Annotated in this window: 50 protein-coding genes and 1 pseudogene (2 of these 51 only partly in view); 29 read left to right on the forward strand and 22 right to left on the reverse strand. The window is 71.3% G+C overall.

Annotation, left to right across the window (positions count from 1 at the left end):
- A protein-coding gene (locus tag OG737_RS31640; RefSeq protein ID WP_405922282.1) for an ABC transporter substrate-binding protein crosses the window boundary here: on the reverse strand, positions 1 to 1151 show its 5' portion. 604 nt of this gene lie to the left of the window's left edge; only the first 1151 of its 1755 coding nucleotides appear in the window; the start codon lies at positions 1149 to 1151; the stop codon falls past the left edge of the window.
- A 227-nt stretch (positions 1152 to 1378) separates the two neighbouring features.
- Between OG737_RS31640 and OG737_RS31645 the strand changes: the two genes are divergently transcribed.
- Both OG737_RS31645 and OG737_RS31650 read left to right on the forward strand, forming a co-directional pair.
- A complete protein-coding gene (locus tag OG737_RS31645; RefSeq protein WP_328929625.1) occupies positions 1379 to 2644 on the forward strand; it encodes an alpha/beta fold hydrolase in 1266 nt (421 codons plus the stop codon).
- 52 nt (positions 2645 to 2696) lie between these two features.
- On the forward strand, positions 2697 to 3881 hold the full coding sequence (locus OG737_RS31650; RefSeq protein ID WP_328929626.1) for a M6 family metalloprotease domain-containing protein: 1185 nt from the start codon (positions 2697 to 2699) through the stop codon (positions 3879 to 3881).
- Between the two features lie 26 nt (positions 3882 to 3907).
- On the opposite strand, the gene OG737_RS31655 is transcribed toward OG737_RS31650, so the two are convergent.
- Entirely contained in the window at positions 3908 to 5446 is a 1539-nt protein-coding gene (locus tag OG737_RS31655; RefSeq protein WP_405676770.1) for a DUF6056 family protein, read from the reverse strand.
- Between the two features lie 331 nt (positions 5447 to 5777).
- On the opposite strand from OG737_RS31655, the gene OG737_RS31660 reads away from it, so the two are divergent.
- Positions 5778 to 7130 carry a hypothetical protein gene (locus tag OG737_RS31660; protein ID WP_328929628.1) on the forward strand — a complete coding sequence of 451 codons (1353 nt, stop codon included), beginning with the start codon at positions 5778 to 5780 and terminating at the stop codon, positions 7128 to 7130.
- 23 nt (positions 7131 to 7153) lie between these two features.
- On the opposite strand, the gene OG737_RS31665 is transcribed toward OG737_RS31660, so the two are convergent.
- From OG737_RS31665 to OG737_RS31685, 5 genes are all read right to left on the reverse strand, one after another.
- Complete coding sequence (locus OG737_RS31665) at positions 7154 to 7588, reverse strand: hypothetical protein (RefSeq protein ID WP_405676768.1); 435 nt, start codon at positions 7586 to 7588, stop codon at positions 7154 to 7156.
- Between the two features lie 151 nt (positions 7589 to 7739).
- A complete protein-coding gene (locus OG737_RS31670) occupies positions 7740 to 9866 on the reverse strand; it encodes a PIG-L family deacetylase (RefSeq protein WP_405676766.1) in 2127 nt (708 codons plus the stop codon).
- A gap of 423 nt (positions 9867 to 10289) precedes the next feature.
- Complete coding sequence (locus tag OG737_RS31675; RefSeq protein WP_328929631.1) at positions 10290 to 12626, reverse strand: FtsX-like permease family protein; 2337 nt, start codon at positions 12624 to 12626, stop codon at positions 10290 to 10292.
- A 2-nt stretch (positions 12627 to 12628) separates the two neighbouring features.
- Entirely contained in the window at positions 12629 to 13393 is a 765-nt protein-coding gene (locus OG737_RS31680; protein ID WP_328929632.1) for an ABC transporter ATP-binding protein, read from the reverse strand.
- Positions 13390 to 13896 (reverse strand): PadR family transcriptional regulator, encoded by a 507-nt coding sequence (locus tag OG737_RS31685; protein ID WP_189743464.1) that lies wholly within the window; start codon positions 13894 to 13896, stop codon positions 13390 to 13392. Before OG737_RS31685 ends, OG737_RS31680 begins: the two co-directional genes overlap by 4 nt.
- Positions 13897 to 14064: 168 nt before the next feature.
- On the opposite strand from OG737_RS31685, the gene OG737_RS31690 reads away from it, so the two are divergent.
- The 5 genes from OG737_RS31690 to OG737_RS31710 all read left to right on the forward strand — a co-directional run bounded on the left by OG737_RS31690 (position 14065) and on the right by OG737_RS31710 (position 20944).
- A complete protein-coding gene (locus OG737_RS31690) occupies positions 14065 to 15339 on the forward strand; it encodes an ABC transporter substrate-binding protein (RefSeq protein ID WP_405922283.1) in 1275 nt (424 codons plus the stop codon).
- Between the two features lie 215 nt (positions 15340 to 15554).
- Positions 15555 to 17237 carry a glycoside hydrolase family 13 protein gene (locus tag OG737_RS31695; protein WP_328929634.1) on the forward strand — a complete coding sequence of 561 codons (1683 nt, stop codon included), beginning with the start codon at positions 15555 to 15557 and terminating at the stop codon, positions 17235 to 17237.
- Positions 17238 to 17326: 89 nt separating this feature from the next.
- The gene (locus OG737_RS31700; protein WP_328929635.1) at positions 17327 to 18658 is read left to right on the forward strand and encodes an ABC transporter substrate-binding protein; all 1332 of its coding nucleotides are present in this window, start codon (positions 17327 to 17329) and stop codon (positions 18656 to 18658) included.
- 10 nt (positions 18659 to 18668) lie between these two features.
- The gene (locus tag OG737_RS31705) at positions 18669 to 20000 is read left to right on the forward strand and encodes an ABC transporter permease subunit (RefSeq protein WP_328929636.1); all 1332 of its coding nucleotides are present in this window, start codon (positions 18669 to 18671) and stop codon (positions 19998 to 20000) included.
- A complete protein-coding gene (locus OG737_RS31710) occupies positions 19997 to 20944 on the forward strand; it encodes a carbohydrate ABC transporter permease (RefSeq protein WP_328929637.1) in 948 nt (315 codons plus the stop codon). Before OG737_RS31705 ends, OG737_RS31710 begins: the two co-directional genes overlap by 4 nt.
- Positions 20945 to 21055: 111 nt before the next feature.
- Here OG737_RS31710 and OG737_RS31715 read toward each other — a convergent pair whose 3' ends face one another.
- On the reverse strand, positions 21056 to 21484 hold the full coding sequence (locus OG737_RS31715) for a MarR family transcriptional regulator (protein ID WP_328929638.1): 429 nt from the start codon (positions 21482 to 21484) through the stop codon (positions 21056 to 21058).
- 133 nt (positions 21485 to 21617) lie between these two features.
- On the opposite strand from OG737_RS31715, the gene OG737_RS31720 reads away from it, so the two are divergent.
- Positions 21618 to 22502: an MBL fold metallo-hydrolase gene (locus OG737_RS31720; RefSeq protein WP_405676761.1), complete on the forward strand. Its 885-nt coding sequence runs from the start codon at positions 21618 to 21620 to the stop codon at positions 22500 to 22502.
- A gap of 40 nt (positions 22503 to 22542) precedes the next feature.
- Positions 22543 to 23151, forward strand: a complete 609-nt coding sequence (locus tag OG737_RS31725; protein WP_405676759.1) for a hypothetical protein — start codon at positions 22543 to 22545, stop codon at positions 23149 to 23151.
- Positions 23152 to 23170: 19 nt separating this feature from the next.
- Here OG737_RS31725 and OG737_RS31730 read toward each other — a convergent pair whose 3' ends face one another.
- Entirely contained in the window at positions 23171 to 23713 is a 543-nt protein-coding gene (locus tag OG737_RS31730) for a GNAT family protein (RefSeq protein ID WP_328929641.1), read from the reverse strand.
- A gap of 131 nt (positions 23714 to 23844) precedes the next feature.
- Complete coding sequence (locus OG737_RS31735) at positions 23845 to 24192, reverse strand: hypothetical protein (protein WP_328929642.1); 348 nt, start codon at positions 24190 to 24192, stop codon at positions 23845 to 23847.
- Between the two features lie 561 nt (positions 24193 to 24753).
- Between OG737_RS31735 and OG737_RS31740 the strand changes: the two genes are divergently transcribed.
- Positions 24754 to 25050 (forward strand): antibiotic biosynthesis monooxygenase, encoded by a 297-nt coding sequence (locus OG737_RS31740; RefSeq protein WP_328929643.1) that lies wholly within the window; start codon positions 24754 to 24756, stop codon positions 25048 to 25050.
- 36 nt (positions 25051 to 25086) lie between these two features.
- Here the strand turns inward: OG737_RS31740 and OG737_RS31745 are convergent, their stop codons facing one another.
- Together OG737_RS31745 and OG737_RS31750 are read right to left on the reverse strand one after the other, a co-directional pair.
- Positions 25087 to 26208 (reverse strand): CapA family protein, encoded by a 1122-nt coding sequence (locus tag OG737_RS31745; RefSeq protein WP_405676755.1) that lies wholly within the window; start codon positions 26206 to 26208, stop codon positions 25087 to 25089.
- An 80-nt stretch (positions 26209 to 26288) separates the two neighbouring features.
- A complete protein-coding gene (locus OG737_RS31750) occupies positions 26289 to 28250 on the reverse strand; it encodes a hypothetical protein (RefSeq protein WP_405676753.1) in 1962 nt (653 codons plus the stop codon).
- 216 nt (positions 28251 to 28466) lie between these two features.
- On the opposite strand from OG737_RS31750, the gene OG737_RS31755 reads away from it, so the two are divergent.
- Genes OG737_RS31755 through OG737_RS31775 form a run of 5 tightly spaced genes read left to right on the forward strand, consistent with a single transcriptional unit; the run spans position 28467 to position 34357 of the window.
- On the forward strand, positions 28467 to 29813 hold the full coding sequence (locus OG737_RS31755; RefSeq protein ID WP_405676751.1) for an ABC transporter substrate-binding protein: 1347 nt from the start codon (positions 28467 to 28469) through the stop codon (positions 29811 to 29813).
- Positions 29810 to 30733 carry a carbohydrate ABC transporter permease gene (locus OG737_RS31760; RefSeq protein ID WP_405676749.1) on the forward strand — a complete coding sequence of 308 codons (924 nt, stop codon included), beginning with the start codon at positions 29810 to 29812 and terminating at the stop codon, positions 30731 to 30733. The genes OG737_RS31755 and OG737_RS31760 overlap by 4 nt, the downstream gene beginning before the upstream one ends.
- Positions 30730 to 31560 (forward strand): carbohydrate ABC transporter permease, encoded by an 831-nt coding sequence (locus tag OG737_RS31765; RefSeq protein ID WP_328929648.1) that lies wholly within the window; start codon positions 30730 to 30732, stop codon positions 31558 to 31560. Before OG737_RS31760 ends, OG737_RS31765 begins: the two co-directional genes overlap by 4 nt.
- A 2-nt stretch (positions 31561 to 31562) precedes the next feature.
- On the forward strand, positions 31563 to 33347 hold the full coding sequence (locus OG737_RS31770) for a glycoside hydrolase family 36 protein (protein ID WP_405676746.1): 1785 nt from the start codon (positions 31563 to 31565) through the stop codon (positions 33345 to 33347).
- The gene (locus OG737_RS31775) at positions 33344 to 34357 is read left to right on the forward strand and encodes a LacI family DNA-binding transcriptional regulator (protein WP_328929650.1); all 1014 of its coding nucleotides are present in this window, start codon (positions 33344 to 33346) and stop codon (positions 34355 to 34357) included. Before OG737_RS31770 ends, OG737_RS31775 begins: the two co-directional genes overlap by 4 nt.
- 36 nt (positions 34358 to 34393) lie before the next feature.
- Here the strand turns inward: OG737_RS31775 and OG737_RS31780 are convergent, their stop codons facing one another.
- The 4 genes from OG737_RS31780 to OG737_RS31795 form a co-directional block, all read right to left on the reverse strand.
- Positions 34394 to 35938: a glycoside hydrolase family 31 protein gene (locus tag OG737_RS31780; protein ID WP_405676744.1), complete on the reverse strand. Its 1545-nt coding sequence runs from the start codon at positions 35936 to 35938 to the stop codon at positions 34394 to 34396.
- Between the two features lie 92 nt (positions 35939 to 36030).
- Positions 36031 to 37371 (reverse strand): extracellular solute-binding protein, encoded by a 1341-nt coding sequence (locus tag OG737_RS31785; protein WP_328929652.1) that lies wholly within the window; start codon positions 37369 to 37371, stop codon positions 36031 to 36033.
- Between the two features lie 53 nt (positions 37372 to 37424).
- Positions 37425 to 38390, reverse strand: coding sequence for a carbohydrate ABC transporter permease (locus OG737_RS31790; protein WP_328929653.1), 966 nt, complete (start codon positions 38388 to 38390; stop codon positions 37425 to 37427).
- A complete protein-coding gene (locus tag OG737_RS31795; protein ID WP_328929654.1) occupies positions 38387 to 39271 on the reverse strand; it encodes a sugar ABC transporter permease in 885 nt (294 codons plus the stop codon). Before OG737_RS31795 ends, OG737_RS31790 begins: the two co-directional genes overlap by 4 nt.
- A 339-nt stretch (positions 39272 to 39610) precedes the next feature.
- Between OG737_RS31795 and OG737_RS31800 the strand changes: the two genes are divergently transcribed.
- The 6 genes from OG737_RS31800 (at position 39611) to OG737_RS31825 (ending at position 48424) form a co-directional block, all read left to right on the forward strand.
- Complete coding sequence (locus OG737_RS31800; protein ID WP_328929655.1) at positions 39611 to 40663, forward strand: LacI family DNA-binding transcriptional regulator; 1053 nt, start codon at positions 39611 to 39613, stop codon at positions 40661 to 40663.
- Positions 40664 to 40742: 79 nt separating this feature from the next.
- Positions 40743 to 42797, forward strand: coding sequence for a beta-galactosidase (locus OG737_RS31805; protein WP_405922284.1), 2055 nt, complete (start codon positions 40743 to 40745; stop codon positions 42795 to 42797).
- Between the two features lie 73 nt (positions 42798 to 42870).
- Positions 42871 to 44808, forward strand: a complete 1938-nt coding sequence (locus OG737_RS31810; RefSeq protein ID WP_405922285.1) for a glycoside hydrolase family 5 protein — start codon at positions 42871 to 42873, stop codon at positions 44806 to 44808.
- 243 nt (positions 44809 to 45051) lie between these two features.
- Positions 45052 to 46155 (forward strand): hypothetical protein, encoded by a 1104-nt coding sequence (locus tag OG737_RS31815; RefSeq protein ID WP_405922286.1) that lies wholly within the window; start codon positions 45052 to 45054, stop codon positions 46153 to 46155.
- A gap of 87 nt (positions 46156 to 46242) precedes the next feature.
- Positions 46243 to 47670, forward strand: a complete 1428-nt coding sequence (rox, locus tag OG737_RS31820; protein ID WP_405676733.1) for a rifampin monooxygenase — start codon at positions 46243 to 46245, stop codon at positions 47668 to 47670.
- Positions 47671 to 47887: 217 nt separating this feature from the next.
- The gene (locus tag OG737_RS31825) at positions 47888 to 48424 is read left to right on the forward strand and encodes a DoxX family protein (protein ID WP_405676730.1); all 537 of its coding nucleotides are present in this window, start codon (positions 47888 to 47890) and stop codon (positions 48422 to 48424) included.
- 70 nt (positions 48425 to 48494) lie between these two features.
- Here OG737_RS31825 and OG737_RS31830 read toward each other — a convergent pair whose 3' ends face one another.
- The gene (locus OG737_RS31830; protein WP_405676728.1) at positions 48495 to 49475 is read right to left on the reverse strand and encodes an FUSC family protein; all 981 of its coding nucleotides are present in this window, start codon (positions 49473 to 49475) and stop codon (positions 48495 to 48497) included.
- A 294-nt stretch (positions 49476 to 49769) separates the two neighbouring features.
- The gene (locus OG737_RS31835) at positions 49770 to 50591 is read right to left on the reverse strand and encodes a methyltransferase domain-containing protein (RefSeq protein ID WP_328929662.1); all 822 of its coding nucleotides are present in this window, start codon (positions 50589 to 50591) and stop codon (positions 49770 to 49772) included.
- 114 nt (positions 50592 to 50705) lie between these two features.
- On the opposite strand from OG737_RS31835, the gene OG737_RS31840 reads away from it, so the two are divergent.
- On the forward strand, positions 50706 to 51008 hold the full coding sequence (locus tag OG737_RS31840) for a hypothetical protein (RefSeq protein ID WP_405681284.1): 303 nt from the start codon (positions 50706 to 50708) through the stop codon (positions 51006 to 51008).
- A gap of 13 nt (positions 51009 to 51021) precedes the next feature.
- Here OG737_RS31840 and OG737_RS31845 read toward each other — a convergent pair whose 3' ends face one another.
- Complete coding sequence (locus tag OG737_RS31845; RefSeq protein ID WP_405676726.1) at positions 51022 to 51636, reverse strand: TetR/AcrR family transcriptional regulator; 615 nt, start codon at positions 51634 to 51636, stop codon at positions 51022 to 51024.
- Positions 51637 to 51711: 75 nt separating this feature from the next.
- On the opposite strand from OG737_RS31845, the gene OG737_RS31850 reads away from it, so the two are divergent.
- Both OG737_RS31850 and OG737_RS31855 read left to right on the forward strand, forming a co-directional pair.
- Entirely contained in the window at positions 51712 to 52245 is a 534-nt protein-coding gene (locus OG737_RS31850) for a GNAT family N-acetyltransferase (RefSeq protein WP_405676724.1), read from the forward strand.
- A gap of 263 nt (positions 52246 to 52508) precedes the next feature.
- A complete protein-coding gene (locus OG737_RS31855; RefSeq protein ID WP_328929665.1) occupies positions 52509 to 52712 on the forward strand; it encodes a cold-shock protein in 204 nt (67 codons plus the stop codon).
- A gap of 138 nt (positions 52713 to 52850) precedes the next feature.
- Here OG737_RS31855 and OG737_RS31860 read toward each other — a convergent pair whose 3' ends face one another.
- Positions 52851 to 53042, reverse strand: coding sequence for an antitoxin (locus tag OG737_RS31860; protein WP_328929666.1), 192 nt, complete (start codon positions 53040 to 53042; stop codon positions 52851 to 52853).
- A gap of 444 nt (positions 53043 to 53486) precedes the next feature.
- Between OG737_RS31860 and OG737_RS31865 the strand changes: the two genes are divergently transcribed.
- Together OG737_RS31865 and OG737_RS31870 are read left to right on the forward strand one after the other, a co-directional pair.
- Complete coding sequence (locus tag OG737_RS31865; RefSeq protein ID WP_328929667.1) at positions 53487 to 53756, forward strand: hypothetical protein; 270 nt, start codon at positions 53487 to 53489, stop codon at positions 53754 to 53756.
- Between the two features lie 107 nt (positions 53757 to 53863).
- Positions 53864 to 55228, forward strand: coding sequence for an SMI1/KNR4 family protein (locus OG737_RS31870; RefSeq protein WP_405676721.1), 1365 nt, complete (start codon positions 53864 to 53866; stop codon positions 55226 to 55228).
- A 19-nt stretch (positions 55229 to 55247) separates the two neighbouring features.
- Here the strand turns inward: OG737_RS31870 and OG737_RS31875 are convergent, their stop codons facing one another.
- Complete coding sequence (locus OG737_RS31875) at positions 55248 to 56147, reverse strand: LysR family transcriptional regulator (protein ID WP_405676718.1); 900 nt, start codon at positions 56145 to 56147, stop codon at positions 55248 to 55250.
- Between the two features lie 136 nt (positions 56148 to 56283).
- On the opposite strand from OG737_RS31875, the gene OG737_RS31880 reads away from it, so the two are divergent.
- On the forward strand, positions 56284 to 56634 hold the full coding sequence (locus tag OG737_RS31880; protein ID WP_328929670.1) for a carboxymuconolactone decarboxylase family protein: 351 nt from the start codon (positions 56284 to 56286) through the stop codon (positions 56632 to 56634).
- Between the two features lie 37 nt (positions 56635 to 56671).
- On the opposite strand, the pseudogene OG737_RS31885 reads toward OG737_RS31880, so the two are convergent.
- Positions 56672 to 56912, reverse strand: a pseudogene (locus OG737_RS31885) (GNAT family N-acetyltransferase); the annotation flags it as partial.
- Between the two features lie 7 nt (positions 56913 to 56919).
- Here OG737_RS31885 and OG737_RS31890 point away from each other — a divergent pair.
- On the forward strand, positions 56920 to 56993 hold the beginning of the coding sequence (locus OG737_RS31890; protein ID WP_405676715.1) for a MurR/RpiR family transcriptional regulator. The gene runs 445 nt beyond the window's last position; 74 of the gene's 519 nt are visible here — the first part of the coding sequence; the start codon lies at positions 56920 to 56922; its stop codon lies beyond the right edge, outside the window.

Here is a 56993-nt window from a genome sequence, read left to right on the forward strand (position 1 = left end):
CCGCCGAAGAGGGAGCCGGGCATGAGCGCCGTGGCGGGGTCGTTGAGGGCCGGGCCGCCCGAGGCGGTCAGTACCGCTTCGCGGTCCAGGGCGTACTGCACGGCCTGCCGCACCTTGACGTTGTCGAAGGGGGCGCGACCGGTGTGCATCTGCACCATCTTGGTGCAGTTGGTGGACTCGGCCAGCAGTCGCGCCCTGACGTCGGCCTTGGTCAGCACCTTGGGGGTGCTCTCCGGACGCAGCTTGCCCCAGGGGACGGCCGAGGCGTCCGCGCCCTCCGAGGCGATGAGCCGGTCGTCGATCTGGTTGGCCCTGAGCCCCATCACCACGACCAGCTTGTCCGGGTAGGCCTTGCGCACGGTGTCCGTCGCCGGGTCCCAGTGGGGGTTGCGGACCAGCACCAGCCGCTTGTCCCGGTCGTACGACTCGATCTTGTAGGGGCCCGAGGAGAACGGGCGGCTGTCGTACTGGGGGCCCTTGTCCTGGGCGCTGGGCACCGGGGCGAAGGTGGGCAGGACGGTGGCGTTGGGGAATTCCGCGAAGGGCTTGCGGAGTTCGAAGACGATCGTGCGGTCGTCGGGGGTCTTCACGGAGTCAAGGTGCTGCCCCTGGGCGGGGCCCCGGTAGCCCTCGGCGCCGGCCAGGTAGCGGGCGGCGTAGTCCGGGCCGCCGGGCAGGTCGGGGGAGAAGGACCGCTCCACGTTGTACTTCACGTCCTGGGCGGTGATCGGGGTGCCGTCCTCATAGGTGAGGCCCCTCTTGAGCGTGAAGGTCCATGTGCTGGCGTCGTTGGAGGAGACGCCGAGGTCCTCGGCGAGGTCGGGGACGAGCTCTCCGCCCGCCGCGCCCGGTTGCGCCTTGTACGTCACCAGCGTGCGGTAGAGCAGCCGGGTGCCGAAGTCGAGATCGCCGATCACCCAGTTGCGGGCCGGGTCGAGGTGGGTGAAGTCCTGGTTGGACAGGACCGTCAGCGTGCCGCCCTTGCGCGGGGTGCCGCCGACCGTGGCCCCCGCGTTGGCGAGTGCGGGGCTCTTCGAGTCCTTGCCCTGCTGGCCGCCGCCGGAGTGGCCGCCGTTGGAACAGCCGGCCATGCCGAGGGCGACGGTCGCCGCCAGGGCGGTGGCGACGGCGTGGAGAGTGCGCTTGTTCATCAATGGTCACTCCGTGAACAGTCGGGCGGCCGAAGGAGGCTGGCTGCAATGTGACCGATAACATAGTTATGTGAAATGGCACCCACAACTGTCGGTCCTCCATAGCACGGAGTTATGGACAACCGGGGGCTCCACGGCCGTCGTTGGCCGCGCCATGCTGTAGCGCAATGTCACACGTCACTGTGCGGCCAGGTGGTCAGGCAGCCACGGGGCCGCGAAAGGGACCCATGAACCCTGCGTACGCGACCGTCGACCACCTCTTCACCGTCCCCCTGGACCACGCGGCCCCACACGGTCCCACCATCCAGATCTTCGCCCGCGAGGTCGCCGATGCGCGCCGGGCAGGCGGGCGGCTGCCCTGGCTGCTCTATCTGCAGGGCGGCCCCGGCGGCAAGTCGCCCAGGCCGTCGGCGGGTTCACCGGGCTGGCTGCCCCAGGCCCTGAAGACCCACCGCGTCCTCCTCCTCGATCAGCGCGGCACGGGCCGCTCCACCCCCCTCACCGCCCGGGCGGCCTCCCGCTTCGCCTCACCGGCCGGGCTGGCCGGCCATCTCGGCCACTTCCGCGCCGACTCGGTCGTCGCGGACGCCGAACTGATCCGCCGACAGCTGTGCGGCGACGAACCCTGGGAGACCCTCGGCCAGAGCTACGGCGGCTTCATCACCCTCACCTACCTCTCCCGGGCCCCCGACGGACTACGGGCGTGCTACGTGACCGGCGGCCTGCCCGGCCTCTCGGCCACCGCCGACGACGTCTACGCCCGCACCTACCCCCGGGTGCGGGACCGCGTCCTCGACTTCTACGCCCGCTACCCCGACGACGCCGCCCGGCTGCGCGAGATCGCCCGCCTCCTGACCGCCACCGAGGTGCGCCTGCCCGACGGGGACCGGCTCACCCCCAACCGCCTGCGCACGCTCGGCCTCGCCCTCGGCATGGGCGACGGCTTCGAGCGGCTCCACTGGCTTCTCGACGAATCCCTCGACGAGGAGGCGAAGCCGACCGACACGTTCCTGCACCAGGTGATGGCACTGACCGGCTTCACCGACAATCCGCTCTTCGCCGTCATGCAGGAGACCCTGTACGGCCAGGGCGCGGGGCCGACGGGCTGGGCGGCGTCCAGAGCCCTGTCGGCCTTCCCCGAGTTCGCCGAGGACGCCGACCCCCTCCTGCTCACCGGAGAAATGATCTACCCCTGGATGTTCCGCGAGATCCGGGGCCTGCGCCCCTTCGCCGAGGCCGCCGAACTGCTCGCCGAACGCCCCGACTGGCCACCGCTGTACGACCCCGACCGCCTCGCCGCCAACCGGGTCCCGCTCGCCGCGGTCGTCTACCACGACGACATGTACGTGGACGCCGGGCTCTCCCTGGGCACCGCGAGAGAGGTCGGCGCCACCCGGGTGTGGGTCACCAACGAATGGGAGCACGACGGCGTCACCGCCTCCGGCGGCCGCGTGCTCTCCCGCCTGATGGACCTGGCCGCGGGCCGCGCGTAGCGACGCGCGCCAAGGACCCCGTACCCCTCAACCTGCCTCCGACGGGAGAGACATGACCACCCCGCTCCGCCGCCTGCGGCCGCTCGCCGCGACCGTCGTTCTCGTCTCCTGCCTGGCCGCCCCCACCGCGGCCGCGGCCCCCGGCTCACCGCCCCCCGCCGCCCGCTGCGCCCTCCCCGGCCGGACCGGCTGGACGGACGAGGGCCACGACACCGACCGGACCCAGTTCCAGCCCGCCACCGGAACCCGCCGCGTCCTGACGCTGTACGTGGACTTCCCCGACGCCCCGGCCGCCGACTCCACCGAGCCGTACGCCGCTGCGCTCGCCCCGGCCGCCGACTGGATGGGCCGCGCGAGCCACGGTCGTCTGCGAGTCGACAACACCCCGCTGCACCGCTGGATCCGGATGCCCGCCGACTCCACCTCCTACGGCTTCGCGCGCGGCCTCACCTTCGAGGCCCACGAGAAGTACCTGCGCGACGCGATCACGGCCGCCGACCCTTACGCGGACTTCTCCCGCTACGACATGGTCTACGTCGTCCCCGCCAGGACGGCGACCGCCATCCCCTTCTCGCCGACCTACCTGTACGACCCGGCGGGCCCCGGCATCACCGCCGACGGCACCCGCCTCAAATGGGCCGTCACCTTCGGACAGGACATGTGGCGCTGGGGCCACAAGGTCGCTGCCCACGAGACCGCCCACACCTTCGGGCTGCCCGACCTGTACTCGTTCACCGGAGCCACCCACCAGTACGTGGGCGGCTGGGACGTCATGGGCGACATCGCGGGCCACGCCCCGCAGTACCTCGGCTGGCACTCCTGGAAGCTCGGCTGGACCCGAGACGACCAGGTGGCCTGCCTGCCCGGCTCCGGCCGCCGTACGGTGTCGCTGACCCCGGTGGAACGTCCCGGCGGAACCAGGATCGCCGTGCTGCGGACCGGTGAGACGACGGCCTACGTGGCGGAGTCACGCCGCGCCCAGGGAAACGACGCGACCGCCTGCTCCGCCGGCGTCCTCATTTACAAGGTCGACTCCGCCGTCCGGACCGGTGAGGGCCCGGTGCGGGTCATGAACGCGCCCCCGGCCCGAACCACGACCCCGACCACCGGCTGCACCCCGACGGACCTGGCCGCGTACGCACCCGGACAGACCTTCACCGATCCCGCGACCGGCGTGCGCATCGACGTCCTCGCGGGCGGACGGATGGGAGACACGGTACGGATGAGCAGACGGTGACTCCGGCGGGCCGCACGGGTCGCGGCTCAGCGGCGGTGGATCCGGTCGACGCCGTACCACTTCGACACGCAGGCGGCGACCCAGTCCCGCTCGTAGCTGCCGGTGAAGAAGGGCTCGGCGAGACCGCCGATGTACAGGGGCCGGTAGCCCACGTCCGTGGCGCCCCGTGCGGCCTCGCTCCGGATGCGGGAGTTCTGGGCGTCCCAGGCCACGGAACGGGCGACCGTCGTGGTCGTGAGCTGCTGGACGTTCGGGACGAGCGCGGCCACCGAGGCCAGCGTCAGGCAGCCCGCCGCCACGGCGCCGGCCGCGAGGACCGGGCCGGCGGCGCGGCGGCCCGAGAGCCACCGGCCGCCCCACGCGCCCAGCAGTGCGCCGTACCCGCAGAGCGCCAGTTCCATCGGCACGAGAAAGCTCGTCCAGCTGCGGGCGTACGTCCACCCGCTCGGGCCGTAGCCGCTGCGCAGGCCCACCACCACCGCGAACGAACCCAGCACCACCACGGGCACCGGGAGCAGGAGCAGGGCGATCAGCACCTTGCGCGGGACGGTCCGCCGCGGCTCCCGCCTCCCGGGCGTGGGCCCGCGCAGCCCGGTCGCCAGGCCCAGCAGGACGCCGACCGCGGCGGCTCCCAGGTAGGCCCACTGGCCGGTGACGGAGTCCCACATGCGCAGCCAGTCCTCGTAGGCGCCCCCGAGTTCTGCCGCGGAGAGCACGGACTCCTTGTCGGGCTGCTGCGCCCGGCGCCACCGGGCGCCGGGGGAGGTGTAGAGCACGACCAGACCGCAGAGGAGGCCGGAGCACCAGAGCAGGCACCAGGTGAACGGATGCCAGCTCCGCGCCAGGCCGAGGCGGGGCACGGACAGCAGCCCGACCGCGGCGGCGAGCAGCCCGCTGACGAGCGCGAACGGCTCGCTCAGGGTGCCGAGCGCGAAGCCGATGAGGAACGCCGAGGTGAAGCCGGCCACCCGGACGGCGGCACGGGGATGGCGGACGGTCCGGACGGCCAGCAGGAACGCCCACAGGCCGATGACGCTCGGAAGGGTGTGGGAGATCGTGGCGGGGGCCCACAGCAGTACCTGATAGCTGCGGGTGCCCGCGAAGTAGAGCAGCGCCTGGACGGCCAGGGCGCAAGCGGTCAGCACCAGCACAGGGGGCCTGCCGCCGAGGAACCGGATGAAATGACACCCCAGCAGGACCAGCCCGGCGGTGAAGGCGACGGCTATGACCGTCGGCAGGATCTTGGTCCCGGCCAGTCCGTCGCCGTAGACGACACCGCTCAGGAAGGCGTTGGCGATCCTGCCGTTCTGGGTCATGTAGAAATCGGACGTGATGCCGAGGATCCCCAGATCGCGGGCCTTCCACGCGGCACACCAGTCGTCGGAAGCGGGCCGTACGTAGAGACCGAGGAAGCATCCGACGGCGACCAGGGCTCCGGCCGCCGCGACGAGCGTCGCCCCGGCCGCCGGGAGGAGCCCGCGCGGGAGGGGGCGGCGGCCGGTTCCCTGGCCCACCGCGGAGGAAGGGGTCCGGACGTCCTCGCCCCGGGCCGCAGCAGCGTTCATTCACCACCCCTTCGCAGCGGGGCCGGCCGGTGAGTCGGCCGATGCGCCCGCCGACTGCGGCGACCGCACGGCCCGCGAACACCCATGATGGGCACGGTTCGCGGCCACCGGCATCCCGGGCGGGCCAGGACGGGCACGCGGCCACGAAGCCCTCGGCACCCCTCGTTCACCCGGGCGGCGGGTGTTCCGTGGCAGCCTCCGCACGGCTCTTCCAGGATGGGGAATCCGGGTCCGCGCGTACGCACGCCCGGCGGAGGGAGTGACGATGCCCGGTGTCCTGCTCGGTTGTTGGGCGGTCGTCACAGCGGCCTTGGCGGGGGTCACCGTTCCCGTGTGTACCGGGAGCCACGGGAGCGGCGGTGAGGTCGAGCGCAGTTACGCGCCCGTGGCGATGCTCGCCGCCCGCACCGTCGGTGTGCTGTCCAACACGACCGCCGCCGAAGGCGTTCCGCCTGCCGTCGCCAGGGGCGCGCGGTACGTCGACGGGAGCAACGTCCTGCGGCTCGCGTCCGGCCGGTGGATGTACCTTCCCGCCGCCATGACGACGTCGGCCGTGGTCCCCGCCGACCACCCGCCGGCGATGCAGCAGATCGAGCAGAGCCGCGCCTGGCTGGCCTCCGGCCGGGTCCCGGGCCGGTCGCCCGTGCAGCGCGCGGCGGCCGAGCGGGCCCTCCTGGCCATGCGCGCCCTGCTCCGGCCGAACGGCGCCATGGCGGCGGGGTGGAGCCCCGGCTGGAAGTACTCCTGGCCGCGCGACTCCAGCTTCGCCTCCGCCGCGTTCGCGCACACCGGCCACGACGCCGAGGCCTACCGGATCCTGCGCTACAGCGCCGCGACCCAGCGCAGCGACGGCACCTGGGAGGCGCGCACGGAACTCGACGGGTCCGGCCCGCCCGACGGCAGACGGTGGCAGCTGGACGCCAACGGCTGGGTCCCCTGGGCGACCTGGCAGTGGTACCGGACCGCCCCCGGGGCCACCCGCCACGCCCGGCTCATATCCCTTTACCCGATGATCCGCAAGGCGGCCGACCACGCGGCGGGCTCCCTGCGGGGGGACGGGCTGCCCCCGGCCTCCCCCGACTACTGGGAGCTGATGACGACCACCGCGAACATCGGTACGGCCGCGCCGCTGCTCGCCGGGCTCAACGCCTCCGCGGACCTCGCCCGGGAGGCGAACCGGCCGGACGACGCGGCGCGCTGGGCCCGGGCCGCGCGGCGGCTCTCCGCCGCGATCTCCGCGAACTTCCTTCCCCTGAGGTACCAGCGCACCACCGACGGACGGCACGGGCACGACAGCGCGGTGACCTTCATGGCACCTCCGTTCAACACGGCCCCCGTCGGCCTGCCCGGGGCACTGGACGCCACGTACCGGGCGCTGCTCCTGCCCAACGGCGGGCTGACCCCGGGAAACGACCCCGCCGCGCCCTGGGGAGGAAACGCCTGGACGCCCAGTACGGCGTTGTTCGCGCTCGCATGGGCCGGGACGGGCGAGCCGGCGAAGGCCGGACAGGTCCTGGACTGGGTCCTCTCCAAGAGGAACTCGCTCGGGGAGCTGCCGGAGAAGGTGGACAAGGAGGGCAGGGCCGTTTCGGTCGCTCCCCTCGCGTGGACGGGTTCGATCGCCGTCCTGTCCCTCGTGGCGCTCGACGGCACGGCGCTTCCGACCCCGCCCCTGCGGCCGTAGTACGCGCCTTGCGGGTCAGGGACTCAGACGGGCTCCGTCCCGTCACCCGGCGGCGGCGCGGTGCGGACCCGCTCCAGTGCGGCCAGGAGGTGCCGATAGGCGAGCCTTTCGGCCGCCACCGCCCGCCCGAGCGGAAGGTAGTGCGGATCACGGCGTGACCGGGCCTGTGCCGCGGCGGCGAGGCGTAGCCGCCTCGCCCGGTCCACCTCGTGCCTGGCCCCGACGTACGCGTCGTCGAGGAGCCGGTGGTCGAGGACCTCGGCGAAGGCGCGCTCCGCCAGGGCGTCGAGCCGGTCGAGTGCGTCGGCACAACTCTCGGGGACCGTCCCGGCACAGCCTTCTTCCAGGGTCCGGGACATCGATCGCAGGGTCGCCCCGAGCTCCGGGTACCCCCACGACGGAGCGGCGTCGTTCCGGCACCCGGCGGCGAGGGCGACCAGTACGGCGGCGGAAGCCACGGCGCGCAGCGTTCCCGGTCCCGCGCGCCCGCGAACGGTGGAGCAAGGGGTCATGGGAGCCCCGATCGCCGCTGGTCAGGTGGTCAGCTGGTCAGGAGGCGGCCTCGGCCGGGCCCCGACGTGGTCCGGCGGCCATCCTCGCCCACACCGGTCAGGGCTGCCACACGGCCGCCGCGCGCGCGGCCTGCGCGATCGCCGGAGGCCGGACCGCCCGGTGCCACGGGGAGGAGGGCGGGCGGCTGCCGGGCGGCGCGGACCCGGCCGGGGGAGCGGTCGTCACGTGCAGACCGGCGTCCAGGCCGAGCGCTGCGGCGACGGCCGTGCCGTCCGGCTCGGCCACGGCCGCCGGTGCGCCCGTGTAGAGCATCTGTGACTCGTACCAGGACGGCGCGTCGTCCGGGCCCGAGATACCGACCGTGCCCACGCCCGCGCGGCCCGCGAGTACCTGGCCCGCGACGCCGACGGCGCCGTAGCCGCCCTCGCCGCCCACCTCGCTGACCGGGGAGAACGTCGGCGCGGGCGAGCCCGCGGTGGCCAGGCTCGTACCGACGGTGCCCGTCCCGGGGTGGCGGAAGTACAGGCGGACGCCGTCGCCCTGCGGGCTCGCCGAGAGCGGACCGGTCGTCGCCGGCAGCCCCGTCGGGAAGGGGCCGCTGAGCGGGGCGTCCGGGGCCGGCTGGACCCAGGCCAGCACGGTCCGGTCCGTGGCCGCGTACACGTGGCGCCGCCCCGCCCCGTCGGTCGCGGTGACCGGGTCGCCCTGCAGGCCGGCGCCGCCCAGGGCCTGCCACGCTTCGAAGGTGCCGTCCGGGGCCGCTTGTGCGCGGGCGTGCAGGGTGCGCAGGGAGTCGCGTACGTACACGGTCATCCGGCCCGCGGGGTCGACGGCGACGGACGGCGCGCTGATCGCCGAGGTGCCGGATATGTCGACCTTGTCCGGGGTGCCCAGCGACTGCCACGGGCCGAAGGCGCCGTCGGGCGCGGCCTGGACGGCGTACACGAGGTCGCGCCCGTACTCCTGGGGCGTGGTGCCCAGGGTGGTGCGGGTGCCGAAGACCGCGATCCTGCCGTCGGGGAGCCGCACCGTCGTCGCGCCCGCGTCGATCCCGTCACCGGGGAGGAACTGGGGCCCCTGCCAGGGGGCCTTGGGGCCGCTGCGCGTCCAGTACGCCATCCGGCCGTCCAGGGCGGCGAAGGCCCACAGCCGGCCGGAGGCGCCCTCGGCCATCCAGGAGGTGCCGTCGCCCCGGCTGTAGCGGATCGTCTGGTTCCATCCGGCGCCAGTGGGCCGGGTGGCGGTCTTGCGGTCGCCGCAGCCGGCGGGGCTGCCGCACCAGTCCTGGTGGTCCGTCCAGGCGTAGGTCTTGAGGTACCCGAGCTTCTCCGCGGCCGCCTGCGGGTCGAGCGTCGGGGGCAGCGAGCTGTTGGGGTAGCTCACATAGTTCTGGACCGAGAAGTGCGGCCGGTCCGTGGTCTTCGCGTAGCGCTCGGCCGCGGCCTGCACGAACCGGGCGCCGTAGATGTGGTCCTGGTGGTCGAGGAAGACGCCGCCGCCCTGCATCCGGCCGGGCGTCGGGTCCTGCGTCCGTATCGTGGTCGGCCGGTACATCGCGAAGACGGATGCGATGGCCTCCACGGCCTGGTCCTTGGTGTACGAGAACCAGGGCTTGACCGGCGTTCCGGAGGTCAGCTGGGCGCCCAGCGCGGGAACCCTGCCGTCCCACAGTCCGCGGAGGCTGTCCGGATTGTCGCCGGAGATGCTGCGCGCCTCGCGCAGCTGCATCCACACCAGGTTGACCTCGGGCCTGGCGACGAGGACGTCCACCTCGGCGCTCCCGCCGCCGGCGGTGGGTACGGACGTGCGCTGCCAGACGCTGGTGCGCTCGCCCGTGGCCATCTCCGCGTAGGCGGCCCGTATGCCGTTCTGCCGGGCCTCCGCGTAGGCGGCGCGGTCGGCGGGGCCCGCCGGGTCTTCCAGGTGCGGGCTGTGGGCCTCGTTCCTGCCGTCGGACTCGCCGGAGGTCAGGTAGACGGTGGTGACCTTGACGCCGGTGGATATGGAGCGGCTCAGGTCGGGGTTCATGAAGAAGAGGTCGTCGTCGGGGTGCGCGACGACCTGGAGGGCCGTGCCTTCGGTCACACTCGGGCGGAGGACCACCTCGAGGGCGCCCGGCTCCTGTGTGGTCCCGTATCCGTAGGCCCAGGTCGTCACCCCGGCGGCGCCGACGGTGAGCGCGGCGAGCAGGGCAGCGATGCGGGTGCGGCTGGCCAGGGACATCTGCAACGCCTTGAGGATCGGTCCGGTGCGGAACTCTGCCGAGGGGGTGATTCGGCGTCCCGATGGCTCCACCGCTTCCGGAGACGACCGGGCCCGATTATGTCTCGGGCGTTCGCAACTGACACACCATCAAGGGGCATATGACGAGAAATCAAGCTGAATGCGATGCATATCCTTCTTGCCCTATTTGCCACCCCTTGAATTGTGGACATAACGGGACAAAGAGGTGGCCTTCATGGCGTGGGACGTGGCGATTCGCACACCCGCGGCTTGCGCGCGACGGGCGCCTGACACCCGCCTGGTGACTGCGACACGGAGGCCGGCCCGGCGGGCGGCCCGGCAGCCGGATACGAAGGCGGGACGGGCGGGCGAGGTGCCGTCAGGGCCGAGGACAAGGACCCGACGCCCTCCGGGTCCTGGGGGTCAGAGCGTCTCGCTCAGCGAGTCCGCCAGCCGCCGCCGAGCCGCCCGCGCCGCAGGCAGCGCCGCCGCCGCCACCGCACCCAGCACCGCCCCGACGATCACCGTCAACAGCACTGGCAACGGCGGCAGCTGGGCGATCCCCGCGCCGATCCCGCTCGACGCGCCCTGAGCGTTAACCAGCCAGCTGCCGGACAGCGCACCCACCGTCGTCCCCACCACCGCGGATACGAGCGCGGTCAGACCGGCGGCCGTCACGATCATCGACCCGATCTGCCGGGGGGTCAGCCCGATCGCCTTCAGCGCGAGCAGGTCCCGGCCCCGGTCGCGTACGCCCGTGCCGATCAGCGTCAGCAGTTCGGTCAGCCCGATCAGTGCCAGCACCGCGATCAGTGCGGCGATCACTCCGCGTGCCGGTTCCAGCCGGTCGGCCGGATTGGGCGTCTCCCGGATCTCCAGCGTTCCACCTGCCGCCACGGCGAGCGTGCCGCTCACCGCCCGGGGGTCCGCCCCCTCGCGCAGCACCAGGGCATGGAACTCGGGCCGCAGCTGCGGATCACGCTCCCGCAGTGCGTCGATGGTCGTGGTGATCACCCGGCCGCCGGATTCGGGTTCGATGGTGCGGCCGACGAGGTGCAGGATCTGCGGCCGCCCCTCGACGGTCATCCGCACCCAGTCGCCGACCCGCACCCCGAGGAGGTCGAGCAGCCCCTGCCCGGCCACTGCCTCGTCCGGACCGCCGACCGCTCGCCCTTCCACCACCGCGGAGGGATACGGGTGCCGGGCCGTGCCCAGCCCGCGGAGCGTGATGGTGCCGGTCTGCCCGGGCACGAGCGCCGCCATCTCCGCGCCCGGATGGACCGCGGCGATGTCCGGGATCGTCGCGAGGGTCTTCTCCAGCTCCGCGTCCGACGGCCCGGCGGGCTGCTCCGCCCGTACGGTCAGCGCCGCGGGCAGACCCATCTGCGCGGGCCGGCTGCGGAACTGGTCGAGCGTCGACCACGCGACGAGCGCGACCGTGATGAGCACCATCGGCAGGGCGAGCCGGGCCACCGGTGCGAGCGTCCGGCCGCGCCGCGGGAACGCCGCACGCCACCCCAGGACCATGGCGGGGGGCACCCGCATGCCGAGCGCCCGTCTGCCGAGCGCGGTCATCGGCGCGGCCGACGGCAGCGCAGCCCGGGCCACCGGAACCGGTGGCACCCGTCCGGCCCGCCAGGCCGAGAGCCCGGTGGCGGCCGCGATCAGCAGCACCGCGCCGCAGGGGATGCCGATCATCAGCGCGGTGTGGCCGGGCAGGTCCTGCCACATCGCCGCCGCGTCCCCGATCCGCCCCGGTATCCGGGCACCCAGCAGGGCGATCGCCGCCGTGCCGAGGGTCACACCGAGGAGCGCGAAGGCCAGATGCTGTACGAGGAAGCCGCGTGCCACCTGGCCGGGGGTGAAGCCGACGGCTTTGAGGACGGCGATGTCCCTCAGCTGGCCGCGGACCCGGGCGCCGATCGCTCCCGACGCGGCGAGCGCCGCCGTGAGCAGCGCGCCGAGCCCGAAGACGGCGAACATCTGCCCGAGGAGCCGGTCGTCGCCGCCTGCCTCGGCCCGGGCCTGCTGCCACTTGGTGACCTGGGCCACCCGGTCGGCACCGAGGACGGTCACGGCGCGCTGGACCATGAAGTCGGTGTCGTCCGGATCCTCCAGGCGCAGCCCCACGCTCTGCCCCGTGTCTCCACGGGCGATCTCGTCGAGGGTGCCGGACAGTACCCAGCCGATGCCGGGTCCGCCGCCCGGCTGGTAGCGGGGCTCGGCCACCTCGGCGATCCCGCTCACCCGCAGCGTGTGCGGGGCACCGTCCGGTCCGGTGACCCGCACCGTGTCGCCCGGCTCCGCCCAGAGCGTCCGCGCGACCGAGGTCTCCAGCACGACGGTGCCGGCCCCGGCCTCGGCCTGGGCTCCGCCGTCCGGCCGGGCGAGCCAGCTGCCGGCGGTGACGAGCGGCCGCCCGGTTGCCGGAGGCAGCGCCTCGGCAGCGCGGAGCGTCACCCCGGCCCGCGCGCCACGCGACTCGACCGTCGTCGCCGCCGTGCGGTAGGGCCCGGAGAGGGCGGCGATCCCGTCCACGCCGGACAGGGCCTTCATGTCCGCCCCGGCGCGGGTGTGCAGCCAGATGTGCGCGCCCTGGGACTGGTTGAAGATCCGCTGCCACGGGTTCGCGGCGTAGCTGAACAGCGCGCCGGCCAGCAGGAGCGAGGCGATGATCCCGGCGCTGGCCAGCACGACGAAGAGGGCTTCGCCGCGGTGTGCGCGGAAGTCGGCGTGCGCCCAGCGCAGCGTGGCCCGCACGCTCACTCCTTCAGTTCGAGTACGCCGCGGACGCCACCGGCCGGCTCGCGGCGCCCGGCGCCGAGCTGGGCGTCGTCGGCTATGCGCCCGTCGAAGAAGCTGATGACACGGTCGGCGGCGCTGGCCATCCGGGCGTCATGGGTGACCATCAGGATCGTCTGGCCGCGCTGGTGGAAGCGGGAGAGCAGCCGCAGCACCTCGCGGGTGCCCTTGCTGTCGAGGCTGCCGGCCGGTTCGTCGGCGAGCAGCAGCGTGGGGTGGTTGACCAGCGCGCGGGCGAGCGCGACCCGCTGCTGTTCGCCGCCGGACAGCTCGCCGGGCATCGACCGCTCGCGGCCTTCGAGGCCGAGTTCGGCGAGCAGTTCCGCGCGGGACTCGCGGGCGGCCTTCGGAGAGGCGCCGGCGAGCAGGGCGGGCAGTTCGACGTTGTCGGCGACGGTGAGGTTGGAGACCAGGTTGAAGAACTGGAAGACGACGCCGATGCTGCGGCGCCGCAGTACCGCCCAGCGGGCCTCGCGGTACTCGTCGACCCGCTCTCCGCCGAGCCACAGCTTCCCGCTGTCGGGCCGCTGGAGGCCGCCGATCAGATGCAGCAGCGTGGACTTGCCGGCTCCGGACGGCCCGGTGACCGCGACGAACTCGCCCGGCTGGACGGACAGGTCCACCCCGCGCACGGCATGTACCGCCGCGCCCTCGCCGTGGTGCGTCTTGGTCAGGCCCTCGGCGCGCACGATGGGCACGGCAGGAGCGATGGCGTCGTCGCTCATTCCAGCTCCTCCTGGCAGCGTTCCAGCCAGTCGAGGTCGGCCTGCAGATGCAGCATGGCGCCCTCGATCAGCAGTTGGGAGATCTTGTTGTCGCGGTCCTCCGCTGCGGCCAGCTTGGACAGGTCCCGCATGGTGTTGAGGTACTGCCGCCGCTGCTTGTTGATCAGCGCCACCGGATCGGCCAGACCCGACTGCGGTGCGAGCGCGAGCTTCATGAAGAACTCGTCCCGTACCCGGGGCTCCTCCGCGGTGTCCTCGAACCAGGCCAGCACGGCCTCGCGCCCGGCGTCCGTCAGCTTGTACGTACGTTTGTTGGGCCGGCCCGACTGCTCGACGTCCTCGCCTTCGATCAGGCCGCTCTTCTCCAGCCGGCCGAGGGTGACGTAGATCTGGCCGACGTTCGGCTGAGGGTACGCGGCGCCCAGGAGCTTCTCAAGGTCCTGCTTCAGCTCGTAACCGTGCGCCGGGCTACGGGTGAGGAGTGCAAGGAGCGCCAGCCGCACTCGCTCCCCCTCCTTCCCGCTCCGTAGTCAACAGTTCACCCGGCAACGGACCGAGTGGCGCCGCCGTCCGTCTCGTCTGCCTGGACGTCTAGTATCGCCCATGCCTAACGGGTATATATAGGCCGCGATGGTCGGCGGCGCAGCCGGATCGTGCACTGGGAGGAATCTATGCGGTGGATGCGTGCCGCGGGTAGAGCTCTCCTGGTCGCGGCGGTGGTGCTGGCGGGATACGCGGGTTTCGGCGTGCGCGCCGACACGGGCGTGGCCGCCGGGGGACGCGGCCCCCTGACGCTCGTGACGGCGGGCGACCTGACCGACTACCTCTCCCCGCTGCTCGACGACTGGAACCAGGGCCACCCCGGCGAGCACGTCACGCTCGTCGAACTGCCCGACTCGGCCGACGAGACCCGGGCCCAGATGATCAGCGAACTGCGATCGGGCCGCGACCGGTTCGACGTACTGAACATCGACGTCGCGTGGACGTCCGAGTTCGCGGCGGCCGGATGGATCTCCCCCCTGGAGCGCGACCGCTTCCCGCTGGACACCTTCCTGCGGCCGGTCGTCGACACCGCGACCTTCGACGGCAGGCTGTACGCGGTCCCGTACGTCACCAATGCGGGCCTGCTCTACTACCGCAAGGACGTCCTGGACCGGGAGGGCGAGCAACCGCCGCGCACCTGGGCCGAGCTGGTGCGCCAGGCGCGCACGATCGCCCCGAAGTACGGACTGGACGGCTATGCCGGCCAGTTCCTGCCCTACGAAGGGCTCACCGTCAACGTCACCGAGGCGGTGCACTCGGCGGGCGGTTCGATCCTGCAGGGCGACGGCACCCGGGTGAGCGTGGACTCCGGCGCGGCGCGCGCCGGACTGCGGTTCCTCGCGGACGGTGTGCGGGACGGCTGGATCTCCCGCGACGCGCTCGGCTACAAGGAGGAGGAGTCGCGGCGGGCGTTCCAGGACGGCCGGCTGCTCTTCCTGCGGAACTGGCCCTATGTGTACGCGGACGCGAGCGCGGAGGGATCGAAGGTCGCGGGCAGGTTCGGCGCCGTACCGCTGCCCGGACCCGACGGGCCCGGCACCAGCGTGCTGGGCGGCTCCAACCTCGCCGTCAGCAGCACGTCGCGGCATCCGGCGTCGGCGGCCGATCTGATCTCCTACCTCACCAGTGAACGGGTCCAGCGGCAGGTTCTCGCCGAGGGCTCGCTGCCACCGGTGCGCGCCGCGCTGTACGAGGATCCCGAGCTGATCCGCGCGTATCCGTACCTGCCCACGCTTCGCCAGAGCGTGCTGTCGGCGGTGCCGCGCCCCAAGAGTCCGCGCTACGACCAGGTGACCCTCGCCGTGCAGGCCGTGGCGCAGGACCTGATGGCGCAGCGCCAGACTCCCGACCAGGCAGTGGCGCGGCTCGCGCGCGAACTCGGGACCATCTCCCGCAAGGGCTGATCGCACTCTCCTCCGCCTCCCCTGAGGGCCTCTACTTACATGTTAAGTAGAGGCCCTCAGTCGTGCATGCGGACATCTCGCACAAATCATCCCAGCTTTCGGCTGTTTCTGGACACATCGTTGACACCTTCCCGTCCCTGCTACTTAACATGCATGCATAACAGCGCACCTGATCCAGGGCGCTCTCGCATTCAGCAGAAACAGGTCGACGCGAGATGCTCAGCACCCTTCCGGCCGACACCGGCCACCCCTCCCGCACCGCCGCCCCGGCTGCCCCCTGGTGGCGCGACGCGGTGATCTACCAGGTCTACGTCCGCAGCTTCCTCGACAGCACCGGGGACGGCGTCGGCGACCTGGCCGGCGTACGGGCCGGGCTTCCCTACCTCAGGAAGCTCGGTGTCGACGGCATCTGGCTCAGCCCCTTCTACCCGTCGCCGCAGCACGACCACGGCTACGACGTCGCCGACTACTGCGGCGTCGACCCCGTCTACGGCGACCTCGCCGAGTTCGACCGGCTGGTGTCCGACGCCCGTCGGCTCGGGTTCAAGCTGCTGCTCGACATCGTCCCCAACCACTGCTCCAGCGAGCACCCGTGGTTCCGCGAGGCGCTCGCCGCCGGCCCGGGCAGCGCACCGCGCTCCCGCTTCCACTTCGCGCCCGGCCGCGGCCCGGACGGGGCGGAGCCGCCCAACAACTGGCGCGCCATGTTCGGCGGTCCCGCCTGGAGCCGGATCACCGAGCCCGACGGCACCGCCGGAGAGTGGTACCTGCACCTCTTCACGCCCGAGCAGCCGGACCTGAACTGGCGCGACCCGGCCGTGGGCGACGACTTCGAGCGGGTGCTGCGCTTCTGGCTGGACCGCGGTGTCGACGGCTTCCGCATCGACGTCGCCGCCGGACTCTTCAAGCACCCCGAACTGCCCGACTCGGACGACCCGGAAGCCGACGAGCGGGCCCGTGACGCCGTCAACCAGCTGGCCTGGAACCAGCCCGAGGTCCACGGCGTGTGGCGCCGCTGGCGCTCGGTGTGCGAGGAGTACACCGCCCGGGACGGTCACGAGCGGCTGCTGGTCGGCGAGGTGTCCGTGCCGACCGCACGCGAGCACGCCGAGTACGTCCGCCCCGACGAACTGCACCAAGCGTTCTTCTTCGACCTGCTCAGCGCGCCCTGGGACGCCGACGCCTTCCGCGCGACGATCACCGAGGCGATACGCGACATCGCCGGCACCGGCTCCACCGTCACCTGGGTCCTCAACAACCACGACCAGGTCCGCACGGTCACCCGCTACGCGGGGGAGCCCGGGGTGGAAGGCAGCGGACTGGGATCCGCCCGCGCCCGCGCCGCCGCCCTCCTGATGCTCGCCCTGCCCGGCGCCGCGTACGTCTACCAGGGCGAGGAGCTCGGCCTCCCCGAGGTCCTCGACCTGCCCGACGAGGTCCTCACCGACCCGATCTTCCACCGCACCGGCAGCCGCAAGCACGTCCGGGACGGCTGCCGCGTGCCACTGCCCTGGTCCGGGCACGCCTCCCCGTTCGGCTTCAGCCGGGAAGCGGTCGGAGCCAAGCCGTGGCTGCCGCAGCCCGAGTGGTTCGCCGAGCACGCCACCGACCGCGCCCTGGCCGACACCCGCTCCTTCTGGCACCTCTACCGCGACGGACTCCAACTGCGCCGGACCCTGCCGCAGCTCGGCGACGGCACCCTGCGCTGGCTGGACGCGCCGGCGCAGGTGCTGGCGATCGCCCGCGGCGAGGGCCTGGTCTGCGCGGTGAACTTCGGCACGGAGCCGGTGCCCGCCCCGGTCCCCGGCACTCCGCTGCTCGCCAGCGGCCCCTGTCCCGACGGCGTGCTCCCCGCGGCGACCGCCGCCTGGTGGACGGGCGAGTGCCCGGCCCCCTGACCCTGACCTCCCCCTCCCCGCGCGAAACCCCTCCAAGTGAAGCCATGACCCACCCCGTGGCCCCGGCCTTCCTCGAAAAGGACCTCATCATGCGACGACCCAGCAAGACGACCCGACGGACCGCTGCCACCGGGGCGGCCGCCCTCGCCCTCGCCCTCGGTGCCACCGCCTGCGGCGGCACCACCGGCCCCGCGAGCGGCGGTGAACTCAGCGGCCAGACCGTGACCGTGGCAGGCGTCTGGACCGGCAGCGAGCAGAAGAACTTCAAGAAGGTCCTGGACGCCTTCACCGAGAAGACCGGCGCCACGACGGTCTTCGTCCCCTCCGGCGACAACGTCTCCACCTTCGTCGGAAGCAAGATCGAGGGCGGCAACGCCCCCGACGTGGTGATGGTTCCCCAGGTGGGTGTGCTCCGGCAGTTCGCCAAGGAGGGCTGGCTCCAGCCCCTGTCCGACCAGGCCGCCAACACGGCCGGCTCCACCCTCGCCCCGGTGTGGAAGAACTACGGCACCGTCGACGGCACGTACTACGGCCTCTACTTCAAGGCCGCCCACAAGTCCACCGTCTGGTACGCCCCGCAGGCGTTCACCCAGGCCGGCGTCAGCGAGCCCAAGAGCTACACCGACCTGCTGAAGGCCGGCCGCACGCTCGCCGACTCCGGCCGTCCGGCCTTCGCCATAGCCGGGGAGGACGGCTGGACCCTCACCGACTGGTTCGAGAACATCTACCTCTCCCAGGCAGGGCCGGAGAAGTACGACCAGCTCGCCCAGCACAAGCTCAAGTGGACCGACGAGAGCGTCGTCAGGGCGCTGACCACCCTCGGGGACCTGTTCAAGGACAAGCAGCTCGTCGCCGGCGGCGCCCAGACGGCGCTGGGTACCGACTTCCCCTCGTCGGTCGAGCAGGTCTTCGGCCCCGAGCCCAAGGCGGGCATGGTCTACGAGGGCGACTTCGTCGGCGGCGTCGCCAAGGACCAGTTCGGCAAGCAGCCCGGCAAGGACGCCAAGTTCTTCCCGTTCCCCGCGGTCGACGGCGGCAAGGCACCGGTCGTCAGCGGTGGTGACGCGGCCGTCGTCCTCAAGCAGGGGAAGAACAGCAAGGCGGGCATGAAGCTGCTCGAATTCCTGGCCGGCCACGAGGCGGCGGAGGTCTGGGCCGGCGCGGGCGGCTTCCTGTCCCCGAACATCCAGGTCGACATGGCCGCGTACGGCGACTCCGTCACCCGCAGCACCGCCGAGTCGCTCATCGCGGCGGGCGACTCGATCCGCTTCGACATGTCGGACCAGGCCCCGGCCGCGTTCGGCGGCACCAAGGGCGCGGGCGAGTGGAAGCTCCTCCAGGACTTCCTGCGCGACCCGTCGGACCCGCAGGGCACGGCCGCGAAGCTCGAAGCCGAGGCCGCCAAGGCCTACGGGAACTGAGGCGGCTCCCATGGCTGACACCGTGACCGCCCGCGCCCCGGCCGACGGGCGACGGCTGGCCCAGCGAAGGAAGCGCCGCCTCGCGGTCGTCTTCGTACTGCCGGCCCTGCTGCTGCTCGGCGCGCTGGTCGTCTACCCGGTCCTCTTCTCCCTCGGCCGCAGCTTCTTCGACGCGAGCGGCGACCGCTTCGTCGGAGCCGGCAACTACGCGGCGATCATCCGCGACCCGGCCACCCTCAAGGCGATCCGCAACAGCACCATCTGGGTCGTCGTCGCTCCCACCCTGCTGACCGGACTCGGGCTGATGCTCGCAGTGCTCACCGAGAAGGTGCGCTGGGCGACCGCGTTCAAGCTGGTGCTCTTCCTGCCGATGGCCGTGTCGTTCCTCGCCGCGGGCATCATCTTCCGGCTCGCCTACGAACAGGACCCGGGCCGGGGCGTGCTCAACGCAGCCGTCGTCGGCGTCCACGACACCTTCGACGACGCCGCCGCCTATCCGACCGCCCGTGCCCGGGAGGGCCAGGGCCTCACGGGCGGGGCGGGCGGCCCGTACAGCACCGAGGAGGCCGTACGTCCCGGCCGTTCGGTCAGCCTCGGCTTCGTCGGGGTGGCACCCGACGCGATGCCCGTCGGCGCGAAGGCCGCGGCCGCCCCGGCGCCGGGCACGGACGGCATCGGCGGAGTGGTCTACCTCGACTTCGCCCCCGGCGGTGCCGGCACGCCGGGCAAGGTCGACCCGGGCGAGAAGGGGCTGCCCGGCATGACGGTCGAGGCCGTACGGGACGGCCGGGTGGCAGCGACCGCCACCAGCGCCGACGACGGGTCGTTCCGCTTCACCGGGCTGGCAGACGGCGAGTACACCGTCAGACTGCCCGCGGCCAACTTCGCGGCCCCCTACCAGGGGGTGAACTGGCTCGGTCCGACGCTGGTGACGCCGGCCATCATCGGCGCTTACCTGTGGGTGTGGACCGGCTTCGCGATGGTCCTGATCGGCGCCGGCCTCGCGGCCATCCCACGCGACGCGCTGGAAGCCGCGCGGATGGACGGCGCCACCGAGGGCCAGATCTTCCGCAAGATCACCGTGCCGCTGCTCGCACCGGTACTCACCGTCGTCTTCGTGACCCTGGTGATCAACGTGATGAAGGTCTTCGACCTCGTCTACATCATCGCGCCCGGACCGGTCCTGGAAGAGGCGAACGTGCTGGCCACCCGGATGTGGCTGGTCTCCTTCGGTGGCGGCAACGACCAGGGGCTCGGCAGCGCGCTCAGCGTGGTGCTCCTCCTGCTGGTCGTCCCGGCGATGGTCTTCAACATCCGGCGTTTCCGAAGGAGTGGAGCATGAGCGGCCACAGCACCATCGAGCGCCGACCGCCCCGGCGGGCGGCCACCCGGCGGGCGGCGACGGTCCGGCCCGTGCCCGCACCGCCCGTGCCCGGGCCGCGGCGCGGGAACCGGCTGTCGCGCCTGCTGAGCAACTCCGTCGTCCAGGGTGCGCTGATCCTTGTCGCCCTCGTCTGGATCACGCCGCTGGCGGGCCTGTTCCTGTCCTCGATGCGCTCCGAGCGGGACAACGCCTCCGACGGCTGGTGGACCGCGCTCACCGATCCGTCCCAGCTGTCCCTGGACAACTACAGCGCCCTGCTGAAGGACTCAGGCATCGCGGCGGCCTTCGGGAACACCGTCCTGATTTCCGTACCCACCACCTTCCTGGTGGTCACCATCGCGGCACTCGCCGGATACGCCTTCGCGTGGCTGGACTTCCCCGGCCGGGACGGCATCTTCCTGGTGGTCGTCGGGCTGCTGGTCGTACCCGTGCAGATCGGGTTGCTGCCCGTGGCCAAACTCTTCGGCGCGGTGGGACTGTTCGGCTCGATCGCGGGCGTCGTCCTCTTCCACGTCGCCTACGGGCTGCCGTTCGCGATCTTCCTGCTGCGCAACTACTTCGCCGAGATACCGAGAGAAATGCTGGAAGCCGCCCGGATGGACGGCGGCAGCGAGTGGCGGATCTTCTCCCGGCTCGTGCTGCCGCTCGGCCGCCCGGCCATCGCGAGCCTGGCCATCTTCCAGTTCCTCTGGGTCTGGAACGACATGCTCGTGGCGCTGCTCTTCGCGGACAGCGGGTCCCAGCCGCTCACGGTCGCGCTGCAGTCCCAGATGCGGCAGTTCGGAAGCAACATCGGCGTCCTCGCACCGGGGGCCTTCCTGTCCCTGGTCGTCCCGCTGATCGTCTTCTTCGCCTTCCAGCGGCACTTCGTCCAGGGCGTGATGGCGGGCTCGGTGAAATAGCCGCACCCGCCCGCCTGGCAGCGGGTGAGCGGTGAACGGTGAACGGTGACAGCACGAGGCCCCGGGACGTCCGTCCCGGGGCCTCGCCGTGCATTTCGCGCTGACGCCGGCTCACGGAGAGGTGACGGCCTGCTCCAGCAGGCCGTGCAGGACGCGCTGCTCCTGCGGCGTGAGGCCGGACAGCGGGGAGTCCACGGCGAGGAGTGCGAGGAGGCGTGTCCGCAGTGCGGTGCCCTCGTCGGTGAGGACGAGGTGCTTGGCGCGGCGGTCGGTGGGGTGCGGGTGGCGCTCGATCAGGCTCTGCTTCTCGAGCTTGTCGACGACGAAGGTGGTGTTGGAGGGCTCGCAGCTCATGCGCTCGGCGAGCTCCCGCATGGTCATCGGCCCGCTCATCTCCCGCAGCGCGGTCGCCTGGGACGCGGTGAGGCCCAGGGTGGCGGCGCGCTCCCGTACGTGCTCGGCGATCCGCTGGGCCAGTCCGTTCACCAGACCGCACAGCTGCCGCTCGGCGAGGACCTGCGACTCGGGGGGCGTCGTCATGGCACCACCCTAGCAAGTCCGTCAAGACAACATATTTACAACTTGAATGATTCAAGCTTGATGTTTATGGTTGCCGTCGTCGCCGCGGGAAACGCCCCGCGGCGACGTGATGACGACTCATGGGAGAGCACTCATGGCTGACTTGACGGTGGATCAGGACGTACGACTGCGCCGGCCGGCGGGGATCCGCTCGATACGGCTGGGCGACACGAAGGTGTCGTACGTGCCGGACGGCGACGTGCGGCTCCGTCCGCTGCAACTGCTCCAGGACACCACCGACGAGGTGTGGGCCGCACACCCGGAGTACCTGGACGCCACGGGCCACCTCGTGGGGAGCGTCGGCGGTCTGCTGGTGGAGCACGGCGACCGCGCGCTGCTGATCGACGCCGGCTTCGGCCCGCAGACGCACGAGGAGCCGGACGGCCCCCTCGGTACGATCCACGGCGGCGCACTCCCGCGCAGCCTTGCCGGGCTCGGCCGGCGCCCCGAGGACATCGAGGCGGTGGCCTTCACCCACCTCCACGCCGACCACCTCGGCTGGGCCTGCCATCCCGCTCCCGGCGGCGTGCGGCCCGTGTTCGCCCACGCCGACTACTTGATCTCCGAGCCGGAGTGGGAACGGCGCGACCTCCTGGAGGCCCAGGGCATGACCGAGCAGGTCGCGGCCCTCGCGCCGCGGGTACGTACGATCACGGACGGGGAGGAGATCTTCCCCGGCGTACGGGTGCGGATCACCCCCGGCCACACCGTCGGGCACGCCGAGTACGTCATCACCGGGGGCGGACGGCGTCTGATCGCCTTCGGTGACGCCGTGCACTCACCGATCCAGATCGACCACCCCGGCTGGTCCTCGGCCTTCGACCACGACGGCACCCGGACCGCCGACCACCGCCACCGCCTCGTCGCCGAGCTGGCGGAGCCCGGCACGATCGGCTTCGGCGTCCACTTCGCCGATGTGGTGTTCGGACACGTCCGGCACGACGGGGACGGCCCGGCCTGGCAGCCCGTGGACGCCTGAACGCCCTTGCCCAAGGCATGCCGTAGGGCAGGATGGCTCGGTGAGCATGTACGTCTTCGCCGACTGGGGCGGCTTTCCGGACTCCGTGCCCGCCGCGGACGCCGCCACGCCGCGAAAGGTCCTGCCTGCGGCGGCCGTCAGGGACGCCGACCCCGCCGCGAGCCCGCCGGAGCTGCGTACCGTCCCGGGTGACAAGGTCTTCGTGTCCTCCCGGGACACCGCCAGGCTGGAACGGTTCTGCGCCGAGAACCGGATCCCGGTACGCCGCCGCCCCGACATCTGGGGCGACCTGCTCGAACCGTTCCTCGACACCCGGTTCGACGGTCGGCACCAGGCGGAGACCCTGGACTGGCTGGCGCGCAACGGGGTCGGGCGGGCCGAAGCGGACCGGATCCGCGAGCGGGTCGGTCCCCTCATGGCCGCCTACAACGGCGTGCACTGGGACTGGTTCCACCTCGGCCTCGCCGACCTCCTCGACGCGGCCGCCTCCGATCTCGTCCCCGCCGAACTGCGCATCCGGCCGCAGGACCGGGCGGCCTTTCGCGCCTGGGCGATGGAGATCGCCGACCGGCCCGATTCGGAGGACGCGGCCGAGCCGCCCCTTCCGGATCTTGCTCCCCCGGCTGTCTCAGCGGCCTCGGGGAAGTAGGGCACGTCCCCGAGGCCGCTTAGTCCTTCGAGTCCTGCTTCCAGTCCTGGACGAGGAGCCCGAGCAGCACCTCGTCCAGGAACTCGCCCATCACCCAGGCCGAGGAGCGCAGCACGCCCTCGCGGACGAAGCCGTTGCGCTCGGCGGAGCGCAGCATCGCGGCGTTGTCCGACAGCGTCTCGATCTGCAGCCGCTGCAGGCCGCGCACGACGAAGCCGTAGTGGCACAGCGCCGCGACCACGTCGGTGCCGTAGCCCTTGCCGCGGCAGGACGGCAGGAGCCCCAGCCCGATGTGAGCGCAGCGGTTGTGGTTGTCGATGCCCCACAGCACCGCGCTGCCGACCAGCGTGCCGCCCTCCAGTTCCACCACCGAGAACTGGACGTGACCCTGCTCCTTGTCGTCCACCACGAGCCGCGGATCCTTCGACCCGGGCGTGATCGGCCGCCACGGCCCGCTTTCGGCCCGCGAGGAGTTGACCACGTCGTCGTAGAGCTCGGTCCGCAGGATCGGGATGTCGTCCTCGTGCCGGGCCCTGAGCCCGACCTTGCTGCCTTTTAGCATGCAAGTTTCCTATCCGACTCTGGTGGCCGGCGGCAACCCAATAGATCAAGTCCTCCGTGAAGCAACGGACTTGGCCGGCACGGGCGAGGGCGGCGACACCGTGACGGCACCGCCGCCCCGGGCCGGTCGGCTCAGGAAGTGACGTCGTTGATGATGTTGGCGATCACCCAGATCACCCAGGCCACGGGCAGCAGCACGGCAAGGCTCGTCGCACGCTTCAGCACCGGCGCCCCGGTCTGCAGCCGCGCATGGCCTCCGGACGGCTCGGGCAGCCGGTTCACCTTCCCCAGCGCCACCCGGTTGGCTATGAGCGTGAACGGCGTGAACAGCACCAGCGACAGCGGCGACCACCATCCCTGCCACAGCGTCCGCGCGGTCATCTCGCGGAAGTACGAGGTCCCGCACCCACGGCAGAAGGGGCCTTCCATCTTGTGGAATCGCATCAGCACCAGGAAGCCCTGGTGGAGACGGAAGGTCACCGGGACCGCCGGGAACGCCCCGCAATGGCGGCAGACCATCGCCGCCGCCCCCGGATGGCCCGGGCCGGGACCGGACGCCGGCCACCCCGTGGGCGGCTGGGGACCGTAGCCGGGAGGGGTCTGGCCCATGGCCGGACCGGCCGGCCACGACCCGTTTGGCTGAGGGGACGAGGAGTTGACAGTCATCAGGGAAATTCCTTGCGCATGAAACGGCGGCGCGCCGAGCACGCCACCTGCTATGTGGGAGCAGAGCAGGCACGGTTCACCCGATCACGGACGTCACTACGCCTTGTGATCAACGGATGATCCATGTCTGCGGCCCCATCATGCACGGGTGACGACCCGCGACCAATTCCTCTCCTCTACGTCCGCGTGCGGAGAGTTGGCACCCGCCGGGACCGGGTGGTGGAAGCCGAGCCGCGCGTCGTGCCACCAGGGGAGCCCGCGGTGGGAGGTGCACGACAGGGTCGGTCGGCAGCGAGCCGGGAGGCGGAAGCGGGTCCGCGGACCTACTGTGGTCAAAGAGGGGGCGGGCCGTTCCCTGCTCTTGAGGAGGCTGCCGTGGAGGAACACTTCGTCTGGGTGACGACGCGCCGCATCAAGGCCGGCGCCTTGGAGGAGTTCGAGAGGGCGTGGCGCCCCGGTTCCCACCCTGATGGCATGCGCCGCGCCTTTGCGTACTGGTCCGAGGACGGGCAGGAGATCACCGGAGTGTCCCTTTGGGACTCCCGGCAGGCGTGCGACGCGTGGCGGTCCTCCGACGCGGAGAAGCGACGGCGTGAGGCCATGGGCCCGTACGTCGAGGACGAACGGGAGGGCTTCTACGTCGGAGGCGAACTCGCCGTGCCGGCACGGTGATCCGTGCGGCCGCGCGACCGTGCCGCCGTGCGGCCGTCAGGGTCCTTGCGGCGGGCGGACGGTGAGGGTCCCCTCCGGGTCGTGGGTGATGTGGGTGGCGAAAGCCCGGCTGGTGCGGGCGAGAACCTCGTGGAGCCAGCCGGTGTCCTCACGTGAGGCGTGCCGCAGGCGCATCCGGTGGGCCTGCAGGGGGACGAGGCGGGCGTGGTCGAGCCGGCCCGTGTCCGGCTCCAGCGAGATGAGGTACAGCAGCCGCAGATCGTCCCTGTACTGCTCGTGGCCGCCGATGCCCTCGTAGTCGTCGATCAGGTCCCCGCAGCCGTAGAGGACCGGATGGCCCCGGTACACCTCGAACGGGCGCGGATGGTGCGAGGAGTGTCCGTGGACGACGTCCGCGCCACCGTCGACGAGTGCGTGCGCGAAGCGGATCTGATCGCGCGGGACGGCGTAGCCCCAATTGGAACCCCAATGGACCGACACGACCACGAGGTCGCCGGACCGTTTCGCCTGCCGGATGCGGCCGGTCACCTCGGCCGCGGCCGCGTCCGAGGCCTCGTCCGAGAGGTCGATCCCGCTCCGGTCCGCGGTGGCTGCCCAGCTGTGGGGGATACCGCTCGACGCCATGCCCAGGGAGTGGACCAGCAGGCGCCGGTTCCCGGAGAGGGAGAGGGCCGCGGGCCGCCGCGCCTCCTCCAGGTCCTGGCCCGCCCCCGCCGTCCGCAGTCCCGCGGCGGCGAGCGAGTCGAGGGTCTCGGCCAGCCCGGGGCGGCCGTAGTCCAGGACGTGATTGTTGGCGAGGACGGAGGCATCGGGACGGGCGGCGGCCAGACAGGGCAGGTTGGCGGGGTGCATCCGGTAGTGCACCGCCTTGCCGGGGGCGACATCGTCACTCTGGGTGACGGATGTCTCCAGGTTGAGGATCCGGGCGTCGGGCGCGGCCGCGTCGAGGAGGTCCAGGGCCTCTCCCCAGGGCCAGGTGAAGGGCGCCCGGCGCGGAATCGTGCCGTTCACCGCCTCCGCCAGCTCGACGTACGTGCGGGCATCGGTGACGTACGCCTCCGGCAGGGCCGGGTCGCCGGGGTGCGGAAGGATCTGGTCGACGCCGCGGCCGAGCATCACGTCACCGGCGAGGAACAGCGTCACGAGTTCACCGCCCATCTCTCCAGGCTAGGCCGCTGGGCCGGTGTCCCGCCGGGCGTGGGCCGGCCGCATGCCGCGACCGGCCCGCCCCGGGCGCCTCAGCCGACCTGGACCGTGACCGTGCGGCCCGGGGCCACGACCGGGGTCACGTAGGTGTAGGTCACCCCGTCGATCATCTTGGTGCGGGCGGGCCGGGCCACCCCGTCGACCGTGACCGTGGCGAACGTGCCGGTGAAGCGGGCCTCCCAGGTGTACGAGGAGCTGCCCGAACTGTGCGTGAGCGACGACTTCGTCGCCCCGTCGTGGCGGAGGGAGAAGGCCGAGCCCCCCACCCGGAGGTCGTCGATCCGCAGCCAGTCCATGCCCGACGGCAGCCTGGACTGGGTGCTCAGGGTGCGTGCGGGCGCGTTGGGGGTGACACCCATCAGGCCCTCGACGGTCTGGCCGAGCAGGGTGAAGGAGACCTCGGGGTAGTCCCCGTTGGTGCCCTGCTTGGTGTTCACGTGCTGGATGTCCTTGCGGTCGTAGACGTCCTTCATCCACTTCCAGGCGGTGTCGTTGCGGTTGTTCCGGAAGAAGGTGTCCGGGAGGTAGGTGAGGGCTTCGACGTTGGAGGGCCGGCCCGCGCCCGAGGCCTGCTGGTCGATGTAGTCCAGGTAGGCCTCCCGGCGGGCGCCGGGTTCGACGATCTGCTTCATCGGCATGAACCAGCTGTTCTCCTTGCCCCACCCGGTCAGGGCGCGGCCGTCCGTGGTGTAGCCGCGCACCATGTCCGCGCCCGAACCGGTCCCGCTCCAGGTCGAGTTGAAGTACGCCTTCAGGTCCCGGGCCTTGGACTCGTACCGGTCCGCGAGCGTGCAGTCCCCCTTGGCCCGGGCGAACGAGGCCATCGCCAGGTACGCCTGGTACTGGGAGCCGATCGCGTCGCCGGCCTCGGCGAGCGGCTCGCCGCTCTGCTCGTTGTAGCTCGCCGTGCCCTGGAAGATGCCCTTGCCGGTGCCCTCCGCCACCTTGACGGCGCCGTTGTCCTTGAGCCCGTCGTGCAGCGTGACGAACTCGTCGGTGGCGTGCCGGTAGAAGTCCCACAGGGCCGGGTCCTCGACGTACGAGCGGTCCCCGCTCCAGCGGTACGCCTCCTCGGACTTCTGCACCAGCTCGAAGGTGGCGGGCACCTCGCGGACGAAGTTCGTGGGGCTCTTGTAGTCGATCGAGAGGTAGGTCTTCGCGTCGAAGTTGAGCGCCCACGCCGGGTAGTACTTGTGCGCGGGAGTGGCGGACGCGGCGAAGGAGCGGAGCATCGTCTTGTTCTCCGCGTGCAGGCCGAGGACCCCGGCGCCGGCCAGCTGGTGGGCCATGTCGCGCGAGTAGTAGCCGCTGCGGTTCGCGTACCCGGCCCAGTACGAGGCGGCGTAGGTGCCGGTGCCGCTGCCGCCGGTGTTGTTCTCGTCGACGTTGAGCGGGCCCTGGGTGCCGGGCAGGTGGACCCAGCTGTTGGCCTTCCGCTTGGACCAGTCGAACATCTCGACGATCTTCGGGTCGGAGGAGCTGATCCGGGGGTCCGCCGGGGAGGCGGGGGAGAGCATCACGTCGTCGGCGTTGACCCAGGCGTCCCCCGACTCGAAGGCGATCTCCAGCCTGTCGCCGCGGGTGAGGGAGATCCGGCTGAGCGTGTAGCGGCGGTAGTTGGAGGCGCTGGGCAGCGTCTGCGCGGCGGCGACCACGCCGTTGACGCGGGCGACGTACCGGCCGTTCGGCCCGCCCGTCGCGATCCAGGCGGATATGTCGTACACGCCCTGGCCCGTGGCCGTCACGGTCTGGGACACCTTCATTCCGGGCCCGGCGTCGAGGTAGGCGAGCCGCGCCCCGCCGTGCGGGTAGTTCGTGGCGACTCCGGTGCCGGAGGTGAACTGCCATCCCGTACCGCCCTGTTCGAAGCCGGGGTTGGCGACGGTGAGCGGGGCGGGCGCCGGCGCCGCCGTGGCGGGGCTGCCGAGGACGAGCGGGGTGAGCGGGGCGAGCAGGGCGAGTGCGGACAGCAGCGACACACGGGAACGCGTCATCGGGTTCTCCCGGGTTGAGGTGGGGCGACCGGTCTGCGGTGAGCTGGGCGCGCGGCACGCTAGCAACCACTCTTGAAGGTTTGCAATGGATCTCACCAGAATTGCTTGCTGGATCAAACTGAAAGTTTTCATCTTTCTATTGCAAGTCGAGAGTTGACGTTGTTACAGTCCCGGCCAGTCGGGCTTCCGCAACGGTGCGAGCAGGGGTGGTCAGCAATGGAACTGGAACGTCGAAGAGTGCTGCGGATCGGCGGCGCGATCGCCGCGGGAGCCGGGCTCACCGGCCTGACCGCCTGCTCCGGCACCGGCGACACGGGCCAAGGCGGAACCACCGGCGAGAAGCACAAGGGCAGGATCTCGGTCTGGTCCTGGCAAGGGCCGGCCGCCGAGATGAAGGCCCTCGTCCCGGAGTTCAACAAGAAGTACCCGGAGATCGAGGTGACGATCGAGGACATCGGCAACCCGGCGATCTGGGACAAGATCACCACTGGTCTGGCAGCCGGAGGCCAGGGCCTCGCCGACGTCCTGCACATCGGCGTCGACTACCTGCCGGGCTACGTGGAGAAGTTCCCCGGCGGCCTCGCCGACCTCGGCCCGCTGGGTGCGAACGCCTACCGGGACGCCTTCGCCCAGGGCCTGTGGCAGACCGTGTCCCCCGACGGCAAGCGCGTCAACGCCCTTCCCTGGGAGGCGAACTCGGCGGGCTTCTACTACCGCGCCGACCTCTTCGAGAAGGCCGGGGTCGACGCCGGCGCCCTCCAGACCTGGGAGGAAACCATCGAGGCCGGCAAGGAGATCAAGCAGAAGACCGGCGCCCACCTGCTGGGCATAGACAAGCCCGCCTCGCAGGCCGACGCCGCCAACTTCTTCCAGATGCTCCTGCAGTTGCAGGGCACCTTCTACTTCAACCTCGCCGGGGACATCACCCTCGACTCTCCGGAGGCCGTGAAGGCCATGACGCTCATCAAGACGATGAACGACGCCGGCCTGGTCAGTGACCTCTCCGGGGGCTGGAACACCCTGATGACCTCCCTGAAACAAGGGACCGCGGCCGTCCTCCCCATGCCCACCTGGTTCGGCGGCGTCGTCGAGGAGCAGGTGCCCGAGGAAGCGGGGAAGTGGAAGGTCCGGCTTCCCCCGGCCGTACGCCGGGGCGGCTCCACCGCAGCCATGGTCAACTCCACCCACCTCGCCGTCGCGGGCAGCAGCAAGCACCAGGCGGCCGCCTGGTCCTTCGTCGAGTTCGTCCTCACCCGCCCGTCCTCCCAGGTGCAGATCTACAAGGGCAAGGGCATCGCCCCCGCCCTGATGCAGGCGTACGACGACGCGGTCTTCCACGAGCCCTCGCCGTTCTTCAGCGGCCAGAAGAAGGGCGAGGTCTTCCTGGACGCCCTCAAGGCACCCTCGTCCGCCTTCAACTACACCGCCGACTACGCCCGCGCCCTCAAGCTGGTCACCGACGCCCAGTCCAAGGTGCTCCTGGGGGGCGCGGACCCGGCGAAGGTGCTGGGGGAGGCCGCCGACCAGCTCGCCCGGCAGACCGGACGCAAGGTCTCCCGATGACCGCGACGCTCACCGGCCGCACGGCCCCGGCCGCCCCCTCCCGGGGGGCGGCCCCGAGGTCCCGGCCGCGTCGCCGCGTCGCCCCGTACCTCTTCGTACTGCCCGCGCTGCTGCTCTTCGCCGCCTTCAAGATCTACCCCATCGGCCGGTCCTTCGTGATCAGCCTCCACAAGACCGTCGGCGGGACCGAGCGGTTCGTCGGCGTCGACAACTACACCCGGCTGCTGGGCGATCCGCTGTTCTGGACCGCCCTGAAGAACACCTCGGTGATCCTCGCCGTCCAGGTACCGCTGATGCTGGCCCTCGCCACCGGGCTCGCCGTCGCCCTGAACTCCACCCTGCTGCGCGGCCGCGCGGTCTTCCGGCTCGGCTTCTTCCTGCCGATGGTCACCGGCCTGGTCGCCTACGGCATCTTGTTCTCCGTGCTGCTGAGCAAGGACTACGGGCTGCTCAACTGGCTGCTGGACCTCTTCGGCGCGGACCCCGTGCCGTGGCTGACCGACCCCCTGTGGGCGAAGGCCTCCCTCGGTCTCGCCCTGACCTGGCACTACACCGGATACAACGCGGTGATCCTGCTCGCCCGCCTGCAGGCCGTTCCCGCCGAGCTGTACGACGCGGCGGCCGTGGACGGGGCCGGCGCCTGGACGTCCTTCCGTCATGTCACCCTGCCGGGTCTGCGCCCCGCGCTCCTGCTCACCACGGTGCTCTCCACCATCGGCACCCTGCAGGTCTTCGACGAGCCGTACGTGCTGACCGGCGGCGGCCCGGACAACGCCACCCTGACCATCGGCGTGTACCTGTACCAGAACGCCTTCAAATACTTCGACTTCGGGTACGCGTCCGCGATCGCCTACGCCCTGGCCGTCCTCATCGGCATCCTCGGCGTGATCCAGTTCCGCCTCCTGGGGGAGAAGCCATGACCGCCGCCCGCCACCGGGGCAGGAGCATCCTGCTGACCTCCGGACTCGCCATAGCGCTCGCCGCCTTCGCGCTCCCCTTCTACTGGCTCGTGGTCGCCGCCACCCACAGCTCCTCGGAGATCTTCGACAGCCCGCCGCCGCTGCTGCCCGGCGGACACCTCGCCGCCAACCTCCGAACGCTCCAGGACACCGCCCAGTTCGGCCGGGTGGTCCTCAACTCCCTTCTCATCGCGGTCATCTACACGCTGTGCGCGGGAGCCGTCTGCGCCCTGGCCGGATACGGCTTCGCCAAGTACCGCTTCCGGGGCCGCGAGGCACTGTTCGGGCTGCTCATGCTCGGGCTCGTCATCCCCGCCCAGGTCACCCTCGTACCGCTCTTCCAGATGATGGCCGAACTGCGCTGGCTGAACACCTACCAGGCCGTGATCATGCCCAACCTGGCCCTGCCCTTCGGCATCTTCCTGATGCGCCAGTCGATGGCCGCGCTCCCCGACGAACTCCTCGACTCGGGCCGCATCGACGGCTGCGGTGAACTGCGACTGTTCTGGAAGGTCGTGCTCCCACCGATGAAGCCCGCGCTGGCCGCCCTGGCGATCTTCCTCTTCCTCTACCAGTGGAACGACTTCGTCTGGCCGCTGATCGTCCTGCGCGACAGCGCCTCGTACACCATCCCGGTGGCCCTGGCCTCCCTCCAGGGCCTCGACGACACCGACTACGGCGCGATCCTCGCGGGAACAGCGGCCGCCGCGATCCCGATGGCCCTCGTATTCCTGGCGCTCCAGCGCCAGTTCGTGTCCGGCCTGCTCGCCGGCGCCGTGAAGGAGTGACCGTGCAGACCACCACCGCCCCGGCGGACGGCACCGAGGCCGTGACCACCGCGGGGCTCGCGCCCGCCCGCCACGAGCCGCTGCTCGACGGGGTGTCGGTCGCCGTCCTCTCCCACACCCCCGGCGTCCGCCCCGCCTGGTCCCTCGGCGAACTCACGGCAGGACTGCACGTGCTGGAGGTGCGGGCCGACGGCGCCCCCGTCGAGATCCGCTTCTCCGTGCCCCTGGGCGACGCCGCCGGATACTGGCATCCCCAGGGCGGCTGGCGGCGCACCCTCCTCGCGGACTGGGAAGGCCGCTCCCGGGTCTCCCTGGTCGACGGACACGCCGCGGGATGCCTGTACGACCACACCGGCGCCACCCTCCTGACCTTCGCCGCCGCCGACCCGGTCCCCGAGGCGGCCCTGCGCTTCGGCGTGTCCGAGGAGAACGACACCCACGTCGTCCACCTCCGCCTGCCCGCCTCACGGCAGCCCCACCGGCTCCTGCTCGTTCCCCGCTCACCGTCCGTGGCCGCGGCCGCGCGGGTACTGCGCGCCTGGTTCGCCGCCGCGCTCACCCCCATGCCGGTGCCCGACGCGGCCCGCACCCCCGTCTACTCCACCTGGTACGCCTTCAACCAGGACGTCAGTGCGGACGCCGTCGAGACCCAGGCCGAACTGGCCGCGGGCCTCGGCTGCGGTGCGCTGATCCTGGACGACGGCTGGCAGGAACTGGGCCACGGGCGCGGATACGCGGGCTGCGGGGACTGGCGTCCCGACCGGGCCAAGTTCCCGGACTTCGCCGGGCACGTGGCCCGGGTCCGGGCCCACGGACTGCGCTACCTGGCCTGGGTGGCGCCCCTGCTGCTCGGCTCCGACGCCGCCTGCCACGACCGGTGGGCGCCCTGCGCGCCCGCCGCCGCCACCGTGCCCGGCGCGCACGTGCTCGACCCGCGCCGCCCCGAGGTACGCGCCCACGTCGTCGGGCACTGCGTCCGGCTGGTCCGGGCGTACGGGCTCGACGGACTGAAGCTCGACTTCCTCGACCAGGCCATGGTGTACGCGCAGGACGGCGCGGGCGATGTCGGACAGGCCATGGTGATCCTGCTGACGGAGCTGCGCGCGGCCCTGGAAGCCGTACGTCCGGGCCTGCTGCTGGAACTGCGGCAGCCCTACACGGGACCCGGCATGGCTCCCTTCGGCAACATGCTGCGCTCTTTCGACTGCCCGGCGGACGCGACCGCGAACCGGGTCCGCACGCTCGACACCGCACTGCTCGCCGTCGGCGGCGCCGTCCACTCCGACATGCTCCTGTGGTCGCCGGACGCGCCCGTGACCGCGGTGGCCCGGCAGCTGATCGGGGCCCTGCACGCGGTGCCGCAGATCTCCGTACGGCTGGACCGCGTACCGGCGGCGCACCGGGAGACGGTCGGCTTCTGGCTGCGGCAGTGGCGGCTGCGCCGCGAGCTGCTGCTGGACGGGGAGGTCGAGCCCGGCCGGCCCGACGAGCTCTACCCGCTGGTGCGGGCCAGCGCCGGGGACCACTGCCTGCTGAGCGTGCACGGCGACCGGGTCGTCCCGCTGGACTTCTCCGCACACCGGCACTTCCACCTGGTCAACGGCTCGGACCGGGACCGGGTGATGGTCGAGGTGCAGGGCGGCGGGGCCCGGATCCAGGGCACGGTCCACGGGCCCGACGGCCGTATCATGGACGGTCCGCCGGCGTATCTGCCTGCGGGAGCACGCTCGCTGGCCGTGCCGCGCGGCGGCCTGGCATCGCTCACGATCACGGAAGGACCGCGATGAAGGTCGGGATCACCGAGGTCGCAGCTCGCGCCCAGGTCAGCGAGGCGACCGTCAGCCGGGTGATCAACCGACGCCAGGGCGTGTCGAAGAAGACCCGGGACGCGGTCGAACAGGCCATGGCGGAGCTCGGCTACGAACGGCAGACGCAGGGCCAACTGGTGGCGGTGATCACCGAGTTCGTCTCCAATCCGTTCTTCGCCGATGTGGCCGAGCGCATCGAGTCGGCACTCGCCCCGCACGGACTGAAGACGGTCCTGTGCCCCGCCTTCCCGGGCGGTGTGCAGGAGCGGGACTTCATCTCCGCGCTCGTCGACAAGGGTGTCGCGGCCGTCGTCTTCCTGTCCGCCTCCAACACCGTCGAGGGCGCCGACACCGAGACGTACGAACTGCTGCGCCAGCGCCGGGTCCCTTATGTCGGGATCAACGGCGAGTTCGCGGACGGAGTGCCCACCCCGGTCTTCTCCACGGACGACGCGCTCGCCGCCGAACTGGCCGTCGACCACCTCCACCGGCTGGGTCACCGGAGCATCGGGATGGCCTCGGGGCCGGCGGGCAACCAGCCCGCCGACCGCCGGGTTCGGGGATTCCTGGAAGCCATGGCCAAGCGGGGCATCGAGGACCCGGAGCGCTGGGTGGTACGGCAGTCCTACACGGTGGAGGGCGGCCAGGCGGCCGTCGGCCCGCTGCTCGCACTGGGCGCGACCGCGATCGTGGCGGCCAGCGACTACATGGCTCTCGGAGCGATCCGGGGCGTCCGGCGCCAGGGGCGCTCCGTGCCCGGCGACGTGTCGGTGGTGGGCTACGACGGTTCGGCCATCACCGAGTTCACGGACCCGCCCCTGACCACGGTCCGGCAGCCGGCCGACAGGCTGGCACTGGAGGTGGGCCGCAGCGTGCTGGCACTGGTCAGCAACCGGGACGTACCGGTCGGGGAACTGCTGTTCGATCCCGAGCTGGTCATCCGGGCCACCACCGGACCGGCTCCGGGGGAACCGGGTCCCGGAGCCTGATCCGGGCGGCGGCCACGGCGCCGTCCGGCAGGCGCTTCACCCCTCGGGCGCGGCCGTGTTCCGCAGATACGGCAGCCGGGCCAAGGGCGCGTCGATCCATACCGTGGCCGGGCCCACGTACGACCGGCCGTCGTCGGCCAGCCACGTGCCCGGCGGGATGAGTACCTCACGTCCGACCGAGCCCTTGGTCACCACCGGAGCCACCATCAGGGTGTCGCCCAGCATGAACTGGTCGGTGACCGCCGCGTAGCCCTGGTGGGGGAAGGCCCATTCGAGGGGGCGCTGGATCGGTTCGCCCGTGGCCGCGGCGTGCGCGGCGAGAGCGAGGATCTCCGGGCCCAGCTCGGTGTGCAGGCGGGCGGCCGCGCGGACGACGGCGAGGCCGTCGGCGGAGAGCACGCGCCACGGCGCTGCCGAGAACTGCATCATGGGGAACAGTGCGGCGATCTGGGAGTAGCGGACGAAGAGCTCCTCGTCGAAACCTTCGCCGTCCTCGCCCGGGACGAAGCGGAACTCGCCGCCGCCGATCATGTCGGGACAGGTGAACGCGTGGCCGGTCACTGCCTGGGCCAGGGCGTTCGGGATCAGGCTGTCCAGCCCGAAGCGTCCCTCCCACAGGTGGTACTTGTCCTGCTGGCGCTGTGCGAGCGGCAGGCCGGCGGCGCGCCACGCGTCACGGAACTCGTTGAGCGGCCAGTCGGCACCGAAGCGGTTCCACGCGTGGGTGTACGCCTCCGGGTCCGCGCACCCGAGCGAGCGCCACCAGGGCGCGTCGCCGCCGTCGAACTTGAACCCGTCGATGCCGATGTCGTCACGCAGGGCTTCCAGACGGCCGGTGAGCCACGCCCGTGCCCGCGGATCGAGCAGATCGAGTCCGGCGCTCCAGCCGTTCCACCACCAAGCGACCTTGGCCCGCCCGTCCGCGCCGCTGCCGGTGTCGCGGATCAGCAGGCCCTGGTCGCCCAGCTGTCGCGCGGTGGGGGAGTCCGGGGTCACGTACGGCACGAGCCACAGCATCACCTTGAAGCCGAGCTGGTGGAGCCGGGAGACCATGCCCGCCGGATCGGGGAAGCGGCCGGGATGGAAGGTCCAGTCCCCGTAGTCGTTGCTCCACCGGTCGTCGATCATGAGCACGCCGGGCGGGAAGCCTTCCGCGAGCAGGCGCTCCGCGTACGCCAGCACCTTCGCCTGGGTCGGTTCGAACACCGTCTCGATCCACAGGTTGTACTGCGGCGCGGCGAAGAGCAGGGGGTCCGGCATCGTGCCGGACGGAGGGTAGCGGTGGGTGATCGCGTGGCGGTACGCCTCGCGCAGACCGCCGTGCCCCTCGCCGTGCTCGATGACCGCGTCCGGTTCGTGTGTGTGCACGGTCAGCCGGCCGTCGGAGATCGTGAAGGTGAAGGTGCGTTCGCTGTGCACCCAGCGGCCGCGGTCGGAGAGCAGGAGCGGCATGCCCTGGTTGGCCAGCACGTCACGCAGGTCGAAGGTGTAGCCGTCGGGGTACGGCATGTGCCGCCCTTCGGCGACAGCTCCGCCCCACCAGTGTTCCCCGTCGAGGAGGGGGAGTTCGAATGTCGTCATACCTGGGGGGTCTCTCCCGGTCTGGTGGACGAGCGGGCCGGACGGTCTCGGGTCCCGGCGGCCCGCCGCTGAGCGAAAGGGGCAGCCTTGGACTACTTCATGGTGAAACCTTGTTCCTTGCCGTACGCCTTCAGTCGTTCCTGCCAGGTGGCCAGCGCGCCGGGCAGGTTTCCGCCGGGCTGCAGGGCCTGGCCGACCGAGTCCTTGAAGACGCTGTTCGCGTAGACCTGGAACGGCAGGTACTGCCAGCCCGGCCGCACGGCCTTCGACATGTCGGCGAAGGTCTCGTTCGGCTTGCTGCCGGGGAAGAAGGGAACTTCGGCGCTGCGGAAGCCGGGGTTGTCGAGCAGCAGCTTGGTCGCGGGGAACAGGCCGACTTCGGAGTTGAGCGACCTGACCGCCTCCGGGTCGGAGTTCAGCCACTGGGCGAAGGCGACCGAGGCCTCCTTGTTCTTCGCCTGCGTGGTGACCGCGACCGACGAGCCGCCGTTCTCCGCGCTGACACCGCCCGGCATGGGCGCGACCGACCACTGGCCCCTGCTCTGCGGGATGTTCTGCTCCAGAACCGCCGGTGCCCACGCGCCGGCCAGCCAGGTCGCGTACTTACCGGAGGCCATCGACTTCCACCACTCCTCGTTCCAGCTCGCGGTGGAGTCGACCAGCTTGTTCTCGATCAGCGGGCCCCAGGTGTCGGCGTAGGCTTTGGCGCCGGTGTCGTCCTTGAGGTCGATGGCGACGTCCGTGGCGGCGCCCACGGTGTACGGCTTGCCGCCGAAGTCCCAGATCAGGCTGTTGGACGTACCCGCGTCCCCGGGGTCCACGTACGTGATGCGGACGCTCGGATCGGCGTCGCGGATCTTCTGGGCCAGTGCGCTGTACTCCTCCCACGTGCTCGGCGGCGCGGCACCGAACCTGTCGAGGATGTCCTTGCGGTAGAACATCGCCATCGGCCCGGAGTCCTGGGGTATGCCGTAGATCCCGTTCGCGACGCTGACCTGGGACCAAGCCGAGTCGGCGAACTTCTCCTTCAGGCCGGCCGCACCGTAGTCGGCGAGGTTGACCAGCGATTTGCTCATCGCGAACTGGGGGAGTGCGAAGTATTCGATCTGCGCGACGTCGGGGGCGCCGTTGCCCGCCTTGAGCACGGTGGTCAGCTTGGTGTACTCGTCCTTGGACCGGCCGGCGTTGACGAGGTGGACCTTGACCTTCGGGTACTTCTTCTCGAACAGTGCGACCGTCTTGTCGATGTTCGGGACCCAGGTCCAGAAGGTGATCTCGGCGGGCTTGTCCAGCGCGGCCTGCACGGCCGCAGGGTCGCCCTTCTTGCCGCTGTCGGGCGTGCCGGAGCCGCCGCATGCGGCGAGGGAGAGGGTCGCGACGGTGGCCGCGGTGAGTGTGCGGGTGAGAGCCGACAGCCGTCGGAATCTGCTCATTTCGAATCCTTTTCATCCGGGCGAGGCGAGGCGAGGAGAGGGGTGGGCGTGGGCTACTGCTTGACGCCGCCGGCGGCCAGACCTGACTGCCAGAACCGCTGGAGGAAGAGGAACGCGACGATCAGCGGGACGATCGCCAGAAGACTGCCGGTGATCACCAGAGGGAGGATGGGTGTGGCGCCGGCGCCGGCGCCGCCCTGCGCGAGGGAGTCCCACTGGCGCAGCCCCACCGTGAGGGGGAACAGCTCCGGGTCGTTGAGCACGATGAGCGGCAGGAAGTAGTTGTTCCAGGTGGCGACGAGGGTGAACAGCAGCACGGTGACGAAACCGGGTGCCAGCAGGCGCAGCGAGATGGTGAGGAAGATGCGCAGTTCTCCGGCGCCGTCGATGCGTGCGGCCTCCAGCATCGCGTCGGGAACGGCTTCGGTCGCGTACACACGCATCAGGTAGAGCCCGAAAGGACTCGCGAGGGAAGGCAGCAGGACCGCCCACGGTGTGTTGACGATGCCCATGTCGCTGAACAGCAGGTACGTGGGGACCGCGAGGGCGGACGCCGGGATCGAGATCGCACCGATGACGACGGCCGACAGCACCCGACGTCCCACGAATTCGTACGTGGCCAGGGCGTAACCGCCCATCGTCGCGATGATGGAGGCTCCGCCAGCCCCGACCACCGAATAGAGCAGGGTGTTGCCGAACCAGCGCAGGTAGATCCCGTGGTCGTAGGTGAAGACGTCCTGGATGTTCTCGAACAGGTGGAAGCCGTCCCCGAACCACAGGCCCGGCGAGTCGAAAAGGGTCTGGTTGGACTTCGTCGCGCTGATGGCGAGCCAGAGCAGGGGGATCAGCGTGTACGCGAGCATCAGGCCCATCGCCACGGTCAAGGAGGTGGACCTGCCCGGACGGCGCCGGGCGGGCCGGCCCCGGGAGCCCCGGCGCCGGGAGGGGGTACGGCGCGGTGCCCCTTCGGTGAAGGCCTCGGCGGACCTGCTGACGGTCCCGGGCGCGGCAGTGGTCACAGCATGCGCTCCCTTCGGGCGGTCGTACGCTGCACTGCGTACGCGACGATCACGGTCACCAGGCCGAGCAGCACCGCGACGGCGGCCGAGTAGTTGAACTGGCGCCCGTCGAAGGCGAGGCTGTAGGCGTACATGTTGGGCGTGTAGTTCGTGGAGACGGCGGCGGGCGCCAGGGACTGGAGCACGCTCGGCTCGTTGAAGAGCTGGAAGCTGCCGATCACCGAGAACGTCGTGGCCATCAGCAGGGCAGGGCGCAGGGCCGGCAGTTTGATGCTGAACGCCTTGCGGAGGGCGCCGGCGCCGTCGACCTCGGCCGCCTCGTACAGCTCCTCGGGCACCGATCGCAGTGCCGCGTAGAAGATCAGCATGTTGTAGCCGACGTACGACCACGTGACGATGTTGCCGATCGAAGCGAGCATCCAGCTCTCGGAGAGCAGGTCGGGCACCTCGGTGTGCAAGAGGTCGCCGATCTCGCCGGCCAGGCCGAAGCGGTCCCCGTACAGGTAGCCCCACATCAGTGCCGCGACCACACCGGGAACGGCGTAGGGGACGAAGATGCCGATCCGGAAGAGCCCCGGCGCGCGCAGCCGGCCACTGTCGATCGCGAGGGCGGCCAACAGTGCGAGGCCGAGCATGAGCGGTACCTGGATCGCGAAGAAGAGTGCGACGCGGCCGAGGCCGGCGTGGAACAGGTTGTCCTTGAACGCCTTGGTGTAGTTGTCCAGCCCCGTGAAGACCATCCCGCCGATCATGCGCTCCTGATAGAGGCTCAGGTTGACCGAGTACATCAGTGGGGCGAGGACTCCGACGACGAAGACGCAGAGGAACGGCAGGAGAAACGCATGCGCGGTGAGGTTGCGCCGAACAGCGCGCCGTTTCACCGCGGTCCCCGGTGGCGGCGGCCGGCGATGTCCCCATCGCGGACCGGGGCTTGGACGACTCTCACGGATATGACCTCCGATGCATGTTAGCGCCAACATGGTGGCGCGGTTCGGAAGTGTGTCGATCGCTCTCGGAGAGTGTCAAGGGTTTTGACAGACTCATCTGTCGCTCCGTCAGTTGTCATGTTTTTCAGGGGGTTTCGAGCTTCGGAAAGGCCTCGGCGGTCAGCCGGTCACCCGGAGCCGCGCAGCAACCTGTTGACCAACGCGGCATGTTTGCGCAAACATGATGACGGTCAGGAGACGCCCGGGCGTCACAGTTGCGAGAGGAACTGCACCATGGCGAAGGATGGGCAGCGGCCACGCAAGCCCCGTTCCCCGGCTGCGGACCGCCCCAGGCCCCCGTCGATGGCCGATGTCGCGGCCATGGCCGGAGTCTCGGCACAGACCGTCTCCCGCGTGGTCAACGCGACTGCCCGCGTCGACGACGCGACCCGGGACCGGGTCGTCCGAGCCGTACGCATGCTCGGGTACCGCCCCAACACCGCTGCCCGGGCGCTGGCCACCGGCAAGTTCCGGACGATCGGTGTCATCAGCTTCGATCTCACGGCGCACGGAAACGCGCGCACACTGGAGTCGATCGTCTCCGCCGTGCAGTCCACCGAGTACTCGGTCAACGTCGTCGTCCCGCAGGCACAGACCCAGGAGGCGGTGCTGGATGCCTTCCGGAGGCTGAGTGGGCATGCGGTCGACGGGGTCATCGTGAACGAGGCGCAGATCCTGACCGGTTCGCTGGTGCTCCCCTCGGGGCTGCCGGTCGTGGTCGTCGACGGTGGCGACGACCACCGCTACCCCGGCGTCCACACCGACCACGCGGCCGGTGCGGAGATCGCCGTGACCCACCTGCTGGGACTCGGCCACACCACGGTGTGGCACCTGGCCGGCCCGCAGGACTCCCACCCCGCGCGCCGCCGCGCCGAGGCATGGCAGCGTGCCCTCCGGGCGGCGGGCGCCCCGATCCCGCCGGCCGTCCACGGAGACTGGAGCGCCGAGAGCGGCTATCGGGCAGGCCGGGAACTCGCCGGCCTCCCGGAGGTCACCGCGGTGTTCGCCGCCAACGATCAGATGGCGCTCGGGATGGTCCGTGCGCTCCGCGACGTCGGACGCTCGGTTCCGCAGGACGTGAGCGTGGTCGGTTTCGACAACATCGCCGAATCCGCCTACTTCCTCCCGCCCCTGACCACCGTGGACCAGGACCTCTCCCAGGTCGGCGCGGCCTGCGTGGACCGGCTCCTGAGCCAGATCGAGGGCGCCGCGTCGACGGACTCGTCCCTCGTGTCGGTCATGCCGACCCTGGTGGAGCGGGACAGCGCGGCGCCGCCACGGGTCTGAGGGGTCAGGCGAACGCGGCCTCCCGCTACACCCACATGAGACGTAACGCCCTGCTGAAGTACCTGAAGGGGTAAGGAAGATGAACTCTCCGGCACACGACCGCGCCCGAGCCCTCGGCACGCGACTGGGCGGCCTCGGTTTCGGCGGCGACTACAACCCCGAGCAGTGGGACGCGGCCACCCGCGCCGAGGACCTGCGCCTGATGAACGAGGCAGGCGTCAACCTCGTCAACCTCGCCATCTTCGCCTGGGGCCGCGTCGAGCCCGCCCGCGACGCCTACGACTTCGGCTTCTTCGACACCGTCATGGACGACCTGGCCGCGCACGGCATCACCGCCGACCTGGCCACCATGACCGCGTCGCCACCCCCGTGGCTCGCCGTCGAGCATCCCGAGATCCTGCCGGTCACCGCCTCCGGGACCGTCCTGTCCCCAGGGGGCCGCCAGCACTTCTGCCCCTCCAGCCCGGTCTTCCGCGACCGGGCCGTCCGCCTGATCGAAGCCGTCGCCACCCACTACCGCGGCCATCCGGCGCTCGGCCTGTGGCACGTCGGCAACGAGTACGGGATCCATGTCGCCGAATGCTTCTGCGACACCTCCGCCGCGGACTTCCGGCGCTGGCTCGCGGCCCGGTACGGCGAGGTCGGCGCGCTCAACGAAGCGTGGTCCACGGACTTCTGGTCGCAGCGCTACACCTCCTTCGACCAGATCCTGCCGCCGCGCACCGCACCGACGTACCCCAACCCCTCCCAGCAGCTCGACTTCAAGCGGTTCAGCAGCGACGCCCTGCGCACCTGCTTCACCCTCGAACGCGACGTGCTGCGCCGCATCACCCCCGGCACACCGGTGACCACGAACTTCCTCGCCGGACACAAGTCGGTCGACGTCCACGCCTGGGCACCCGAGATGGACGTCCTCGCCCTCGACAGCTACCCGGACCCGCACGGGGAGGCGGCCCACATCGGCGCGGCGCTGTCGTACGACCTCCTGCGCGGTGCGGCCGGCGGGAAGCCGTGGCTGCTCACCGAACAAGCCCCGTCCGCCGTCAACTGGCGGGGCCGCAACGGTGCCAAGAGCCCCGGCCGGATGCGCTTGTGGAGCTGGCAGGCCGTCGCGCAGGGCGCGGACGCCGTCATGTACTTCCAATGGAGGCAGTCCCGCGGCGGCGCGGAGAAGTTCCACTCAGGCATGGTCCCCCACGCGGGGGCCGGGACCCGGGTGCACACCGAGGTGCGCGAGCTGGGCCGCGAACTGGCCCGGGTGCCCGAGCTGGCCGGCACGCGCATCCGCAACGAGGTCGCGATCATGTTCGACTGGGACAACTGGTGGGCCCTCGAACTCGACTCACATCCTTCGGACGGCGTGCGCTGCCTCGACCGCGTCCTCGACCACTACGCACCCCTGTTCGAAGCGGGCGTCGGCATCGACGTCGTCCATCCCTCCGCGGACCTCGGCCCGTACAAGTTGCTCGTGCTGCCCAGCCACTACCTGCTGTCGGCCGAGACCGCCGTGCGGATCCGCACCTTCGTGGCGGACGGGGGATCCCTGCTCGCCTCGTTCTTCACCGGGATCGTCGACGAGCACGACCGCGTGCACACGGGCGGCTATCCGGCTCCGCTGGGTGACGTACTGGGTGTACGGGTCGAGGAGTTCTGGCCGGCCGCAGCAGGCGAGGCCGTCCCGCTCCGCGCCCCGGAAGCGGACGCCGCGGCGCCCGCGCCGGCGTCGCTGTGGCGCGAGGACGTGAAGCTCACCGGCGCCCGCCCCGAACTCTTCTTCGCCGGACCCGACTGGGACGAGAACCGCGCGGCGGCCACGGTGCACACCCACGGCACCGGGACTGCCCGCTACGTCGCGACCCGGCCCGATCCCGTCACGATGCGGGCCATCGTCGACCGCTCACTCGCCGACGCGGGGGTCAACCCCGTTGTGCCCGGACTGCACACGGGCATCCAGGCGACGATCCGGCACGGCGCGGATCACGACGTCCTCATCCTGCTCAACCACACCGAGGACAAACACGAGGTGACGCTGCCGGCCGACCGCCGGGACCTCCTCGACGATCGCAGGCCTCTCGTCCGCCACGTGACCCTCGAACCACGAGGCGTCGCGGTCCTCGGCAGCGGCGGCAGCTGAGCGAGCCCCCGATCCGTCGCCCGAAACCGCTCCACCACGCACGTCCACCCCCCATGCCCTATCGGAGGACACTGTGAGAAGACCCCTGCAACCGGCGGTACTCGCCGCCGCACTACTCTTCGGAGCGCTCGGCGCCTCCCCGGCCGTCGCGGCCGGGACCGCGTCCACGGCCGAGTCCGCGACTGCCGCAACCGCCGCGACTCCTGTGACGGCCGGCACCCCGGCCGTCCTGTCCGACTCCTGGCGCCCGCCCCTCAGTACCCGGGGCCGCTACATCGTCGATGCCGAGGGCAACCGCTTCAAGCTCAAGTCCGCGAACTGGCACGGGGCCCAGGGATCCTGGAGCGGCTCCGCCGACATCAACGACCCGGCCAGCCACCACGACGGTGAGAAGGCCGACCAGATGCCGCTGGGCCTGGACCGCGCGCCGATCCCGCAGATCCTCGCCGGATTCCACGAACTCGGCATCAACAGCATCCGGCTGCCGTTCTCGAACGAGATGCTGCACGATCAGCGCCCGGTCTCCGACGCCTCGGTCGCCGCCAACCCCCAACTGCGCGGCAAGACCCCGCTCCAGGTCTTCGACGCGGTCATCGCCGCCACCACGGCCGAAGGCTTCGCGGTGGTCCTCAACAACCACACCAACACCTCACGCTTCTGCTGCGGCCTGGACGGCAACGAACGCTGGAACACCAGCCAGTCCACCGCGCAGTGGGAGAACGACTGGATCAGCCTCGCCCGCCGCTACAAGGACAACAAGCGCGTCGTCGGCGCCGACCTCTACAACGAGGTCCGCCGCACCATCACCGACGACGCCAACTGGAACTGGGGCAACGACCACGACTGGTGGGCCGCCTCCCAGCGCCTCGGCGACCGGCTCCTCACCGAGGCCAACCCCGACCTGCTGGTGATCGTCGAAGGCATCAACTGGCAAGGCATCCCGGCCGACGGGCTGCCCCACTGGCGCCCCACACTCGAACCGGTACGTACCCTCTCGCACACCCTCGTCGCCTCGAACAAGCTGGTGCACGCGGCGCACTTCTACGGCTACACCGGGCCGAACCACACCGGCGCGACCGGCATGGGTGAGACCCACGACCCGCGCTACCAGGAACTCTCCCGCGAAGACCTGTTCGCGACCCTGCAGCGCCAGGCGTTCTACGTCACCGCCGAATCCGGCCGCCACTTCACAGCACCCCTGTGGATCAGCGAGTTCGGCATCGGCAGCGACGAGACCAACCCGCAGGCGCGCGCCTGGTTCGGCAATTTCGTGGACTATCTGATCGCCAACGACGCTGATTTCGCCTACTGGCCCCTGGTCGGATGGGCCGGACACGGCACCTGGTCGATCCTCAACTTCGACTCGGCGGGCCACCGTTCCGGCATCCTGGACAACGGCGACTGGCGCGCCGCCAACTGGAACCGGCTCGTCTCCTCGCCCCAGAAGACCGGCCAGGTCGCCGTCTCCGACACGTGGGACATGCTCAACCTCGACCACGCCGATGCGGTCCAGTCGGCACACATGCGTACGCTCGCGGACTGGGACTCGGGCGCCCGCAAGGGGACGTGCCCCGACGGACAGCGGCTCGTCGGCCTGGCGCACCGTGACGGGCGCGGGCTGTGCACCGATGCCGGGTCCTCCGGTCTGCCGGCCACCAGCTTGGTGCCGACCGTCGTGAGCGACGAGCGGTACGTACAGCAGGGAGACTGGGCGGGCGGCTACACCAAGTACCAGTGCGGGCCCAACCAGTTCATGATCGGCTACAGCGTGCGCGGTCAGGCGGTCTCCGCGGTCCTCTGCGCCCAGGCGGGCAGGAACCTGGGGGCGAACGGCCGTACCGTCTGGTTCGACCGGGGCGACAACCGGCCGGCCGCAGGCCCCGGGGGAGAGTTCGCGTCCGGCAACTACAAGGGGCAGTGCGGCACGGATGAGTACGCCGCGGGCATCGCCTTCACCGGGGCATGGGCCAAGGGCAAGACGCCGGACGCCCTGTTGTGCCGCAAGCTGTAACGGCCGCGGCCCGGCGCGGTGGGTTCGGCAACGGTAGCGGCTCGTCCTGCGGCTCGCCCTGTGGTGGCGGCGGAGGCGACTGACACCACGGGCCGCACCACTGTCGTCGCCCGAGGCTGCCCTGGCCGACGTCCCGCTGTACAGCGGGAAGACAACCCAGCAGGGTGTCAGTCAGTGGCAGAGCCACGACCACCAGAACCCGCTACGAGTATCAATGTCAGTGGCCGTGTCTAGGGTGCTCGCATGACGAGCTGGATACATGGGTCCTTCCCGGACCACGAGGTGAATGTCGTCTTCGCACGGGGAGTACCGCTCGACGCGGTCACCCGAGGCCTTCGCGACCGGCTGCGAGAACCCCTCGCAGCCGGTCAGGCGAACGGCTGGGCATGGGCGGTGCACGACATGCACAACTGGGAAGCCGAGGACTACGACGACGTCGACTACGGCGGCATGTGTCCGGACGGCGCCGAGATCGTCGTGTTCGTGACCGAGCCCTGCAGCGCGAAGGGCTTCCCTCCCGCGTTCGAGTACTACCGGGACGGCCGCACGGTCCTGTGGTTCAGCTTCGAAGACGTCCAGCAGCGCATGGGCGAGAACCCGGACCACCTCTCCCCGGAGCTCCTGGCCGCCAACCTCATAGGCCCCGACGCGGGCTGCGGCCGACAGGGCGACGACGGTCATGACTGCTTCGACCACCACTACGACGACCACGAGCGCCTCGTGACAGTGATCGCCGACCATTTCGCGTTGCCCTCGCCCTCTCCGACAGGGGAGGGCGAGGTGATCTGGCTGCCCCCGATGCCCCGGAACACGTTCGTCACCTTCTGCAAGGGCATGCGTGAGCAGACCTTGTCCGGCATCTTCACCGAGGCGGGGCACCCCGCCGACTCCAGCGGTGAATCGTCCGGTTGGGCCTGGGTGACGCACGACGCCTACGCCGCCGAGCAGGGGACGGGCGCCTGGGAGCTGGCACGCGACATCACGGGCTACCGCTACGCGGACCGCGCCGACGTTCCGGATCGCGTGGAAACCGTGTTCCTGGCGTCCACGCCCGCATGTGAATGTCCCCATGGGCAGAACTACATGGTCCCCCATTGCGCCGAGCACCCGTTCCAGTTCGCCTACAGCCACGGCGGGTTCGAGCGCACCTACTTCAACATCGGCCGGCGCCGCGAATCACGGCGCGCCGGAGGCACGGCCGACCTGCTCGTACGCGAGCTGCTGGACGCCGGGATCATCGGCCGGGACACCCCGGCGTACGACATCGATCCCGGCTTCAACGCCGACGGTTCCCGGACGTTGCGGATCATCGCCGCGCACTTCGGGCTTCCCTCTCCCACCGCATAGCGCACCCCCCGGCTTGCGGCAAGACCCGAAGCCTGCCGCAGAATTGTCAGTCGAAGCCAGAACCTGCGGAAATACATGGGGGTTGTGTTGATTGACGTGATCGTCGCCGGTGGTGGACCGACCGGGCTGATGCTGGCCGGCGAGTTGCGGCTGCATGGTGTGCACGTGGTCGTACTGGAGAAGCTGACGGAGCCGACCGGGCAGTCCCGCGGGCGAGGCCTGCATGCGCGCACCGTCGAGATACTGGACCAGCGAGGGCTGCTCGACCGGTTCCTCGACGTCAGCGAGAAGTTCCAGGCCGGTGGTTTCTTCGCCGGCATCGTCAAGCCGTGGCCCGACGGGGTGGACACCGCACACCCCTACGGCATCGCCGTCTCGCAGCCGGTCACCGAGCGCCTGCTGACCGAGCGCGCCGTCGAACTCGGGGCCGATATCCGGCGCGGATGCGAACTGGTCGGGCTGAGCCAGGACGACCGCGGCGTGACCGCCGAACTGGCCGACGGCACGCGGCTGCAGGCCCGCTACATGGTCGGCTGCGACGGCGGCCGCAGTCTGGTGCGCAAGCTGCTCGGTGTCGGCTTCCCCGGTGAACCTGCCAAGGCCGAGACGCTGTTGGCGGATGTGGAGGTGACCGAGGACCCGGCGACACTGGCCGCCGTCACGGCCGAGATCCGCAAGACCCACGTACGGTTCGGTGCCGTGCCCATGGGGGACGGGGTGTACCGCATCATCGTGCCCGCCGAAGGGCTGGCCGAGGACCGTGAGACCGCCCCGACCTTCGAGGAGTTCAAGCAGCGGCTGCGGGTGTTCGCGGGCACCGACTTCGGCGCGCACTCACCGCGCTGGGTGTCCCGGGTCGGCGACGCCACCCGGCAGGCCGAGCGCTACCGGGTCGGCCGGGTGCTCCTGGCCGGCGACGCGGCCCACATCCACCCGCCGACCGCGGGACAGGGGCTCGGCCTCGGCGTCCAGGACGCCTTCAACCTCGGGTGGAAACTGGGCGCCGAGGTGGGCGGTCGGGCGCCGGAGGGACTGCTGGACAGCTACCACGCCGAACGCCACCCGGTGGGCGCCCTCGTACTGGCCGAAGCCCGCGCGCAGGGCCCGCTGCTGGAAGCGGATCCCGGTGCGAAGGCGCTGCGGGAGCTGTTCTCGAAGCTGCTGGACTTCGAGGAGGTGAACCGGTACATGACCGAGACGGTCACCGCGGTCGGGGTCCGCTACGACTTCGGTGAGGGCCACGAGTTGCTCGGCCGGCGGATGCGGGACGTGGTGCTGAAGCGGGGCCGTCTCTACGCGTTGATGCACGGCGGTCGCGGGCTCCTGCTCGACCAGACCGGCCGGCTGTCGGTGGAGGGCTGGGCGGACCGGGTCGACCACGTCGTCGACGTCAGCGAGGAACTGGACGTGCCCGCGGTACTGCTGCGGCCGGACGGCCACGTGGCGTGGGTCGGCGAAGACCAGCAGGAGCTGCTCAGCCGGCTGACCGAGTGGTTCGGCACTGCCGCCGACTGAGCGGCCTCGTCGTCGGCGCCGACGCCCCGCCGGAGCGCGGCCGGTCCGGCCGGGGAGCGGCCCGGGGCCGTGGCGCCGACGGCGGTGCGGACGTCCTGCTCGATTTCGAACGCGCGTCCCCGACCGGCCGACTCGCGTATCCGCATGCCGGGCATGTCGCCTCGCTCTTCGTCACCCTGGGTGAAGTACCTGTCTTTCACCTCCGACAGAAAGCGCCATGATGGCTGAGAGCTCTCTCCTCACCGCTCCCCGCACCATGACCGGCAGCATCACCCCCAGTGACATCGGCCTGCCCGTGCTGCGCGTCGTGCTCGGCGTGATCATGTTCATTCCTGGAACCCAGAAGCTGTTCGGGTGGTTCGACGGCCTCGGTATCAAAAGCACGGGCATGTTCTTCAGCAAGGCCGGCTACCCGGCGGGCGAGACCATGGCGGCGATCGCGGGCCTGACCGAGACGCTGGGCGGGCTCGGCGTGATCCTCGGCCTGCTCACACCGCTCGCCGCCGCCGGGATCGTCGGCATCATGATCAACGCCATCTGCGTCAAGTGGACCGGCGCCGTGCTCGGCCTTACGGGCGTCGAATTCGAGGCCCTGATCATTGCAGCGGCCGTCACCCTGGCCCTGGCCGGCCCGGGCCGCTTCGCCCTGGACCACTTCCTGCCGGTGCTCCGGGACTACCGGCCTGTCTACGGCGTCCTGGCGCTCGCGCTGGGGATCGTACTGGCGGCCCTCGTGCTGCTGCTGCGGGACTGACGCGGGCGGGCACCGACCGCTGACCCACCACACCCGCGCCCTCCTACTGCCCCTGACGGTCGGCTCGTCGTCACCTCGGCGACGGCGCTTCCCCGCCGGGGACGGATCCCTGGTCGAGGTCGTCGAGGATCTGGTGGAAGGGCCGGCGGAGGGCGACGGCGAGGGGCCGGGAGTCCGCGCGATCGTAGGCGGTCAGCCGGCTCCGGGCGGTGGCCACGGCGGGGCGGGGATCCTCCCCGGACAGCGTGTGTCCGATCGCCCGCGCGGTGAGCGCGGCCAGTTCGGGAAGTCGACGGCGAGCCCGGGCTAGGTCCGCAGCGAGGTCCTCCCGGCCGGTGAGCGCGGCGACCTCCCTGGCGAGGGTCGCCAGGGGTGCGGTGAGCCTGTCGGCGGTGGCGACGTGCCGCGCCTGGAGCCGTACGGTGTCGCGGTGACGTCGGCGCAGGGGATTGAACCTCATGGCGCGTTCGGCTTCGCGGGCGCGTGCGGCGTTCGCGTGTACCGCTTCGACCTCGGCATCCACCAGGGTGAGGTTCTCGCGGGCGGCGGCCGGGCCGGTGCCCAGGGCCGCCACGGTGCCGGTGAGGGACCGGCTCAGGCGCGCACGGCAGTCGTCGGTGATGACGGCCAGGACGCGGTGCGGGGCGGGTGGCCACAGCAGCGGGGCGAGCAGGATCGTCACCGCCGCTCCCTCAACGGTCTCCCACACGCGGTCCAGCGCGTAGGCATCGGGTGAGGTGTTGGCGAAGACCAGGAGCGACGACGCCGCGACCTGGATGTTCAGTCCACCGCCGGCCCGCAGGACCATTCCGACGCCCAGGCCCAGGGCCACCACCAGGGCCAGCGTGGCGGTCGAGGGCCGCAGTACGTTCAGTACGGCGAGCCCGATCAGCACGCCCGCCACCACACCCAGGGCCCGCTGCAGCGATGTGCCCAGGGCCGTCATCGGGTCGCCGCGCAGGGCCACCAGCGGGACGATTGCCGCGAAGACCGGTGGCTGGTCGGCTCCCAGCCACAGCGCGACCTGCCAGGCGACGGCGACGGTGACCACGATCCGTGCCGCTGCCGGGCCTTCGGCCCGCGCGATTTCCCGGAACCGGTCCCGGGCCCGGCGCGCTCGGGAGGCCCGGGGTGTCCGGGGAGCCCGGGGTGCTCGGGCATCGGCGAGGTCTGTCATCCGCGCCTTTCGGTGAGGCGTCCGTGCTCGCCCGTCGCACGCTCCGCGGTCCGCGCGACCGTACGCCGTTGCTTCGTCGGCGACAGCGTGCAGCGGCCGGGCCGCCCAACACCGCCATTACACCGAAAGCGGCATGTCACACGCCGACATGCCCTGGGAGGGAGGGGGTCAGGGGGACGACGCGTCTTCGGGCTTCCACCCCCAGGCCGTGAGCATCCCCGGCGACAATCCGGTGCACCGCGGGGAGTCCAGGTAGCGCACGGCCTCGTCGAGCTGGGCGTCGTCGACCAGCCCCGTCGCCACCATGGCCGCCCGCGCCCGGCCCCAGGTGTCCGCCCAGAACCGGCTGATCGCGCTCCCCGGCAGGAGCGGCGGCACATGGATCTCGGCCGCCACCGGTTCCAGCCCGGCCGCACGCATCAGCTCGGTACGGTGGGGCACCTGGGAGACATCGGTCCCGATGCTGTCGCGCAGCCCCTGCCACATGGCCCGCATGGCGCGGGTGTACGGGGTCAGGGGCGCCGAGTCCGTGGTCAGGTCGACCGCGTCGCTGACCACCAGGACCCCGCCCGGTGCGAGCAGTCCGGCGAGCCTGGGGACCATCTGCTGCGCCGAGGGCAGGTGCATGAGCACGAACCGGGCGTGGACCAGCCGGAACAGCCCGGGGGAGAAGTCCTCGGAGGTGATGTCCGCCTGGAGAGCTGTCAGTCCGGGTACGGGGTGCGCCGCGAGGAAACGTACGTCGCGGTCCACCGCGAGGACCTGTGCCACTCCCGCCTCACCGAGCAGCCGCCGCGCCACCGTGCCCGTTCCCGCGCCCACCTCCAGGCAGGTCCAGCCGGGACCCACGCCCAGCTGCCGCAGCCGTGCCATGGTCGTCTCGTCGTAGGTGAGGGCCCCGAGGTCGATACGGTCGTCCTCACCCCGGTCCTCGGAACGGAAGACCCGCTCACCGTAACGGCCCTCGATCGGGGGCCCTGTACCGGCCATGTGGCCATTGTGGCAAGCGGAAGCGGATGCCACATGTCGTGCGGCCCCGATATCCGCTTGCATGCCACCGTCGTCCGGGGCACCGCCGCCTGGCAGCTCAAGAAGGCGGAGAAGATGACCACGCACGCCGAACACGTAGACCACGAACTCATCCAGGCGGCGACCCACATCGCACGCACTCGGTGCCGGGGTGACAACCACACCATGGCAGCCGCGGCCCGAAGCCGTGACGGCCGGATCGCGACCGCGGTGAACGCCTACCACTTCACCGGAGGCCCCTGCGCCGAACTGGTCCTCATCGGCGCCGCGGCCGCCCAGGGCGTGTACGAGCTCGACACGAACCTGCTTCCCGAAAGCTACGTCTGGGCCGACCACCAGCTCGACGCCGAAGAGGCCGCGCCCCGCAGCACGAGCTGACTAGTCGGGTCCGTCATGAGGGTCCGCCGTCCTTGGCGTCGCCTGTGTCTTCGCCCCGGAGCAGGGCGAGTTGGTGGTGGACGGCGGCGGTGGTGCGGGACTCGTCGTCGGTGGCGAGGAGGTCGAGCAGGGCGCCGCGGAGCACGGCCAGGGCCAGGGTGCGGCGGGTGGCGCCGTCCTGGCTGCCGCGTTCCGGCTCCGGCTGGCAGGTGGCCAGTACGCCGAGCCAGTCGTTCACGGTGGCGCGGGCGAAGCCGGCCCAGGCGCCGTCGGGCTCGACGAGGGACCGCGCGTACGCCTCGGCCCACAGCCGCAGCAGCGGACGATGCGCCTCGGCGGCGAGCCAGGACCAGATCTGCTCCGCCGCAGGGGTCAGGCCGATGGGCTGGTCGGCTTGTTCAAGATGTTCGAGGACCATCAGTTCGTCGGTCCGGGCTCGCGCCAGCAGTGCTCTGACCAGGCCGTCCTTGTTGCCGAACAGGAACATCAGGACGCGGGGGCTGGAGCCGATGGCCGTGGCCAGCGGACGCAGGGAGAGGTCGGCCAGGCCGTGGGCGAGCGCGTACCGGTAGGCGGCTTCCAGCAGCTCGGCCTGCCGGGCGGACGGGACTGTCGCTTCCTGGGGCACGGGGGCTAGCCTAGCGCTACTGAAACAGTCGTGTCAGTGGCAGGGATGCGGTCGAAAGGTCCAGGAGAAGAAGCCATGTCGCACCAGGAACGTCAGCCGCACGTCGTCGTGCGCCGCGCCGACCGTCCGGGGGATCTGGGCTGGGCGGTGATGGCCCACGGTGAGATCTACGATCGGCAATTCGGCTGGAACACCGATTTCGAGGCCCTGGTGGCCAAGATCGTCGCCGACTACGGCGCCGATCACGACCCGTCGACGGAGGCGGCGTGGATCGCCGAGGTCGACGGCGAGCGCGCGGGCTGTGTCTTCCTCGTCGCCGGCGACGAACCAGGGGTGGCCAAGCTGCGCATCCTGCTGGTCACCCCGAAGGCCAGGGGTCTCGGCCTGGGCACCCGCCTTGTCGAGGAGTGCCTCGCTTTCGCGCGACAGGCCGGCTACCGGCAGGTGGCGCTGTGGACCAACGACGTGTTGGTGTCCGCGCGCAAGATCTACCAGGGCCTCGGATTCACACTCGCCGACGAGGAGCCCCACCACAGCTTCGGCCGCGACCTCGTCGGCCAGAACTGGACCCTCGACCTGCAAGCCACCCCGACGGGCGACCCATCGTGATCGTCCACGGTGAGCCCCACCAAATACGCCCTCTTCGGGCTCTTCGGGCACCGTGAAGCGGCCCAGGAGAAGGTCACATCGACCTGAGGATCGTTGCTCTCTGGTGACAGACCGTTCCGGCGTGTAGTTTCAGCTCCAGCTGTCGTGGTTCGCAGTTCCTGCCCGCGCCCTGGCGTGGGCGTTTTGCTGTGCAGTGCCGGACCAGGGCGATCACCTCCGGGTCCGCGCGGTGCGGATCCGACATCGACTGAGAGGGCATGATCATGGCCAGCGGAACCGTGAAGTGGTTCAACTCCGAAAAGGGCTTCGGCTTCATCGCGCAGGACGGCGGCGGTCCGGACGTCTTCGCCCACTACTCCAACATCAACTCCACCGGCTACCGCGAGCTCCAGGAAGGCCAGGCCGTGACCTTCGACATCACGCAGGGCCAGAAGGGCCCGCAGGCGGAGAACATCACCGCCGCCTGACCCGGCAGCTGACACCGCTCCGCCCCGGACACGAAGCTCCGGGGCGGAGACGGATAGGGCGGGCCCCCTGGCGCCGTACGGGCGCCAGGGGGCTCGTTTCGCCCGGCCGCCCGATGAACGGCGGTCACCTTGCCTTTGTCAGGTCTGCGGGGGCCGTTCCTCTCGGTCCTGGTTGAGCTGCTGCTTCAGGGCCTCCTGGGCGGTGTCCACCTGGGAGCTGTACTTGCTTTGGGTCTTCTCGTCGACGAAGTCGCCGGATTTGTCGATGGCCTGGCTCGACTGATCCTCGTGGCCTTTCAGCATCTTCTTGAGCTTGTCCAGTGCGGACATGGCTCTCTCCTTAGGCGTGGGTTTCCAGCCATGCCAGGATGATCCGCCGCCGGGCCATCCGCATCTCCAGCCGACCGCGGGAGCGCCCTTGCCTGCCGTCGGCGGCTCATCGGCGCCGGTGCGAGGCGGCGGCTGTGCAACCCATGCCTGTCGTGGTGACGCAGCGTCATCCGGCGCCGTGGCGCAGTGTGATGAGCTGGTCGGCGACCTGTTTCTCCGTTCGGCCCGGGGAGTGCCTGAGATGGCCCGCGGGGCAGCGGGTGCGCGCGGCAGGGGGTTGCTCTAGCGTCGAAAGAGGGAGGGAGGCCCTGCCGAGCCGGTCCGGTGCGGGGGCGCCGGGCCCAGTGGCTTTACGTCGGCCGTGTGCGCTCGGCGCCGTTCCCGCGGGTTCCGGCAACACCCAGGTCCGGGGCCGCGCGACGATCCCGAGAGCAGGTACGTCCCATGCGCACGACGACCCGTATCGCAGGTGTCCTCACCGGCCTGACCCTCGTGCTCGGTGGCGCGGCCCTCGCGGCCCCCACCGCCCACGCGGACGTCAGAGCCTGCATCAACCAGGTCGAGCGGGAGCTACGAGGTGGCGAGGCCCCGGAGTACGTCAGGACGGCGTGTTACGTCGGGCTGGGCGGCGACAACGCCAAGTGCGTGTCCGGCTTGACAGCGGGCGGTGTGACCAACGGGACCGCGGTGAGCGCCTGCCGGGTGTCCAAGTAGGAGCGCCACCGGAGCGTACTCCTCGGTCCGCCGCCGGCCAGTCCCGGCGGCCGCCCCGGACGAACTCGCCGATCCTGAGTGTCAGTGGTTCCGAGTACCGTCTGCGCATGGTTGATCAGAAACCGCAATGGTCATCGGTGCGCGACTTCGCCACGTGGGAGCCCGTGCTGCGGCTCATGCTGGGCGAAGACACGGAGAGGCGTGCGGGGCGGCCCGCCCGTGTGGCGGGACGCGTCGGGCGACATGGCTGGAGTCTGGCGCTCCGGGGGCGGATGTCGCCGGCGGAGCGAGCCACGGTGGAGCACGTACAACGGGCGCTCGTGCGCGGCGGTGGCGACGAGGTCGCGTTCACGGCGGAGATCCGGCCGACCGGAAGGACCACGCTCGGCCTGGTCGAGCCCAGCCCGGCCGTGCAAGCCGCCATCGGTTACCCGGGCCTGGGAGTGCTCGTCCTGGTCGACGGATCTCTTCCCGAGCCCTGGCGCCGACTGCCCGATCCGACCCCAGGGGCGGTACCGGCTCCCTCGGCGGACCTGGAGTTGCTGGAGCGGACGCTCCGCGAACGGTTGCCCGACGCCATCGGTGCGACGGAAGAGGAGATCACCGCGGCGGAAGAGCGTCTGGGCGTCACGCTGCCCGACGAGCTCAAGGTCCTCTACCGGGTGACCCGGGCACGGCGGGAGGACTGGGGCGACGACTACGCAGCGGCGGATCGTGTCACCGACGCGGTCGGCTACGAACTCTCGGCCTTGGACGGCCTGTACAGCGTCGACGGGGCGAGCCGTCACCCCCGCTGGCAGTTCGGGGCCACGAAGGCGGTCATCACCCCGCCCGATGCCGCAGTACAGGGCCTGGCCGGATCACCCGGCTGGATCGTCTTCGGGAGCAACGGCGGCGACGAGATCGCGGTCGACCTGACACCCGGCCCGCGCGGACACGTCGGCCAGGTCATCCTGGTCGACCACGAACAGAGCCTCGGTGCCGAACTCGTGGCCGACTCCCTCACCGACCTGGTTCTGAACGGGGCGCGGGAGGAAGGCCGTGACCGTTGCGAGGATCAGCTCCCGGTCGTGGCCTCGGTCGGCAGCGGAGGCCTGCAGAGCATCCAGGCCGCCGCCCACCCCGCCCTGGAAGTCCTGTCCATCGGCGAGTGCAACGGGACGCCGTTCGGCCTCGCCCCCGTCACCGGACTGCCCCGCCTGCGCACGCTCACAGCCTGTCCCGGCGCGCTGGACGACCCCTTGGAGATCGCCGAGCTTGCCGGACCGGAGTTCCTGGAACTCGGCTTGCAGGAATGGCGCGTTCTCCTGGACGCCGGAGCCGTCCCGCGCACCCTGTTGGCCGCCGGCATCAAGGTGCAGGGCCAGGACCACCTGCCCGCCGTGGCCGTCGCCAACGAGATCCTGGCCCTCTGGGACCGGCCCCAGATCATCCAGACGCTCCTCGAAGGAGACCTCGGCCCCGTGGCATGACATCGCGAGGCCCCGGGAGTCACGCGCGCCGCCCCTGTCGCACCCGTGCCTCCCCGGCGGCGGCGAGGGCGTCTGCGAGGGCATCGACGAGCGGGTCGGTGACGGCCGCCCGCCGGGCTATGACGACGCGACTCGGCGGGTAGTCGTCGACGGGGACGAAAGCGATGCCGGGACGCGCGTGCCGCAGCACGGCCCCTGCCGGGAGGAGGCCGACCGCGCCCTCCCACAGAACGGCGTGCAAGCACTCCTCGACGGACGCCACCACCGGGCCGGGTGCGTCCTCCGGTGCGTCCTTTTCGGCGGCGAGCCAGTAGGCGCGCCACCGGGTGTCGGTGCCCGTTGGCAGGCGGAAACGCGGGCGGTCGGCCAGCTCCGTGACGCGCAGGCTCGGGAGGGTCGCCAGAGGATCGTCCGTCGGGACGGCCGCGACCACCGGTTCCTCGCCGAGCTGCCGAACCGTCAGACCCGTGGTGTCGAAGGGCAGGCGGGTCAGCGCGAGGTCCACCCGGCCCTCGCGCAGGCCGGCCGTCGGATCGGTGACCGGCGCCTCGCGCAGCCGCACCCGTACTCCGGGGCGGTTCCGCCGCAAGGCAGCCAGCGCCGCCGGGCCGACCTCCAGGCCCGCGCCCGCGACCGTACCCAGCACGAGGACTCGGTCGGCCTCGGCGCCGCGGACCCGCTCGCGGGCGCGTTCGGCGCGCTCCAGGAGGTCCCGCGCCTCGGCAAGCAGCACTTCACCGGCAGGGGTGAGCCGTGCCCCGGAGGGGATCCGGTCGAACAGCCGGCACCCGAGGTCGGCCTCAAGCTCCCGGATCCGGCGGCTCAGCGGCGGCTGGGCCAAATGCAGGCGTACCGCCGCGCGGCCGAAGTGGCCCTCCTCGGCCACGGCGATGAAACAGTGCAATGCCCGCAGGTCCATGACCGGCCACGATACCGAGAACGAACCCACCCACCCGAAACCGGTCTTGGACAGCACCGCGGCACCCGCGGTGAGGTGGTGCCAGGAGCCGGGCAACAGGCCCGCCGCCCCCACCCACCGTTGCAGGAGTCCGCCCGTGTACGCACACCCCGAAGACCTCCACCGCGCCCGCTCGGTCGGCGGCAACGCCCCGGCGGAGTTCGCCGCCTGGATCGCCTTCCAGAAGGCCGTGGACCGGGAGGACGGGGCGGTGCCGCGCCGCTACCGCGAGCTGATCTCGGTGGCGGTCGCGCTGGTCACCCAGTGCTCCTACTGCCTGGACGTCCACACCGCCGCCGCCCGCCGGCACGGCGTCACCGCCGAGGAGCTCGCCGAGACCGCCTTCGTCACCGCCTCCGTCCGCGCGGGCGGCACACTCGCTCACGCACTGCTCGCCGACCGCCTCTACGAGCAGCACGCCCACTCCTCGGCACCTGCCCACGGTTGAGCGGCCTCGGGCACGTGCGCTACTTCCCCGAGGCCGCTTAGGTGGTCAGCGGCTTGACCCATCGGGTCCAGCGTGGCTGCGGCTCGTATCCCATCGCGTGCCAAGCGCGGTGGGCGAGTTCGTTGCCGTCCAGCACCATCGCGTCGCCGCGCCGCGCCGCGCCGCCCGCCCAGCGCCGCGAACCGCGCCTCCGCAGCTGCCAGCAGTGTCGTGGCGACGCCCTGACGGCGGTACGCGGGGTGAACGGCCAGTCGGTAGAGGTGGCACCGCCAGCCGTTGTCGGTGGTGAACGAGCCGCTGCTCTCCCTCATCGCGGGTCTCCTGGCCGACGGCGAACGGGTGTGGGGGCTGGGCGGCTC

Origin of the sequence: Streptomyces sp. NBC_00122, from assembly GCF_045160845.1 — a bacterium.
Taxonomy (GTDB): domain Bacteria; phylum Actinomycetota; class Actinomycetes; order Streptomycetales; family Streptomycetaceae; genus Streptomyces.

Bases quoted from the DNA above. Each gene is read 5' to 3' on its own strand.
- OG737_RS31655 (WP_405676770.1), bottom strand. From the start codon at position 5,446: ATGAACGCTGCTGCGGCCCGGGGCGAGGACGTCCGGACCCCTTCCTCC.
- OG737_RS31720 (WP_405676761.1), top strand. From the start codon at position 21,618: ATGGCTGACTTGACGGTGGATCAGGACGTACGACTGCGCCGGCCGGCG.
- OG737_RS31785 (WP_328929652.1), bottom strand. From the start codon at position 37,371: ATGAGCAGATTCCGACGGCTGTCGGCTCTCACCCGCACACTCACCGCG.
- OG737_RS31670 (WP_405676766.1), bottom strand. From the start codon at position 9,866: ATGTCCCTGGCCAGCCGCACCCGCATCGCTGCCCTGCTCGCCGCGCTC.
- OG737_RS31730 (WP_328929641.1), bottom strand. From the start codon at position 23,713: ATGCTAAAAGGCAGCAAGGTCGGGCTCAGGGCCCGGCACGAGGACGAC.
- OG737_RS31765 (WP_328929648.1), top strand. From the start codon at position 30,730: ATGACCGCCGCCCGCCACCGGGGCAGGAGCATCCTGCTGACCTCCGGA.
- OG737_RS31645 (WP_328929625.1), top strand. From the start codon at position 1,379: ATGAACCCTGCGTACGCGACCGTCGACCACCTCTTCACCGTCCCCCTG.
- OG737_RS31715 (WP_328929638.1), bottom strand. From the start codon at position 21,484: ATGACGACGCCCCCCGAGTCGCAGGTCCTCGCCGAGCGGCAGCTGTGC.
- OG737_RS31755 (WP_405676751.1), top strand. From the start codon at position 28,467: ATGGAACTGGAACGTCGAAGAGTGCTGCGGATCGGCGGCGCGATCGCC.
- OG737_RS31850 (WP_405676724.1), top strand. From the start codon at position 51,712: ATGTCGCACCAGGAACGTCAGCCGCACGTCGTCGTGCGCCGCGCCGAC.
- OG737_RS31650 (WP_328929626.1), top strand. From the start codon at position 2,697: ATGACCACCCCGCTCCGCCGCCTGCGGCCGCTCGCCGCGACCGTCGTT.
- OG737_RS31800 (WP_328929655.1), top strand. From the start codon at position 39,611: ATGGCGAAGGATGGGCAGCGGCCACGCAAGCCCCGTTCCCCGGCTGCG.
- OG737_RS31780 (WP_405676744.1), bottom strand. From the start codon at position 35,938: ATGACGACATTCGAACTCCCCCTCCTCGACGGGGAACACTGGTGGGGC.
- OG737_RS31760 (WP_405676749.1), top strand. From the start codon at position 29,810: ATGACCGCGACGCTCACCGGCCGCACGGCCCCGGCCGCCCCCTCCCGG.
- OG737_RS31705 (WP_328929636.1), top strand. From the start codon at position 18,669: ATGGCTGACACCGTGACCGCCCGCGCCCCGGCCGACGGGCGACGGCTG.
- OG737_RS31750 (WP_405676753.1), bottom strand. From the start codon at position 28,250: ATGACGCGTTCCCGTGTGTCGCTGCTGTCCGCACTCGCCCTGCTCGCC.
- OG737_RS31825 (WP_405676730.1), top strand. From the start codon at position 47,888: ATGATGGCTGAGAGCTCTCTCCTCACCGCTCCCCGCACCATGACCGGC.
- OG737_RS31855 (WP_328929665.1), top strand. From the start codon at position 52,509: ATGGCCAGCGGAACCGTGAAGTGGTTCAACTCCGAAAAGGGCTTCGGC.
- OG737_RS31865 (WP_328929667.1), top strand. From the start codon at position 53,487: ATGCGCACGACGACCCGTATCGCAGGTGTCCTCACCGGCCTGACCCTC.
- OG737_RS31775 (WP_328929650.1), top strand. From the start codon at position 33,344: ATGAAGGTCGGGATCACCGAGGTCGCAGCTCGCGCCCAGGTCAGCGAG.
- OG737_RS31875 (WP_405676718.1), bottom strand. From the start codon at position 56,147: ATGGACCTGCGGGCATTGCACTGTTTCATCGCCGTGGCCGAGGAGGGC.
- OG737_RS31860 (WP_328929666.1), bottom strand. From the start codon at position 53,042: ATGTCCGCACTGGACAAGCTCAAGAAGATGCTGAAAGGCCACGAGGAT.
- OG737_RS31690 (WP_405922283.1), top strand. From the start codon at position 14,065: ATGCGGTGGATGCGTGCCGCGGGTAGAGCTCTCCTGGTCGCGGCGGTG.
- OG737_RS31805 (WP_405922284.1), top strand. From the start codon at position 40,743: ATGAACTCTCCGGCACACGACCGCGCCCGAGCCCTCGGCACGCGACTG.
- OG737_RS31700 (WP_328929635.1), top strand. From the start codon at position 17,327: ATGCGACGACCCAGCAAGACGACCCGACGGACCGCTGCCACCGGGGCG.
- OG737_RS31710 (WP_328929637.1), top strand. From the start codon at position 19,997: ATGAGCGGCCACAGCACCATCGAGCGCCGACCGCCCCGGCGGGCGGCC.
- OG737_RS31870 (WP_405676721.1), top strand. From the start codon at position 53,864: ATGGTTGATCAGAAACCGCAATGGTCATCGGTGCGCGACTTCGCCACG.
- OG737_RS31835 (WP_328929662.1), bottom strand. From the start codon at position 50,591: ATGGCCGGTACAGGGCCCCCGATCGAGGGCCGTTACGGTGAGCGGGTC.
- OG737_RS31840 (WP_405681284.1), top strand. From the start codon at position 50,706: ATGACCACGCACGCCGAACACGTAGACCACGAACTCATCCAGGCGGCG.
- OG737_RS31680 (WP_328929632.1), bottom strand. From the start codon at position 13,393: ATGAGCGACGACGCCATCGCTCCTGCCGTGCCCATCGTGCGCGCCGAG.
- OG737_RS31745 (WP_405676755.1), bottom strand. From the start codon at position 26,208: ATGGGCGGTGAACTCGTGACGCTGTTCCTCGCCGGTGACGTGATGCTC.
- OG737_RS31695 (WP_328929634.1), top strand. From the start codon at position 15,555: ATGCTCAGCACCCTTCCGGCCGACACCGGCCACCCCTCCCGCACCGCC.
- OG737_RS31815 (WP_405922286.1), top strand. From the start codon at position 45,052: ATGACGAGCTGGATACATGGGTCCTTCCCGGACCACGAGGTGAATGTC.